Below are 51497 nucleotides of genomic sequence, written 5' to 3' on the forward strand. Positions count from 1 at the left end.
CATTTAATTCTTCTGTAAAGGATTTTTCGCAACTAATAAAAAAGATGAATATTAAAAGGTAAAATAGAGTAATCAAATTACTTTTCATTTTCATTTTTTGTACATTAAAGCATAATAAATCTAATAGTTCACTGTTTTTCACGGATATAAATTTTCATCTTCAGTGGGTACAAGCTCCAAAGATGATTAGTAATGATTTCTTGATTTTGTAGATACGGAATACTGCTGACACTTCTTTAGCAATTTTTGCTTTTCAGGGGTTTCATTATCATACCAGATCTGTTTTACCATTCTTTATAAAGCTTCTAGTATTCAGGGAAAGAATCAAAGAATGTTAAGATATTTGAAACGCCTTATAACCCACTTCACAAATATAAAGATCAGGGGGCTGGATCAATCCCATCCGCGTGGCACGCCCTCCGTGGATTTCACCGTAGATGGAATTTTTTTCTTTATCGATCCAACCCTGGTAGATCACATATATTTCTTTACAGCACTAGCCACATGTTCAATCTTGGTTTTATTTACTTTTTAAACACTTACAACAAGAAAATATTTCCAGAATACAGATTAAAAATCTATTCTCTGTTTTTTACCAGTATCCAACCTGAAAACTTAAAAGAAGTTTTATTTTTATTATTCTCATTCCAGAATAAAGAATACCAGTATGTTCCTGTGGGTACTTTTTTTCCGCCGAAAGTTCCATCCCATTTGTATCCCCTGCTTTTATCAAGATTGTATACATTGTTACCATACCTATCGTAAATATTCATAGTCAGATTATTTTTGATTCCCAATGCAGAGTAATCAATTACATCATTAATTCCATCTCCATTAGGCGTTATAACATTCATTAAGTTAAGAACTGTAATTTTAACCTCATTGGGCTCACATGCATAAAGATCTTGTACATATATTCTACCTTCTCCTCTTGTAACATTCAAAAAAACATTAGAATCCTGCCAGGTAATATTATCCATTGAATATCTATAAGGCTTTGTACCTCCTTCAGCATGTACGGTGACTGTATTATTTGAAATATCAATACTTTTAATAACAGGTTGTTCAGAAGCATATACTTTTACATGCTGTATAGCTATGCAATCACCCGTTTTCAGTTTAACCCAATAAGTTCCTACTCCTACATTGCTGATAGATTGTGTAGTTTCACCGGTGCTCCATTCATATCCATTGAATCCAGCGCCTGCATCTAGCGTTGTTTTATCTTCAATGCAGATAATTTTGTCCTTAAGAATGTTTGAATAAACAGGTGCAAGTACAGTCAGTGTTACCTTTGCGATAGAATAGCATCCATGGACATTGAATACTTTTACATAAACCACACCATTAGGAGCATTATAACTTAACGGGTTCATTATTTCATTGGTGCTGTTCATCGCATCAGTAGGTGATGGATAGTATTTTTTTGTTATCGCAGTTTCGGAGGTTACATTAGCATTGTTGAGATTAAATAACGCTGTAACCGGATTATCTTCAATAAAACAAGATACTATCGTAGTGTCATTGACTTTGGGAGGAATACCTATTACAACAGTTTCATTCCGGCTTATCGCATTACATTGAGAATTATGAGAAGAACCTTGTGGTCCTACTTTGAACCGCACCAAATAAGTACCAGGCGGTTTGCCTGTGGAATCGAAAGTATAGTTGGGATTTGTACTGGGAGTTCCATGATCTATCCATGTTGCGCCGGAGTCGTTGCTGTATTGCCACTGATACTCGGCAGGATTGTATGAGCCTCCAGTTAAGTTCGCCGTAAAAGTAACAGTTGAATTTTGATCAGGACATAATCTTGTACTTGCACTAGGTGCAGCCACAATACTTGATGGGATACAGGGTGAAACGGTTATGTCATCAATGGCTAGGTCATTTCCGCAGCCGTTACCTACAGAATTGTTTATAATCTGAAGCTTAACTGATGAGCTAGAAGTATTATTGAAAATGACGGAAAATTCTTTCCAGTTAGAGTTGACTGGAATATTTCCCGTTATTGATGTACCCAAAATATTGCCTGTTGTAGGATCAACCGCCCTAAGTGTTAAATTAGGAAATTGATAATTGGGGGAGCAGGTCCCGGGACTATTTACATTGAGAACCCAAATAGAAAGCTTTAGTGTAGTATTGGGGCAAAGATCATTCATAACATATTCAAAAAATACTGTTGCGGCAGTCGATGGAGCGTTGATCAATAACATCAGCCCATTGGTATTACCTGTATGATCAGCAGAGTTTATCCATCCAAAAGATCCTTGTTGCACGGCTGGATTTTTAACTAATCCCGAATAGCCATCGGTTAGATTACCAGCCGGCCCAGCAGCACCTACAAATGTAGTTGATGTACTGGCACCTGGAGCATAAGTAGATAAAGGGCCATACCATTCATTAGTTGCGTTACCTTGTCCAAACGTTTGATTAACAATTGGCGGTCCCCAATTTCCTATACAAGTGGGAGCCGTATTCTGAGCATGAAATAAGGAGGTAAGGAAAATTGATAATAAAAATGAAAACAAATAGTTTTCTTTCCTATTTTCTATCATGCACATATAATCACAGCTTATCTTATCAGTATTGTATCTGAATTTAAAATTCATTATTTGAGAGATCAATTTATTATTAATATTGTTCACTAAGGCTGTTTTAATGCCCGATGGATTCACTTGAAATTTCTCAAAGCTTCAACTTCACCACTAAAACCAAAATAATTCAGTATGGTTTCCATTTTACATAAGTAACTATCCAATTAACTCAATGCTGAAGCAATGTGCTCTGTCAAAAAGCAATGTATAAAGATTACTTTATACATTGCTGAAAACTAAAATGAAACCTTTCTAATTTACTTTTTAATCAATTTTGTTGTATAGCTTGTTGTTTCGTCTTTTAAGGCGATCACGTACATTCCTTTTAACAAGCCTGCCACATTAATTTTCTGTCCTTCCAGCTTTCCTTCCTGAACCAGTCTTCCGTCTGCACTGTAGATTTTGTAATCTGCTTTTCCTTTGATATTCTTCACTTCTACATAAGTATCAGCAGGGTTTGGATAAATAGAGAGTTCTGATTTTGTATTTTTAACCTCGTTTACAGCTAATGCGCTGGTGATTTTTACGGGAAGATCCATAATACCACCTCCTGCAATTGAACCGCAAATATCGGCCAATGCTCCTGTTGCATTTTTAACAACAATTCTCATTCGCAGCAGTTTATCTCCTGCATAGGCTGTAGCTGGTACCGTAAAGGGAATGTCTAACCCGGAGATAATGTCAGCATCATCTGGAAGTCCACCTGCTACCTGTCCTACTTTTTCTGAAGTTTCAAATACTCCGTTTCTGTTATAATCTATCCATACGGAAGCATTGACAGATCTTCCTCCATATGCCGTAGATGATGAAAGAATACTTGTTTCCACAGTATAAGCTGTCCCTTTAGTCAGATTGATCGTTTTGGTAAGATCTGTACTCAGATCTTTATAAGACCTGTACGTAGCATCCTGATAATCAACATTAGCAACTTTGATACTTCTTACCGCTGCATAATTTGATTTTCCTGAATTCAGTATGCAATAATCTACTCCAGTCAATAAGCCTTTAGTTTTGAAGGCATAATCTGTTGAGAAATCCCCGGTTACACTGTTTACCACTGCGGCTACCTTTACTTCGTAATTTCTTTCGTCTTCAAGATTAGTCAGTACAATAGAATTTGTCGGGCTTGAGGCATTTTGCCAGTTCGTTTCCCCTTGTTTTCTGTAATTTACTGAATACGTATTGGCTCCAGGTACACTATTCCATGATATTCTGGCAGTCGTTTTAAAAATTTCCTTCTCTATAGAGGAAACCCCTGTAGGTGCTCCTGCTGAAGTAGGAGCTGCTCCTACTGTTATGGCGGGTGACACTGAATAAAATACATTTCCAACTGCAGATATTCTCAGTTTAACAGCACCTGTAAGACTTGCAGGCATCTGAACTGCATAGCTCCCCGTATTAGGCACAGAAGCAGCAAGATCTGTCCATGTTGTTCCATTGTCAGCTGTATAATCAATTTTTACATTGGATACATTATATGGGGCTGCATTGGTATTGGCAGGATCCCAGCTGATGGTATTGGATGCATTATTATATAAAATGGTTGCAGCTGTAAGCCCATTAAATTTGAAAGGACCATCGTTTCCTATGGTAAGTGCAATTTCTGCTGAAGAGTGCATTGGACGTTGAGCATTCTCATCTCTTACCGTTACTGCATAATTGAGCGTTCTTGGAATGTAAGAAACAGTTTCCCAGTCTTGTTTATTAGTCAGAGAACCGTTCATTACCGTTTCCATTTTAGGAAAATATCTTCTGCCTGAAGCTGTTCCAGTATATGATCTGGCTAAAGCCCCCTGGGTATTGTAGCCCCAGCCACTGTCTCCGGAAATCGTTGCCTGGTTGTTTACAGAATTATTCTGCTCCCACGTATATTTTACAGCATCTCCTTCGGCATCTACTGCTGTTGCATCCAGGTAGTAGGCTGTTCCTTTTGGGATTGTATAAGCAGTAAGCGGAGAAATAACCGGTGCGGTATTGTTGGTAATATCTACGGCAACTCCGCACCCTGCTTTCCCTTCCATGTTGGTCATGATCTGGTCAATACTTTTATAATGGAAATATGGGTTGCTCACCATTTGAACATTATCGCTGGTAATTCCCGCATAGGCCATAATGGTGGTTCCTCCTCCCGGTTCAACATTGGCACCGCTGCCTTCAGAATTGTGTGAAAAGGTATGATTTCCTCCGAACTGATGTCCTATTTCATGAGCTACATAGTCAATATCAAATGAATCCCCTTGAGGAATCGCATTGGCTGGAGAAGTAAATCCTGAACCTTTATAATTTAATGGACGTCCATTACTGTTAACTGCTGTATCATTGCTGCATACACAGCCGATACAGCCTGCCGCACCGCCACCGCCGGAAGCTCCAAAAAGGTGACCAATGTCAAACAGCCCGCTTCCTACATTGCTACTAAGATTAGTCATCAATTCACCACTCCATAAACCATTATCAACGCCCGGCCCTGAATCAGAATAAGGATCAGTGGCAGCGTTAGTATAAATAATTCCCGGCAGATCCTGAACGGTAAGGTGAATTCCAAAATCTTTTTCAAAGATCCCGTTCACACGGCTCATTGTATTGTTCATAGCAGTCAAAGCTCCGGCCGGAGTTCCACCATGAAACTGGGTGTATTCTCCAGTCACGGAAAGTGCGAGTCTGTAGGTTCTGTATTTTGTACTGGAAGGTCTGCTGGTGATCCCTAAGTTAGAGAGATTTTTTTTTCCGTTGGCCTCCAGTGTTTTTATATCTTTTATATCCTTTTCATTCATTCCGCATTCAAAGCCATGCTCTCCTCCGGTCTTCTTTGTTTTATAGAAAACCCCATACGTTTTTTTATCTGAGGAAATAGGTTCTATAAACTGGAATACGCCATCTTTGATGATCATAGACTGCATATCTGTAGGAGATGTACTGAATCTTACGTATTTGGAAGAATCATCTATACCGGCTCCTACATAGGAACCCAGCTGATATTTTTCAACCAGAGATTGAGCCATCACCGGATTGCTGTATACCGCAAATTTTTCGATCTTACCTTCTGCTGTGGGCAGAGATATAATCACAGGCTTTGCATTCTTTCCTGTTTCTACAGCATCCTTAAGAAGGTTTCTAAGGGAGTTAAGATCTACGCGATAGGTCTGTCTGACTTCAACATCTTTTCTTATTTCGGATCCTTTTTGTCCCATAGGCTCCCATCTTTGCCCATAAACAGCTGTAAATGCCATAGTGAAAACACTCACTGTTAAAATTTTCTTTTTCATAAAATAATTAAATATTAAGTTCTAAATCTAAATTTCTCTATTAGTTCCATTCTAACATTTAACTAAATACATAGCACTTATGGTAGTACTATCTATAAATTTGACCAGAAGTACAAGATCACATCAAATGAATAAATTGAACTTTAAGAAAAATATTTACACATCATTAAAATACAGGAAAAGTACAACTGTGGAAATAAAATCATAAAAAAAAGAATACTACCAATACCCTTCATAATATTAATTCTCTATAAATCAATATATTAAAAAACAACTAGCATTTATTTTTTTATATCCGAAAGCATTAATAGATAATTGGCCTGCTAAAAAGAATTGATAATAACAAAGAAAAATTTAAAAAAGCATCCATGTAGTATAATGCTAGCTACCACTTTTGTGACTATTTATGTGATAAAGAATCAACCCTTATGCGTTCGTGTTTACCTCTATATTGTTTTAAATAATCTCGACCCAGGACGCTTTACTACTTTTAACCTATAATTTTGAATCAAATAATTTTCTACTGCAGATTCTTGATGAGAAGAATTGGTGGTTCTTTGTTACAATAATTCTCCAACTTCTTTCTCTCATCGGCTTTTCTACAAAAGCACGATTAGCTCTTATTCCTTTGATTGTAATATTCTTTTTACTCAATATTCCGATCTGGAAAAAGCGTATCATTTAACGGATGGACTTAAGAAGATCTATTATCAGAACATTATAAAATCTGTTGCAATGACAAGGCTTGCGCATTGGTTCAAGGATGTTGAGCAGGCAGGATTTAAATCATTTTCCACTTTAAGAAAAGCGATAACACACCATTATAGAGATATTCTAAATTACTTTCATAAAAGAAACATCAATGCTGCTGCAGAATCTTTTAATGCCAAAATCAAAAACTTCAGAATGCAACTCAGAGGAGTGAAGGATAAATCTTTTTTCTTATTAAGATTAACTAAATTTTTTGCTTAGTCCACAACTTTCGAACATGATTCGTTCAAGAGTGATTTTTGTCTTGACCTTTTGAAATTAAAAAGGGATTGGATATGCAAATAAAAATTCCAGTATAAGTTAAGCTACATTTTTATAAATTTTATTTAGATTATTAAATTCTTCTATTGTTTGATAATTCAGAGTGCTGTGACGTCTTTTTTTGTTGTACCAGATTTCTATGTATTCGAAAACTTGCAGCTCCATTTGCTCTTTTGTAATGAGCTTGTTGCCATAAATGAGTTCCGTTTTTAATGATTTGAAAAAACTTTCAGCCACTGCATTATCCCAACAATTTCCACTGCGGCTCATACTCCTTGTGACGTTATAAAAATCTAATGTATTCACAAATTTTTTGCTTGCATATTGAACACCTCTGTCGCTATGAAAAACTAATTCATCAACTATCTTCCTGTTTTTAACAGCCATTTTCCAAGCTGCAAGGCTCGTTTCTTCGGTGCTCATTCCCTTACTCAAGCTCCATCCGATTATTTTTCGGTCGTATAAATCAATAACAGTTGTCAAGTACAAAAATCCTTCTTTAGTCTGAATATAAGTGATGTCTGAAACCCAAACTTGTGCAGGTTTTCCTGCTGTGAAATTTCTATCCAACACATTTTATGCCACCAAATAATTATGTTTAGAGTTAGTGGTTACTTTAAATTTCTTGCTTAATTTACTTCTCAAACAAAGCTCCTTCATATATTTCGCCACAGTGATTCGCGATATTCTGTATCCTAATGAATTCAATTCAAACACAATTCTTGGGCTTCCGTAACATTGTTTTGATGAAAAATAAATCGAAGTTATCTGCTCTTTTATTTTTTCTTTCAAAAGCAATCTCTTGCTCCGGGATCTATTTTTCCATTTATAATAACCGCTGGAACTTAATTTTAAAACATTACACATCTTTTCAATCGGGAATATACATTCATTATTTTTTATGAATTTATACTTCATCGACCGCTCTTGGAGAAGATGCCGATTGCTTTTTTTAATATATCACGTTCTAGCTCTGCATCCTTGAGCTTTTTCTCTAGTTCGTGGATCTTTTCCTGCTCGGGTGTGAGTTTTAAATTCCCATTACCAGGGAAACTGCCTTCTCCAAATTCTTCATACTCTTTGCGCCATTTGTAAAGTAGTGTGACTGCAATCCCCAGTTATCGTGCCAGTTCTGAGATATTAGATCTTTCATTGCTTAATTGGACTGCTTTGGTTTTAAAAATAGGATCGTAGATTTTTCGCTCTCGTTTCATAAGTTAAAATTAAGATTTTATGCTTAACTTATACTGGAATTTTTATTTGCATATCCAAATCCCTTGTGCGAAGTAATAGTGAGCGAAGATGCAATAGAATTATAAATAGTACTTTGTACTGTCTAAGACAAGCAATACTTATTAGCCTTTTCCGTCAACCTAGAAAACAACTTGGAAAGTACCAGTGTTAAACCGACCTGTCTATATCTCATTGTGCCTAAAGAAAACTCTAAACAAGAGATTAAATATTTAGTATTCATGCTAAAATGCTAGATCACTGTAAAATTTATCTTCATTCATCTGCATAAAAACAGGTAGATATCATCATGATTTAGGAAAGTGTGCAATATTACGGACCCTTTGATTAGGAAACTAGGGTTTTCCGGGATCTCTACCAACCCCTAGATTGTTAAGATTAGCCGTTGTGCATAAGCCGCTGCTGATATCACGAACTGAATCTGCCGAAGAAAAATGGTAAAAAAATGCTGGCAAGATGAGTCTTGATATTGATTCCTATGCAATTTTTTTCAAACTTGTGTTTAGGTTTAGCAATCAAATTTTTTAAATAATTCGCGTATGATAAGAGATAAAATCAGACTAAAACGTTTAAATTTACCATGTCGTGTATTAAAAATTAGCGATTAAAATGTAGTAACTTTGCTGTATCAAAACACCGCAACATCTTTTAAGATTTGTCCCCTTCAATATTTTTTATGTTATATTTTTCCACCCATTTATATAATGTTGTTTTAGGGATGTTATAACGAAACATTACTTCGATTTTAGTCATTTCGCCATGATTTATTTTCCCTAAAATAAAATCTATAATTTCTTTTGTATATATATTCTTTCGAAATTGAGGAAGCTCCGCCACTTTACCTTTTGGGAACTTGCTCATGGATGAATACAGTATTAAATGTTGTGTATACAATCGAAAAAAATCATATTCCAGTAACTTACTCCAACGCAATAGCTTGTCTGTATCGAAACTTTTACTTCGATATACTTCTTCTATATCTTCTGGACGACAATTTATAAAATCACATATCCGAGACATTGAAAGTTGCCTTTCAATCACCAAATGTTTAATTAATAAACCAATATTAATTTCTTTGTAGTTCATATAATTATATTTCTTAAACATATCTAACTTTATATTATATTGATATACATATATTTAAGTAGGTATTCCCGACTTTTATACCCTTAAGATTAATTACCGGCAGACCTAAAAAAAGAATAAAAAATTAGGAAGTTACATTTCATTAAAATAATAATACAATTCTTTGTTCGAAGAGTATTTTGTGGTTGGGCTTACAACAAAAGAGCGAACATAGTTAAGCTACAATCTTTCGTTTCATTAATTTTTTCCAAATTTTCCGGAGACATGTATCCTAGTGCAGAATGTAAATTTTCTGGGTTACACCATGTCTCTATATATTCAAAAACGGTAAGTGCGGCGTACTGTTTATCAGTAAAATCTTTATTGGTATACATACTCGGTTTTCGAAGTTTAAAAAAGCTTTCTGCAACACCATTATCCCAGCAGTTTCCTTTTCTGCTCATTCTTCTAATTATCAATAGGTTTCTGCCCCACTTAGATCGCACCTTACTGTCCAGCTTATAATTTTGAGATCACCAAGATATTAAATACCTAACACATCTTCTTCTAACGCATGGCTAGACAGTTTTAGACTTTTCTTAATGATTTGACAACGGTCTCAAGCTGGAATATTCTAACTATATGGCTTTTATAGTAGTTGATCTTAAAAAGTTTAAATAATCTCTATAATAAACGGAATTCAAAAAAAATATAACTGAAATAATTTTTACAAAAGCCATGCAAAAAGCTATACATAGGGAAATATTAATTAGTATTAATTTCAAAGAATTGCTAATCATATTCCTTTTAGGACTTCAATTAGGATTGTATTTTCCGTTTAGCTACTTTGTTTAAATAAACATTTTTAAAACCAAAATTTTCATTAATTGAATTATTTAAAATCTGTATTTCATACGGTGAATATTATAAAATAAATATGATCTTTGTCTGTTATTACTCCGTTAGCTTTGAGCCAATCTGATGTAGAAATTGATCATAACTTCGTTGATCAATGATGCTATATTTTAATCATCAATGACTTTGATTACCTTAAGCATTAGATTTTCCATTTTCAGTACTTTCAAAAGTAGTAATCTCTGCTTATTTTTTTATTATTGTTTTCTTCTCTCGCTCATCCACACTTGAAAATATATAAATATATAAGCATCCAAAACCCCTTGTCTGAATGACTTATTAAATCTTGCAATCAAAGAATTGCGTAGGCCTTTCTTGGTTGGTGTAAGTTCCGTGCATAAAAATTTATAGTGAAGAATAACAACAGTAAATTTCGAACAGTATCCGAATTGTAAAGAAATGTTTCAACAATATCATTAAGCTTTTATTAGTATTATAGTTTAAAAAATGTTAAAATATATGTTTTTGCAACATTTCCATTATTTGTAATTGTATACGAATTAGTTGTATTAGCAACAATACTATAATCGAATTGAGTGCCATTGCCTCCATCGTCACAACCAGTAACATTGTTAAACTTAACACTCCATCTGGCTGAGGATCCATTTGAGGATAAAAAAATAGTAGCAGAACCCACTTTATCTCTTGCAACTGAATTTACGTACGCCAGCGTCATATTAGAAAAAATATATGATGATATCATGCTTCTCTTACAACTATTCTTTGATTTAACCATCAAGATTCCCGACTGTATATTATTCGAAGGTATGATTACAGAGGCACTTTCTCCAGGTTTTATGCTTTCTACAGTGGCAGAATAGCTATATTTTATTCTTGTAACATCTCCTTGTTCATTACCTTTTACAAGGATATCGTTGTTTGTCTGCGACTGCGAGCTCAGATTGGTAATACGCAAACTTGAACCATTAGCATCAATATCTAATTTTCTCTGTGGAGCAGAGTTACCAATCCCTACATTTCCAGATGAGGTTATAATAAAATCATTCTTTTGCTGTACAGAGGTAGGAACTTCTAAGGCTGGATTATCCTTTCCCCCATCTACGTGAAAACTCCCTTGCGGATTTGCTGTATTAATTCCAATTTGCCCATAACTCAATGAATAGACAGATAAACACAGTATAATAAATAGATTTTTCATAATTTGAATATTTTAGCAAAAGGTGATGTTTCTAATTTGTACATATTAAAAAAAATAAATATAATAGGTTACGAATATCACTTATAAACGAAATATTGTCAGTACATAACTCCTAGTCACATTTCCATTATTTATAATCAAAAAACTAGTATTTGTTGGTCTTGAAATAGTATAATCGAACTGTGTGCTATTTCCCGTACTGCAATCAAGAGTGTGAGGAAATTTGATAGACCATACCGCTGACCCTTGTCCAGTAGGACTCGCAGGAATGGGTGAAATTGTTGAAGTACTAACTTTGTCGCCCGCAATTCCAAAGGAATACCCAAATGCAGAATCTGAGTAAATGAAGTTTGTAATCATACTTATTCCGCAAGAATTATCTGATTTAACTACGAGTAATCCACTTGGGATATTAATATCACTTGGGATATTTATAGTACTCTGAGCCTGTCCGTCTAATGTCACATTAACCGTATACATATAGCTAGTTGCTGTAACATCTCCAGTAACTGGATTTATAGTCAAAAAAAAGTCGTTTTGATTACTTGATTGCGGCAGATTAGTAATCCTTAGACTGGCATTGTCTGCATCTATATCCAACTTTTTTTGAGGATTATATTTGCCTATCCCGACTTGTCCAGATGGCGTAATGATAAAATCATTTTTTTGTTGTATAGTTGTAGGAGCCCCTACAGCAGCATTATCTTTACCTCCATCTATATGAAAACTCCCCTGAGGATTAGTTGTATTGACTCCTACTTGGGAATACCCTACAAATGAGATGAAAATAGAAATAATCATATATTTATTTTTCATAAAATTCCTTATTTATTTAGTGAACTTTTTATTTGTGATAATGTTGAGTATACCTGTGCTAATGGTTACATTCTTTTTTTTTATTTTAAATCTGTATGATTAGATCTCCTGGATGACTTGGTGAAGCGCATAGAGTGCAATGTTACGTTGTAATAGAATACTATCCATTAAACCAAATGCTTCTAAAGTACTACACTACTAGAAAAATTGTACTACAAAAGTACTACACCATATACAGTAGATCGGATATACTAATTTTGATTCCAGTATAAGTTAGCATAGAAGCATGCACCCCAAAATTAAGGCAGGTGAATTGTGTATGTTTTATATGACTGACGTTATACTGGACGGTGAGGAACTGGACTGTGTCGGTATTTTTAAATCCGAGAATAAGGAAACCGTGCTTAAAGTAGAAAGTGGGCTAGACAATTATGAGCTAAAGGATATTGAGGGGATGAATATTCATAAGCTGGACAAAGGATGTTTAGTTTTTGATTCTGAAAAGCAAAATGGATATATAATCGCTGTGGTTGACAATACAAATAGAAATTCTGAAGCACAATATTGGAAGGACAATTTCTTAAGTAGGCTAGAGGTTTTAAAATTGTTTTGAAACTAAACAAAAATTTTGATATCTACATCCACGTAAATCGAGATTTAATTGAACAAGGGGTAGATGAATATGGCAGAAAATTTTATCAAATATATTACAATGAGGAAAAATAACCGCTCTGTGAGTATTACTATGTCTACTTGAATTGTAACTAGTTAATATACTTAAATGTACCGATTGTACATATAAATTAAATTTCAGATTCTATTACAGAAATATTATGCAGTATGATACAAAATTTCTTCTTAATTTAGCTCGTACATTTAAGTATATTATAGTCTTATTTCAATAAACTTTACCTGGATATTAAGGATCTTAACGAGCATTAATTTCAATAGGTATTTCAACCGGATTTTTAACAGTCGTGTAAAGTTCTATCTCCTGATCAGGTGTATCTAAGGAAATTATAAGAGTGTAGCGCGTTGGAGTTTCGACTTTACCTAAATGTTTTCTTTCTCGCCACCACCCAACAACAGGATATACTGCAATATAATGACACGTTGATAAATCTGCAGCAGTTCCTTTCCAGAAATCACTATGAACCGAGCCATTACTTCTATTATCTTTTCCAACCACCCATCTTCCTGCACCAGCATTAGTATTAATTTCTTCATCTTCTTCTCTCGCCGCTTTATTAAAACGTTTTTTAAATTCTTCTTCTTCTCCAATATTGTTAACGTCAAAACGAAGACCATAGGATCCATAACGATATTTATCTTTCCATCCAACCTCACCTGCGCCAGGTTCTATAAAGTAAGAGAGAGTCACGTTAAATGTAACAGGTATTTCACCCATCTCTAGCAATAGGTTATTTGGCCACGGCAAATTGAAAAAATGAATCTCGTGTGTTTCAGTATCACTTCTGCTTCCTTTTTTTAAACTAAAGGGTTGTTTATATGTTCCTGTGCAATAAAGGTAAATGCACTTTCCTGGCCATATAAAGTACGGTCTAAATTAGGTATTCCGTAGCCGAAAGTTCTCAATAAATTCCTAAAACTTTTTCTGTTTCCTTGCTGAGCCTGTATTTGATTAAACATCATTGGGTTCCAATCCGCTGAATGAATGATTAGCTCTCTTACGGTCTCTGGCCAAGCATCCGGATACTGGAAAGCTATCTTTGCAGCAAACCAAGATGCTTGTGCAGCAGCTGCACTAGTGGCATTGATGGTATCAAATAGTTTAAGACCAGATGTTTATGAACTGGACAATAGCTCCAAGTCCTCATGTGAACAATACTTCCATCTGGTGCTCTCAAAAAATTTTCACCTTCAAATACAACATCGGGTCTTGAAGGCCATTTCCTTTCCCATACTATAGATGTTGAGCTATAGGGAGAAAGTTCTCCTTGACTGGCAATAGGAGTATGGTTTTGGAAATCTGGATTTTTCACAATTTTTTTTTCGGCTTAAGCGCCTATTACTAAAGAATTCCAAGATTGAGCCGGATTCTGAATAGAAATTGCATAGTTGGACTCCTGATAATTTTGCCATAATTCCTCAACCTTTATATTTCCACCAGATATGATAATTAGTCTTTGATTTCCACCTTCGTCAAATGCTAAATTATCTATTGCTCCAAACCAAGATGAAGGTCTACCCATATTTATACATGTTCTCCAAAGGTATATTATTCATAATAAAACAATCTTCAAATTCATTGAAACTCTGCGCTATATTTAAAACGTATTTTATTGATCTTAAAAGATAATTTTTGCTTTCCTCGATTGTAAAAACTGCATTTTATTTTATTGCTCAAAAAATCTGGAAGCTGACGAAATAAATGATTTTCACTGCCAATTCCTATATATTCGGCGGTCAAGTCAAGACTTACGACTTCTAAATCTTTCATTCGGGGAGCAAGTCTCTGATAAGATAAGACTGTTTTACTTTAAATTTTTCGTAGAACTCCAAAAACCCTTCCGTAATTTACATATAAGTTATTTATTTTAAGTGTTTTAAATTAAAAAAGTTTACTGATTTTCACTCAAATGAACGAACGTATATCTTTTTATTCATAATACAAAACGGGTATATATTAAACAAAAACCATCTTTTAGAGAAAATAGAATTTGTTATAAGTACTTTTAATTAAACATAAAATAATGAAATAAAAACACTACAAACCAATTAAAAAATCTCATAAATTCATAAAACATTACGAATTATTTATCTTTTTTAATTATAAAGATGTTTTTTTGTATTTATCGAAAAAAAAAGTTACATTTGACTTACACCAAATAACAGCTTACCATGAAAACAAAATTTACACAGTTCAGTGCTATTCTTTTTACTGGATTCTCATTTGCCCAAGTAGGGTTCAATACAATTTCACCAAAAACAACAGTTGATGTATCTGCTAAAAGAGATACCTCAGGACTGATTACGGATAACACACAAACATATGGATTACAGGCTCCGAGGCTTACAAGAGCTGAACTTACAGCAAATACTGCTACCTATAGCAGCGATCAGAGTGGAGCATTAATTTATATTACGGATGTTACTGGTGGAGATGCTACGGGACAACGTATTAATGTTACTGCAATGGGCTATTATTATTTTGACGGAGCAGTATGGCAAAGACTTACACAGGCAACAAATGCCATCTCTCCAGCGATCTCCGCACTACAATGTACTACAGCTTACTTAAATCCTTCTACTTATACTCCCGGTATTCCTTTCAGTGGAAACCTGAGAGTTACTTATAGCCAAGGTAACGGAGGTTCGTATAATTCAGGAGCTCCTTTTACCGTAAACGGATTAACCTTCCAACTAAGACCCGGAACTCTAGAGTTTGGTGATGGCGAATTGGTATTCTCAGTGAGTGGGACTCCTACCACGGCTAATAATATGACTCTTCCTATGACCAGCACTGCTGTTCCTTTCTTAACAGCAGGACAAAACTGCAGCGCTACAGTGGGAAATACCAGTCGTGCAGACATTTCATCTCTCGCTGTGATGGGATATCCTACCCTAACAACTGATACCAACGGGAAACAAGCATATACTTTACCTCTTGCTACTTCAGATGGTAAATATTCAATCAGGGTAATATTTGATACCACAAGTGGTACAACCGCTGCAGTTCCTAATGTACAATTGTATAATAATACAGGTGCTACCGTTAATCTGTATTGGAATTATAATACCGAATACGGTGGTTATATTGGTTCAGCTGTAACCACAAACAATATTGCTTCAGGAGTATGGGGCGGTATGGCAGATTCATCAACTAGCTGGTTCCCCCAAGGTACAGGAGCAGTAGGAAGTGCTTACTGGGGGAACATAGGGATTATAGATGGATCCAGTGGACCTGAACACAGAAGATATACCTGGATAGATAGTAATCCTTCTTCAAAAACGGCTTATACCGCAACCATTATGGTAGGAGCCCCTACTACAGGTAGCGCTCAGCCTAACCTTTCTAAAATATTCATAAAGATAGAGCAGATAAAAGCACAATAATATAATGCCCCTAAAATAGAGTGCACCCAAAAATTTAGACAAAATTAAATAATCTTTTGATAATAAAGAGTTCGATATTCTATCGGACTCTTTCCTTTTAAATTAAGTCTTATCCTGTCTTTATTATAATAGTTAATATATTGATGGATTTCATCTTTTAATTCCTGTATTGATTTGATTTTTTTCAGATAAAACATTGCAGATTTTAATGTTCCAAATAAATTCTCTATTATAGCATTATCTAGACAATTTTCTTTTCTCTCTTTCTTTGAAGAATAAGGTGTGCGGCAACGCAATTACGCTAAATCATTTGATGGCTTCAACACCAAGATTTTAACAAAGATTACATCTATGACTGTCATACAGTACATCAACAAAAATATATTCAAAAGAAATATCAATAATTTAAAAATTAGCATTATTTTAAAATGCACAACGGGTTCATTTTCATGAACGGCTATAAATTCTGCAAATCTGCCAATGTAATAATGGGCCGGACGGCAGTAGACTTCATCGCCTGCTTTAAAACGTTTTACATCGGAACCCACTGCTGCTACGACTCATGCTAGATCATACCCTAAAACTAAAGGTAATTTGTACTTTACTGGGCAAGCGGCAGTTCCTCAGCTGACAATAATTTTGGGAAAATTTTTACACTGTCGAAATTATACATCAACGATAACCATGAAGATTCGACCATAGCAGAAGTTGAAACGCTGCTTCAATTCGAAAATGTTGAATCGTTATTCAACTTGCTCAACTACGTGAAGCAGGATGAGAACACATATTTTTTGAAAAACGATCAAAAGAGAAGATATAATACATAGGAGTCTTTGCTGCGCGGAGAAGAGGAGCGTTTACTTTTAGTAAAGATCAATGATACAATAGATTAAATAAAGAAGAAGACCAAAGCTTACACGGAAGAAATCAATCTATTGGAAAAAAATAACCTATCAACAGTTTCCAATGCAGTGTCGGATATTGTTTATAACAGGTTATTCAACAATAAAGACTTTTAGTGGGAACGGGAAGAAATAAAAAATACAGACCCAGATGTTCACCAGCAATATCTTTCGGAATTAAATAAACTGAAGTACCTAATTCTCAATCGAGAAGAAGTTAAGAAAGTGTTAGCGAACTACAGCATTATCTCTTTTATTAATACCTATTTCTTGTCTAAATAGATGTTATTGACTTTAATAGCTTAGTGCTAGATCCTGTACGTTGATTACTGTTTTTCTCACAGATAGGTTGATGGATTCCAAACGGCCAGTACTTATTATAAAGTATACCACGTTAACACTACATTTTAAAATAGCAGGAGTCTCTTTTACGGTGAAGTATACCGGACTGTTTATAGGTTGGTGCCGCTGCTATTCAACTTTACGTAAGGCATAATTGGCATAGTCTATTTTTGTATTTCTTTGTTCAAGTTTATAGGCTTTCCCATTGCAGGTATGACTACAGTATCTGGTAACGGTAGTTTTAGCAATAAATTTTGTACCACAATATGGGCAGACTTTCTCAATTCTGATATTTCAGCTCATGATCAGATTTTTTTAAGTCCGGAAAAATACTAATTCAGGCCATAGGCTTCAATAATGGCATTTTGAATGTCGTTATACTCCTTTATTCAGGATTAATACAATTAAATGGATGCAAAATTCATCCCAAAGAATAGGTAAATCTGAGAAAAAAGGTGAACATTTAAATCTTTTCTTTACTTCATTCATATATAAAGTTTTTTAAATTAGACTATAATTTTTAAAAATAAGCACGTTCATGTTTGTGAAAAATAATGATTTCTCCAAATTAAGGGTATATAGAATTCATTAGCCGTCTTCAAGAATCATATAATAATCATTAGATTATTTTAGACCAAAGAATTCTATAACCATTCTATTTTCTTTTGCTCAAATTTGTGTGATTTTATACCAAAGGGACAAGAAAAGGGACAAAAATTTGAGCATTAAAAACTATGAAATTACATACGTTGCACAAAATCAAGATGTTATTTAAATGTTGATAAAAACTGCAATTGGCTGTATATCAGTTTACTGTGAACTCATTTCCCTCTTTTGTTTATAGAAATCTTTATCGGCTATATAGATTTTTTTCTGTACTTCACAAAACACGATGGATTTGTCTTCGTTGGTCAATTGAGTGGTTTTAATGATTTCCAGTTCCTTCTTTTCTGATACCTGTTGTTTGATTTGCTCCAATTCTTCCTGTGTGTACACAAACTCTGCAAACAAATCCACGTTACCGGGTCTTTTGAAGGAAATAGTTGCGGATTTGTCCCAGACTACGTAATGGTGGTCTAATAGATTAATAAGCTGAACCATAGGTATAGGATCTACGGCAGAGAACATACTGCCACCAAAGATGGTACCCATATAGTTTTTGTTCTTGTAGCTGATAGGTAGTTTTACTTTAATTTTTGTCAGGTCTTCAGAAACGGATAAAATGTGAGCTGTGCTTCTTCTGTACATTGGAGACAGATTGAACCCCCATTTGAATAATTTAGGAAGTCCTATATATTTTGAACCTACCTTGGTTAATTTTTGGTAAAACGACATAGTTTATTTTATTTTAAATTGTTGAACGATATTTTGAATAACAGTACGTATTTTTTCAGGGTGATAACTCTCCTGAGTTTTTTAAAAGATTGCAGGATATGGGGGAAGATGGTAACATCAAAACCGGCAGTAGAGATGAAGTGATAACCGAAGGCGCCGTTGAATACGTAACTCAAAATTTATTAAAGCCGGTAACTCTCGCTATAAAAAGTACTGAACAAATGCATCCTACTCAAGAAACAGAGGAAATAATTGAATGTTCCCTTCAAATTCTAAAATACAGTAAATAAATATTGAAATTGAATATCTTAAGATTGATTGAAAAAATATGGTCGTAAAATATCTTCAAAATTATACAACCCATTTTTCTTTTTATCAAGGTTTTCAGCCACAAATAGTGCTCCGTTCCCAAATGCCTCGCGCGAAATAGATTCATGGACTAAACGTACAGTTTGATAAGGAAAGCCAAAAATAACTTCGTGTTTTCCAACAATACCACCAGCCCTCACTGAATTGATGTTGCTGGTATTGAGGTCAAGTGTCTCAGCAATTTTTACTGCAGTTCCAGATATTCCGGGTTTAGCTTTGAAATGTTCTTCAATAACTTCTATGTCTACATTTGGAGCAATGTTTTTAAGCAATGAAGCAGCAAATAATAGATAATTAACACCCAATGTAATGTTTGGTGACCAAAAAACAACAGTATCAGAAGAAAGTTCTTTTAAGAGTTTTTTTTCATTTTCTTCGTAATGTGAAATGGCAGATATTATTTTAATATTTCTCTTAGACACTATTCTTCCATAACTATAGATGCTTTCAGCTGTAGAAAAGTCTATAATGGCATCTACAGTGTTTTTACTTAGTAACTCTTCCAAATCTGTATTCTGTTCTGAATAGATCATTGCGGGATCCGCAACCGATATTCCTAGAACTTCTTTAGCTGTGGAATGTTCAAGCGTTCCACTTTTTCGTAAAACCCATTCTAAAGAAAAATCTTTGTGTTGCAGTATTACATTCGCTACGGCTTTACCAGCTTTTCCAAATCCTATTAATCCTATTTTCATACTTACATTTTATTACTTGATGGTTCAAATATTTTCAAATGTAAGATACAATAAAAATTATAAATCTGTTTTAAAGCTGCCTAGCCAAGCTCTGATCACCCATAATTACAATAAATAGAATAAGAAAAAGAGGATGTTTTACAAGGAGTAATGAAAGCAGGCTATTTTATTTATTTTTTGCAATGAATGTTTTTACTGCAAATATGCACTGGATTTCAATTCCGTAGACATGTCAGTGATTTACCTTTTCGATATGAATCTCTACTATGTCATAATTGTAGTAATCGCATTATGTTTAAAACTCGGTACTCGGTTTAAGATGGTAGAGGAGAAGGATGAGTATTCTGTTTACAACACTGTGAGTAAAAGCAGATGGACTATTTTACCAAGACCTTAAGGTTCTCGAAGAGTATTATTAATTTCAATAGGTATTTCAACCATATTTTTAACCGTTGTATAAAGCTCAATTTCTTGGTTAGGTGTTTCTAAGGAGATAATAAGAGAGTACCGTGTTGATGTTTCTACTTTACCTAAATGTTTTCTTTCTCGCCACCATCCTACAATAGGATATACTGCAATATAATGACATGTTGATAGATCTGCAGCCGTTCCTTTCCAGTAATCACTATGGACAGAGCCATTACTTCTATTATCTTTACCAACTACCCATCTGCTAGCACCAGCGTTAGTATAAATTTCTTCATCTTCTTCTCTCGCTGCTTTATTGACACGCTTTCTGAAATCATCTTCTTTCTCCCCAACGTTGTTAACATCAAAACGTAAACCATGTGATCCATACCGATATTTATCTTTCCATCCCATCTCGCCAGCGCCAGGTTCAATAAAATATGAGAGAGTTACCTTAAATGTAACAGGGGTTTCACCCATCTCCAGCAATAGTTCACTTGGCCATGGTAAATTGAAAAAATGAATTTCGTTAGTTTCGGTATCCGTTCTGCTATCCTTTTTGAAATTAAAAGGTTGTATGTGTTCTTGAGATATAAAGGTAAATGCACTTTCCTGGCTATATAAAGCACGTTCCAGGTTCGGTATCCCATAACCAAACGTTCTCAATAAATTCCTAAAGCTTTTTCTATTACCTTGCTGGGCTTGTATCTGATTTAACATCATTGGATTCCAATCAGCCGAATGAATGACTAATCCCCTTACGGTTTCTGGCCAAGCATTAGGGTACTGAAAAGCTATCTTCGCAGTAAACCAAGCTGCCTGGGCAACTGCCGCACTGGTAGCATTAATGGTATCAAACGGTTTAATGCCAAATGTTTTTGAAGTTGATAATAACTCTAAATCCTCATGAGAAAAAATACTTCCATCTGGGGCTTTCAAAAGATTTCCGCCTTCAAATACAACATCGGGTCTTGAAGGCCATTTTTTTTCCCACATTATGGATGTTGAGCTGTAAGGTGAAAGCTCTCCTTGATTGGCAATAGGTAAATGTTCTCTGAAATCTCGGTTTTGTACGATAGTTTTTTCTGTGTAAGCACCGATTATTAAAGCATTCCATGATTGAGCCGGATTCTGGATAGAAGTTACATAATTGGACTCTGGATAATTCTGCCATAATTCCTCATCTTTTATATTTCCTCCGGATATAATAATCAATCTTTGATTTTGTCCTTCGCCAAACGCTAAGTTATCTATTGCACCAGACCAGGATGAAGGCCTGCCCATATTTATACCTTCTTTAGCTGTTATTGACAGACAATAAATCAGAAATATATTTGGATTTTGAATTTCGGATCTAGCAATAGCCTGAGCAGTTACATTTCCCCATAATTCTGTTGGAGTTTCTTCTTGACCAGGACGGGGAAGTATTTTAACTGAACAGATTTTATGAGTAAGTATAATATTTCCACTGGAAGTAAGGAGTTGTTCCAAGTGCCCATATCCTGCAATTCCAGCCATTAAGGTTCCATGGCCTCCCCGTTCACGATAATGATCGTCTGTTCCCCAAGCTGCAGTAACAGTTAATGTATTATGATCATCTATAAGAGGTTTTAATAATTGATGTCCATTATTAACTCCTGAATCTAGCAAACATATTTTTACACTAGTATCAATAATCTCAACTCGCCTTAAGACATCTTCCACCCAACCTTGTTGTTCCACAGCACTTTCGTTGACCCAAAAACCGGCGGGTTCTTGGCAAGCTCTGAATTCAGCCAGCAAATCACTCTGTAATATAAGTTCAATTAACTGGTCGCGGTTGGCTTTAATTAGTAAAACCGCTCTCTCAGGAAATATGATAACTTCCAGACCATTGGCATGATATTTAGCTTCAATGTCAATATTTCCAATAAGAGTAAGAAATTGTTCAATTTGTTGTCTTTCAATATTTTGCTTAGTATTGATATTTAACCAGACCTCACACCATTTGGAATAGCCATCAGGAATCAGCTCAATATTATCCATCCAAAAACTTTCCAATAAAGCCTGACCTACGTCTTCAATACTATTGACCAAATCAGCATTATGTGGAGATATTATCACTTTGCCCTCGGGAAATAATCGCTGAGTTTCCGCAATAAAATAATCTTCCTGTCCAACTGGCAAGGAAATAGTGGCTTTTGTTTGTACGATTCCTTTTTTGTTTACATCTTTTATTGTTTTGAGATGGATGTTATTTCCTAATTTATTAATTTCTTCAGTAATAAGGTTATGGTCTTGTTGGTCTTGAAAAACAACCGAAGTATTATTGTTGTCTCTATACGCTTTGATTTTCCCCATAAAGGCCCCTTCTTTACCTTTAGGTATATAAACCGTTGCACGAACACTGGTATGATCATTTTCACCTACAATTTCCTTAATGTTTAACAAGCGAATTCCCTTTCGAAGGTCTTCAAGACTTTTAGTGATCAGATCATGGTCTACTGAACTTGTAAAGGATAGGTAAGTCCCTTCCTTTGTGGGGATTTGTTCAGCTTCACGCTGTATTTCAAGTTGCTTTTTGGTCTCCCAAATTATATTAAATTGCTGTAAGTGTTTTTCACTGTGTGTTATTCGATTACGTTTGGGAATCTGTGGCTTTGCACCCATCATTGGTGGTGCTTTAAACTTTTCACTATTTGCAATACTATTGAAAAAAAAGTGTTTATATGTAGCCATCGAGCAAATTATTTATGGTATGCAGCATTACGGTCTCTTACTGCTTTCAGGATCAACTCATTGTTCATTAACTGCTTCTCATTTAAAATAGTTTCCTTAATAGCATCAACACACGCAAGTGTTATTTCAGCATGACTCAATCCATTTATCTCGGGTAATAAATCCTTAAACTTAATTTTTCTAGAAAATTGAGAAAGGCGGTTTCTCAGTAAAGCTTCCTTCTCTTCGAGGTTTGGAAGATTATATAATATAACATCATCAAATCTTCGGAAAAGTGCCTGGTCCAATAATTCCTTATTGTTAGTAATGGCAATAATAAGACTGTCAGAAGTATCCCTCTCAATAAACTGAAGGAACGAATTAAGAACCCTACGCATTTCACCAACGTCATTATCACGGCTTCTTTCACCGCCAATAGCATCAAATTCATCAAATAGGTATACGCCTTGTTTTTGTTCAATCAAATCAAAAACCTGACGTAATTTAGCACTCGTCTCACCCATAAATTTGGTTACCATCTTATCCATCAAAATAGTATAAAGTGGTAAATTGAGCTCATTGGCAATAATTGAAGCGGTCATAGTTTTACCTGTCCCCGGATGTCCTGACAAAAGGATTTTTCTTCGATTTTCCAAATCATGCTTACGAAGTTTATCTCGCTGGACAAATTCTGAAATTATTCTGTTAACTCTTCCCTTAATATCGATGGGAGCAATCATATCTGAAAGTTTAACAGAAGGAATGTTCTCCTGAATCAGCCCTTGAAGATCTATCGGAAAAGTTTTAGATCTTTGTTTATTGTCTTTTGCTTTATCAATGATTGATTTAATCTCATTAGCTACAAGAGTGTGTCCAAGTTTTGCTTCATGCGCAGCAATTTGCAACGCAATAGTGGTGAACCTCTCGGGTTCATTGTTGTAATGTGATTTAATTAATGATATGATGTAATCCGCTTTTGCCATTTGATCACAAATTTACAAATTATTTAGGTCCTTAATCATTTTATTATAATTTTAAAATATTCAGATTTTAAGTCATAACCTAGAAAATCCTCTGAAAAAGGTACACCACAGTTTTATAACTTTGTACCATTTAAATCTAATTTGATTTTTTCTGAAGCTTTTTTGGTTAATTCATCCACAATCCTAACATAGACCTCTGTTGTCTTAACATCTTTATGACCTAATAATTTTGAGCCTGTATAAATATCCGTGCCTGATGTCAACTGTAAAGTAGCGAATGTATGACGAAAACCATGGAATGTAAAATGCTTTTTTATTCCTGCATTGTTAAGCCATCCAGGAAGAAATTTAACTATAAGATTGTATTTTAGCCCTTCAAAAATTTTTACATCATCATCTCGACGAAGTCCCAATAATTCGAGCGTATCATCGCACACAGGGTAATATTCCGCCTTTCCCGTCTTATTCTGCTTAAATAAAATATAGTAATTTCCGGATGTTCCCTGTATATCGCTCCATCTTAGACTTTCAACATCACAATAGCGAAGTCCTGTTAATGACGAAAACAGTCCTGCTTTCTTGACAATGGGGGAATTACAATCAGCATTAGCCATTCTTTGTAATTCATCTTTAAAAAGATAAGGCCTATGCGTATCATCTACTTTGATATTATGAATAAAATTTCCCAGATCTGCCGAAATGTATTTGTTTCTATAGGCTTTTTTAAGAACGGATTTAAATCTTGAAAAATAAGTGGCAGCAGTACTTTTTTGAATCTTTATTTTTGAACGTCCAACTGCAGGAGAGGATAATAGGTATTTTTTATAGCTCTCACAGAAGGCTTCATTAAGGTGTTTAAACAAAAAGACTTCACCTGCAAACTTTTTAAAATAGGCAACAGCCATACTCCAATGCATTGCCCCTGATTTACTATCGACTTCTGCCTGGAAAAAATCAATAAAGTTGGAGTTGAATTTTGTCTTATTCAAAAAACCAAAGTCAGTACTGTGAACATCAATTTGTCGGTCAAGACGTACACGCTCAGCAAATGAGCTAATTTCTTCATTATGGAGTTTTTCAGCTTCAGATCTTGGGCTGTTGTAGATGAACATTTTAAGATAAAGTTTTCTAAGCAGCTTTCCTGTGGTTTCACTCTGTATAGGAGGATAAATTTCTAAATATAGACTTTGTCGTCCTTTACTTATCGGTTTATACCGTAAAGTCACCTTGGTCATGATATAGATATTAAGGAATGAAATTGAATTGAATATTGTCAAATTGGCCCATAGCAACAGCTATTGAAGTCCTCTAAAATATTATGAAGTCAATCTTACCCGTGATATGGATGTCATTGGTTCTAATAAATTAGTGCTAGATCTACTACATTAATTCTTGTTTTTCTTACAGATAGGTTGATGGCTTTTAGGCGGCCGATACTGATTAAGAAATACACCATTTTAGTACTGCATTTTAATATTGCAGAAGTTTCTTTTACAGTGAGGTATACCGGATGGGTTACCGATGGATACTGTCGTTCTTCAATATTGCGTGCTTTATACTTGGCATAGCTTATTTTTGTATTTCGTTGTTCGAGTTTATAAGCTTTTTTATTGCAGATATTACTGCAATATCGGGTAACGGTTGTTTTGGCTATAAATTTTGTACCACAATATTGGCAGACTTTTTCAATTCTGATGTGTGAGCTCATGATCAGATTTTTTACGTCTTGAGAATAGTTATTTAGGCCGAAGGCTACAATAATGGCATTAAGTTGTCACTACACCCTTTATTTAGGGTCATTACATATATAAGGATGCAAAATTCATCCCAAAGTACAACCTAGTCTAATAAAAAATATTTGAACATTTTTTTCTTCGCTTCATTCAGATTGGTTTTTAAATTTGACATTAATTTTTAGAAATCAGCACACTTGGATTTGGAAAAATTAATAATTTCTCCAAATTAGGGGTAGATATAATCCAATAGTCTTTTTTATGAGTAAATTAATGACTATAAGAGGATATAAGACCCTGAAGTTCTATAGTAATTTTCTTTTTCTTTTGCTTAAATTTTGTGTTTTAGTGCCAAAAGGGGCAAGAAAAGGGGCAAAAAATGTAGCATTAGAACGTGTAAAATTGCATAAATTACATTAAATCAATAGGTTATAAAAATAGTCTCAAAAAACTTAAAAACCACAAATATCTATATATCAGTATTTTACAAATTTTATTTCCCTAACTGAATTTGATCAGTAACAATCAAGCTAATTAACCAAAAAATCACAGAACTTATAAAACTTTTTAAACAGAGCTAAAGTACTTTTTTTGTCATTCATCGCTGCAAAAACATAAATCAATTTATAAAATGCACCATATCCGGCATTTTCAATTAAGCATTTTTCCATCTGCTCTTTTGCATTTGGATTCTCAAGACAGCAAGCTACACCTAGGTAAAAATATTCAGAATTGTGTGTCTCCCAAAAACCTGTCTTTAGGAAACCTTGTTCCTTTGTTAATTGCACAAACATATCTATATTACCATCGACAAACAGTATTTTGTCTATCCATTTACGCCAAATCTCCTTGTCTTCAATATATATCTTATTATTGCGGTTGCTGAAAAGAGAATACACCTCCTGCAATTCTTTTTTGTCGGAAATTTTATCAATTATTTGAGAAAATTCCATTTGGGTTATTTTTCTATCCGCCAGATTATCGTCTGCATCAACAATGATTTCATTTTCTTTTTTGTTCATCTGACAATAAGAATCATATGCATCATAATAGTTTTCTATTACGCCTTGCTGATAATCAAATTTACCTTTAACTGACTCAACAATTCCACAGACCTTGGAAAAGCATTTCTTTTTAACATCATCATCATAAAAATCGCTCTTAAGTATTTCCATTTCTACTTTGAATAAAGATTGAGTATACTCTTTATTCTTGAAGCTCCACCTGTTCACCATTTCTTGCACTTTATCATAAGGAATCGCATTTGCCTTAATATCGTGGATTATTATTGCAATTAACGACAGATTCTCCACATGATTTTCCAGGTCCAGCTTTTGAAATCTTTTCCAGTACTTATAAGCAAGTTTTACATCATAACCTCCTAGGGCATCCAAAAAATTCAATATGCCATATCGGGTATGATCACCGTCCGTAACCTCAAACAATCTTAAGTTCAATAAAAATATAGATTCGGATAATTCCAAAACCTCTTCTCTTGTTAACCAGTTCTTTTCCAAAACCTTAGCAAATGATTCATTAAAGAAATCCGATATGAAGATATCTTTTCTCCATCCGTGTCTTAATTTGCTATTGATAAAAGCTTCCCTTATATAAAAAAGGCATTTTTCTGCATTAATCTGCGAAAACATCCCGCTCAGTAAAAAACAAGTGTCAATATATACAGAATAGTCAATTTTTACTTTTTTTAAAGTATTTTCATGTGGTTCCAGCTCCGCTTCAGTTACAATTTTTGTAAAATAAAGCCCATCAATCTTATTTAGATTTGTCAAAAATATAAAACTCTCGAAATCAATAGTTAGCATTTTGGTTAACTGTAAATAATCAGTTCTATTTGCCTTCGAATAGTAGAAGATATAAGCCCATAATCTTGATAGTACAGCCTTTATCCTTGGCTTGGCTGGATACCATTTTTTAAATCTATTTATGTAATAAATCAGATTTTTAGGTAAAGATCCTATTGCCTCAAATCCGTTTAAATATAAATCAAAAAGCGCGCAGTATTTAACTACATCATCAACAGCAGGAAAATCTCTTGCCGAGTTTCTCTCCCGCATAAAGTTGCTATCTCCAGCTATAATGTAGGACAGAGCGAAAGGATGTATATGTCTTTGAAAGCTATATTCACGGATATATCCCTGAAGAGGACGTACTGCAGTAAGTACATCTTCTATTTGCTTCTCGGTTACATTGATCTTTAAGAGCCTCCGGAAAAAGAAAACTGGCAAGTTGTTTAATTTCGGTCTTTTTCTAAACTTAATAATCCGATCAGATATAGCAGCTTGTAACGGAAGGTTACCAAAAAACAATGGCAAAAATTCCAATGTCGAAAGTAGATCCAGAAAGATGCATAATTCCAATTCATTTAATTCAGGAACTAATCCAAGCAATTCATTTCGGAAATGTTTGAAGCCCACAGAGAAATAGGATTTAATCACAAATTCCTTCGGAGACTGATTGTCAAGAAGCGAATTAGCATCAGTGTAATAATTCTTATAGGAACCACGATATTTACTTAAAAAAAAGGGAACATATGTATCTTTCCCATCCTCAAGCACCTTAAATTTATAAAATAATTGACCTTCCAGCTCCTTAAGATCTGTCACATTTTCGAAATTCCACATTTCATCCGTGCATGCAGTAATCACTTCTGCTGCTGCTGCATTTTTTCCTTTTTCATAAAAGGTCAATGCATTTCGATAGGTTGCAGTTATAAATTCCTTTGTATTTAATACATCGTCGTTCAGTAATACTTCTAATGTCTTATTCTTTTGACATGCTAAACTATCGATAAAAATGTATCAAAGGAGAAAACATCTGAAGAACCATACAGAGTTATTGAAGAAACTCAGCTAAACAAAGACATACTGGGCGTAATATCACCACACAGAAATCTCTTGATGGCTGCCCTGAACGAACTGATCAAAAAAGAATCTTTTAAGCTAGACATTCAAAATAATGAACGTACGTATGAACGCGGTCATTTATTTGTTGATATATTAGGCTATCCAAGTGTTGTTCTGTGGAGAGAAATAGGCTTTCATGAAGTAGAGATATCAGTTTGGTGGAAATACAATCATTCTTTGCACCCGCAAGCAAATCTGAAAGGTAACGCCAAAGAAAACTTCAGAACTTCAGAACCATTAGCTGATAAAAAGCACTACAAGAAATTTGTAGGAGCGGTTATTGTTGGATGGCTAGAAAGAAGAGAAGGAATATTTCTACAGGGGAAAGGTAATGAGGGGATTTTAAAAAAGTATGTAAGAAGAGGTGAAAAAACCGAATTAGAAGATGCACCTGTTGTAGATGCAATTGGTTTTGAGCCAACTGGTTTGTTTTATGTATAATCCAGTTAAATTTTATATTAGCTACAGCCTCTTAATTGACTGTAGCTAAAATATAAAAAAGATTGCGATTATAATCGTTCTCAAAATGTTTTGACGGATAACTTCAACATTTCTCTTCCAATTAATATTTCTTTAATCCAGTACTCTATAATCTACTTCCTATTTTTCTTTTCTGCATTAGACTCAATAAAATACTTACTTGTATCAATATACAAAAATGGATCTAACAGGACCTCTTCATTATTATCAAAATTTTTCACGCTATTCTCTTTAACCACTACGCCGTCTTTTGTAAGCCGTAAATACCAATCACCGTGACATGGCTGTAACACAGGTGGGGTATGTCTACTGATTATCCAACTCCATTTCGGCTTATTATTATTAATTTCACATGACTGCATTTCCCATAATTCCAACTTATTTTCATGTACTAATTCTACATTTTTATTAACATCAATAAGTGGCTTATAGTGGTAAAGATCAGATTCAGAATATCCTCTAGAAGGAAACTTTATAAAATTCATTTTTTTCCAAAAAGCCTCAGACTCTCTTGGTTCGCAATATAAGATTACTGCTTTAAAGCCCTTAGACTTGAAATATAGCTCCGCTAATTCGTATAATTTTTTCCCATACCACATTTTCCTAAAATTTGGATGTATTTCAAAAATGTCAATCTCGACATAACCGTTGTCGTTACTCGCTGCCCAAGAAATAAAGCCTACAATTCCATCATCAGTTGTACAGGTTATTAACTGCTGTCTTTGGTAAGATTTTTCAATCGTATTCCAATTACAATAAAACCCTTCTTTAGAAATATCAAATTCTCGCTTAAGCCATCCCTTTACTTCATTGAGCTGCTGAATATTTGGTTCAATATTTATTATCATGTTTATGGTAATGATTAATTAGACAAAAAAAGTAATTTCCTTATTAAAATTAGGCAGTGATAATTTTCGCAAATCTGCAATTAATTTTAAGTATAGCTCAGAGCTTCATCAAGGGGAAATGTTAGTTCTTGAAATTCAAAAGACTATAAGATATAGCGTCTACTCCCTTGCCCATTAGCAGATTACCACAAAGGTAGTAGATCGGAGCTTTACGTCCGTCAAACTACAACCATCCGTTACAGGGTCTAATAGCAATACTATAACAAATTCTCAACAGAATTTTAGTATAATCATACGTAATATTCATCTCTCAAATTAAAGATAAGACAACCGCCCCTCCTCTCTATTAATTATTAGTGGTATCAAATTACAATCTGTATCTTAAAGAGATTGCTCTCCATATATCGTTTGCAAAATCTTTGTCAACTTCAGAATGTTCAAAAAACCACTTGCTATCTCTCTTTACTAATTTCTGTACTACACCATCCAGTAGTAAATCTATTTCTACCATTTCCTTGGTTATTTCCTTTTGTAATAACTTTACTTGAAAATCTCTATTCTTATAGGTTATTCTAAATATCTGTCCTTTGGACCGATCATAAAAACGCGAATCAACTGTATCTTCCATAATTTGAATAGTAAATTTAGAAAATTAGCAACACAATAAAGAGGCTTATTATTATTTTTTGCCCTGCTTTTTTGAATAGCATAGGGTTACTGAACGGACATCTTAAGACAAAATAGGCACCACAAAGAACATCTTCCTTCTGTAGCGGTATTCGCATAGAATTTTGAGCCATACAAAATTTAAAATATGGAAATGGTATCAAAACAAGATCTTGAAATATTCAGAATAAGAATGATGTCAGATATACAACAATTATTGGATGCTAGTCAACGTCCAATGAAAGAAGAATTTGATTGGCTAAGAAGCAAGGCTATTCGTAAAATGATGGACATTTCTCCTGCGACCTTACAAAATTTAAGAATCACCGGAAAAATTCGCCACAAAAGAGTAATGGGTTCCTATTATTACAACAGGACAGATGTACAAAAACTGTTTGAAGATGAAAATTGATGTTTCAAAAAGAGGTTTGATATATCTTGATAACATTTGTAATGACCCTCGACTTACTGTCTGGCATATAAGTTTACTCCTAGCTATAATACGAATAGCCTATCGTCAAAATGAGAGCAAAATTATACGAGTAAGCCGAAGTAAGCTCATGACAATGTCGCATATCAATACAACCCCCACATATCACAAGTATTTTAAAGAACTACAGATGTTGGGTTACATTAAATATACTCCCTCCTATCATCCTGGCTATCGCAGTACGATAGAGTTATTAAAACAGTACTAAGTATTAAATAAAAACTTCAATATTCTCTACAGCTGAATATTGAAGTTTTTTTGTCGCCCTTTACCTTTTTCAGTTAATCCTAATTTAGCATCAAAATACCACCACACATATTAAGAATTTCAGTTTGTTTTAACAGTTTTGATTTTACTATATTTATGGATTAATAGCCAGAAAGTATTCATGAATAAAAAAAACTTATCTGAATCTGATATAAAAGCAAAATTTATCACACCTGCGATCTTAAAATCAGGTTGGGATGAGCTGACTCAAATTGGTCGTGAAATATTCTTTACCGATGGTCGAATATATGTTAAAGGTAAATTGACTGCAAGAGGTAAAAGGAAATTTGCGGATTACATTCTTTACTACAAGCCAAATGTACCAATCGCAATAATTGAGGCGAAAGATAATTCTCATACCTTGAAGAGTGGCATACAGCAAGCCTTAGGATATGCTAATACTTTAGATATACCATGCGTTTTTAGTAGTAACGGTGAAGGTTTCTACTTTCATAATAAAACTGCTACAAACGGAGAAATTGAAAAAGAATTGTCCTTAGACGAATTTCCAAGTCCAGAAGCTCTTTGGGAAATTTATAAGAAATATAAAGGTATCGAGAATCTAAAAGTTGAAGAAGTTGTCAAACAAGATTATTTCCAGAATGGTTCAGGACGAAGTCCAAGATATTATCAACAAATAGCCATTAACAGAACTATCGAAGCAGTTGCAAAAGGTTTGACTAGAATCCTTCTGGTAATGGCAACAGGTACTGGGAAAACCTATACAGCGTTTCAAATCATTTACAGGCTTTGGAAAAGTGGTTCAAAAAAAAGAATTCTATTTCTAGCAGATAGGACTGCACTGCTAGATCAAACTGCTCGTGGAGATTTCAGACATTTTAAAGATGCCTTAACCGTTATTAAACATAAGAAAATTGATAAAGCCTACAATGTTTATTTAGCATTATATCAAGGGTTATCAGACAACAAATCTGAAGATGCTTACAAACAATTTAGTAGAGATTTCTTTGATCTAATTATTATTGACGAGTGTCATAGAGGAAGCGCAAAAGAAGATAGTAAATGGAGAGAAATTCTTGAGTATTTTAATAAGGCAACGCACATTGGGTTAACTGCAACTCCAAAAGAAACAACCGAAGTTTCTAATATTGATTATTTCGGAGAGCCAATTTACAGCTATTCTTTAAAGCAAGGAATTGATGATGGTTTTCTTGCACCATATAAAGTGGTTAAGATTACGCTAGATATTGATGCCGAAGGCTGGAGGCCGCCAAAAGGATTTCTGGACAAAAATGGGAAAACTGTTGAAGATAGAATATATAGCAGAACTGATTTTGATAAAAATATTATTGTTGAAGAACGGAGAGCAATAGTAGCTGAAAAAATATCAGAGTTTTTGAAAGGCTATGATAGATTTGCCAAAACAATAGTGTTCTGCATTGATATTGAACATGCAGAAGGAATGCGAACTGCGTTAGCAAATGCAAATTCCGATTTATTTGCTCATAACAATAAGTATGTAATGCAAATTACAGGTGATAATGATGAAGGAAAAAGAGAATTAGATAACTTTATTAATCCTCAAGAATCTTATCCCGTTATTGCTACTACTTCAAAATTAATGACCACAGGTGTTGATGCTCAAACTTGTAAACTAATTGTTTTAGACAGCAATATTGGATCTATGACCGAATTTAAGCAGATTATAGGTCGGGGAACTCGTATCAATGAAGAATTCGGCAAGACTTATTTTACGATCATGGATTTTCGTAATGTTACCAATCTATTCGCTGATCCTGACTTTGATGGAGATCCTGTAATGATTAAACAAGTAAGTGAAGATGAGGATTTAAGTGATGTAGAGGAAGAAGTAATTGATGAAACTATTACTGATATTTTGGACGGAGAAGTAATTGATTTCCCTCAAGTTGAAGCTGGTGGTGAAATTGAAGAAAATATGAGACGTGAGAAAGTTAGAGTAGATGGTGTTCAAGTAAAGATTGTAAATGAGCGTGTACAATATTTGGGATCAGATGGGAAAATTATTACAGAAAGTTTGAGTGATTACACAAAAAGCAATATAACTAAGCAATATCAAACCTTAGAAAAATTTTTGTCATATTGGAATAGTGCAGAAAAGAAAGAAGCTATTATTCAAGAATTGGAAGAACAAGGAATTTTCTTTGAAGCATTGAAGGAAGAAGTAGGGAAAGATTTTGATCCCTTTGATCTAATTTGCCACTTAGCTTTCGAAGCAAAGCCATTAACGAGAAAAGAACGTGCAAATAACGTTAAAAAAAGAAACTATTTTACAAAATATGGTGACAAAGCACAGGCCGTTTTGAACAGTTTACTCGATAAATATGCGGAGGAAGGATTGTTAACTATCGAAAGTACAGAAGTTTTAAGACTTGATCCTTTAAATAAATTAGGAACGCCTATTGAACTCATTAAAGCCTTTGGAGGAAAATCACGATATTTGCAGGCTTTAAAAGAATTAGAAACAGAATTATACAGTGGTATAGCATAATGGCAAATATAGGGGCAGTAATATCAAGCATTAGGAATATAATGCGTCAGGATAGAGGAATATCAGGTGATGCTCAACGATTAGAACAGTTGGGATGGATGCTTTTTTTGAAAATAATTGATGACAAGGATCAAGAACTCGAAATATTAAAAGATGATTACATATCAGTAATACCCGAAAAATTTCAGTGGAGAAACTGGGCGTCAGATCAAGAAGGAATTACAGGAGATGAGTTGCTAGAATTTATAGATAGTACTGCACAAGATAATAAAGGACTTTTCTCTACTTTAAGTACGCTAACCAATCCTCAAAACCCAAAAAGAACAAGTATTGTTCAGCAGATTTTTGATGGTACCAACAACTTTATGAAATCGGGTTACGAAATGCGTAAAGTTATCAACGAACTTAATAAAATAGATTTCAATAGTTCAAAAGACAAACAAGTTTTCGGAACAATTTACGAAAGTATTTTAGTCGAATTACGTGATGCAGGGAACAAGGGCGAATATTATACTCCAAGGGCTGTTACCAAATTAATGACAATGATGACTGACCCAAAATTGGGTGAGCGAGTGTTGGACCCAGCAGCCGGAACAGCAGGATTTCTTACAGAAGCAATTGATTATGTAAGGGATAATTATGTAAATACCGTAGAAAATGAACGGTTTTTACAAACAAGCATTACAGGTTGGGAATTTAAACCTGTTCCATTTGTATTAGGGTTGACCAATCTTATTCTGCACGAAATAGAAGTTCCTGATTATCATTATATAGACAGCTTAAAGGTAGAATATAACAGCATAGGAAGAAAAGATCAGGTAGATGTTATATTGGCAAACCCTCCTTTTGGGGCAAGTATTGCTGATGGAGTCGAAACTAACTTTCCAACTAATTATCGTTGTAAGGAATCAGCAGACTTATTTGTAATATTGATACTACAACTTTTAAAATCAAATGGTAGAGCCGCTATCGTTTTACCTGATGGTTCAATCACCGGCGAAGGTGTTAAAGCCAGAATCCGAGAAAAATTATTAACAGACTGTAATCTTCATACCATAATACGTTTACCTCAAAGCACTTTCTTCCCGGCGACGGTAAGCACTAATTTGTTGTTTTTTGAAAAAGGAAGCAAAACAAAAGATATTTGGTATTATGAACATAAGTTACCAACAGGGCAAAAAAGCTACAGTAAAACCAAACCGATACAATTTGAAGAGTTTGGGCCATTGATACAATGGTGGAATAATCGCGAAAAAAACCAGCAAGCTTGGAAGGTAAATATTAAGGATTTAAAAGATTGGAATTTGGATATCAAGAATCCCAATTCATCAATTGAAGAAACAAGTCTATCTACTAGCGAAGTAATTAAGAAGTTATCTACTTCATTTGCAAAATCTCAATCAGTAATCCAAGAGTTAGAAAATCTATTGAAATAAATGAAAAAAAGATATTTAATAAAGGATTTTCTAAAGAGGTTTAAAAGACCTGTTCAACTTATTCCTGATAAAGATTATAAATTAGTAACAATTAGTTCAAAACACAGGGGAATTAAACTTCGAGAATTAAAAAAAGGCAGTTTGATTAAATCCAATATGTACGAAGTAAAAGCAGGTGATTTTGTACTTTCAGGAATAGATGCAAGAAACGGAGCGTTTGGAATAATCCCACAGGAACTAGATGGAGGAATTATTACCAATGATTTCTGGTGTTTGCAAATCAACGAAAATGTAATTTCTAAAGAACTATTTTTAGAGTTAACCGCTACAACTTGGTTTGATGACTTATGTAATAGAGGTAGTGATGGCACTACAAATAGAGTTCGTCTTCAAAAAGATAAATTTTTCAGTCAAGAAGTTCCCTTGCCTTTAAAAAACGAACAAAAGCATTTACTTCATAAAATTCTTTCAATAAAGCAGAAATCTGTAACGCTTACCCAAGAAATTGAAAACCAAAAAAAACTTCTTTCACAATTTAAACAAGCCACTTTGGAAGAAGCTTTACAAGGAAAATTGACAGAGAAATGGCGTGTAGAAAACCCTGATATTGAAGTAGCTTCGCAACTACTAAAACGCATCAAGGCCGAGAAATCGCAGCTTATCAATGAAAAAAAGTTAAAAAAAGAAAAAGATTTAGTAACTATTTCGAAAGAAGAAATTCCATTTGAAATTCCTGAAAATTGGGTGTGGTGTCGATTGGGTGATATAGGTCTCATAAATCCAAAGAACAATGAGAAACAAAATATAGAATCTTCATTTATTCCAATGGAATTTATCAGTGATCATTACGGAGTAATTCCAATTTATGAATCAAGGCAATGGAATGATATTAAAAAGGGTTATACTCATTTTGCTGAAAACGATATTGGTTTTGCAAAAATTACTCCTTGTTTTGAAAATTCTAAAGCAGCAGTATTTAAAAATTTAAAAAACAATATTGGAGCAGGAACAACCGAATTACATATTTTTAGATGTTTGCCAGAAAACAAAGTTATATGCAACTTCATTTATGCAATTTTTAAGTCTACTGATTTCTTAAAAAATGGAGCAGCGGTCATGACAGGCTCAGCAGGTCAAAAGAGAGTTCCAAAAGAATACCTCCTAAATAAGATTATACCACTTCCTCCATTTGACGAACAACAGGCCATTGTAGAAAAAATAGAAAATATAATGGCGCAATGTGCCATATTGGAAAAGAAAATCGCCCAGAGTGAGCAAAATGCCAAAATGCTGATGAAAGCTGTATTAAAAGAGGCTTTTGAAAATAAGGAGCGAAAAGATGTAGATGAAGTGCAAATGGATAGAAGTTTACAATTGGCTTTAATGCAGATAATGTTTAAGCAAAAATTAGGAATAAATTATGGTGAGGTAATCATGCAAAAAACGGCATATAATTTAGATCATCTTTACCGTAAACAATCATCTTTTTTTCCTTACTCATTTCAAAGTTGTAACCACGGCGCATTTTCTGTACAATTACGAGAAGAGATAGAAACAAATCCATATTTGACGACAAAATCTGCAGAAAAAGGAAATGTAATATGTGTAGACCCCGAACAAAATTCAACAGTACTAGCTGCTTTTTCGAATCCAGTTTACACTGATTATATACATTCTCTTACGCAGCTTTTGGAAATTTATTCCCTACCAATTATTGGAAAAAAATCAGAGCAAATCGAATTGTTTAATACTGTATTAAAAATAGTGAATGATCTGAACATTACAGATATAAATACTATATACTCGACAATGGAGAAGTGGGAGATTGAGCAAAAGGGCTTCAAAACTAAAGCAGAAAAATTTTCAAAATTACAGACGGAAAAAATATTGCTATTTATAAAAAACCTTCAATTAACATAACAACAGTATTACAAAGATTCCATTCATAAAAATAAAGACTATCTGATATTTATGAATTTATTCATCAAGACAAAAAACTTCAATATTCATTATAACTGAATCTTGAAGTTTTTATCAGCCTCCTGATCAACCATGATAATTATCTGTCAGTCACGAAAATAAAAATTTGTATCTTTACAAAAAACAAAATGTTGTTCTTTGGAGTCGTTAAAGAATAATTTTTTCATGGATTTTGTTATAAATATTTGTTGGCAGAATCATGGCAGGAGTTTAAAAATGCTTAGAAATGAGGTTTTAAAGTGTGTGGAAGAAGACGGTTCGAATCCCTCCTCTTCCGCTAAGACATAAAAACGCAATTTGGAGTGTGTAAATACAGTTGTGGCAGAATCGTGGCAAAACGATTATACAACGACTGGAAAACATCACTAACAGGGCTAAAAACGAAATAAGTTCGAATCCCTTCCTCTCTGCAAAAAAAAGTCTTAGGTTTTACACTTAAGACTTTTTTGTTTTCACACCCTTTTAAACATTTGACTGCCAATAATTTGTGGATTAATTTAACACAACGTTTTATGATAAAAATCTTTATACCTTAAGGAAGCTAAGAGATGTAGCTATGTCGCTGATGAAGCGATTTGGTTTATGCGTCAGCTTAGAAAGAATCAATTCCATTGATTCCAACTTTGCTCCCTAAAATCTACAGAATATAACAGTAAAACTTTGTGTTTAAAAAATATTATCATTCTGTATGAATGCTCAGGTCCTCTTACCCTTTTTTACTAGTTTTTTTTAAATCTTTTCAGAATATCAACTTTCCATTCATCTAAGTATTTCTACTCAAGTCTACAATTGGTTGTTTATACTCTACATTATCCGTTTTGTTCTTCGTTACTTTGGTCTATAAAATAACCACAAAAACCAATTTAAGATGACATCAACAAGCGTAAATGCCAATTCATCCGGCCAGTTACAACTGGGTGGCGGAGCACAATTCTGGGTATATCTTTCCCCTCAAAATGAAACCGCTAAAATGATTTCCAAATGGCGCGTAACATTCTCACAGGGAAACTGGAGCGATTCTATCTCCAGCGATAATCCCACAAAACAGATCCAGACCCCAAATCTATCAGGGATCTTTGAGATTAAAGTAGAATTATTAAGTGGTTCTACGGGTACATGGAGACAAATTCCCCCTCAGGCAGGAAGTCACAATGAAATAGGCTGTAACTCCAACTGTGCCTCTATGGTAGGTATTGTGGCAGACAGCACCAATCCTCCTATTGGAGCTATTAATGCCCATTTCTGGACTACCTGGGATGCTATGTGCAGAACAGGAGTATAACATAAATCAATCATTATAACCAAGTTTACTGCGGTATTTTTTTAAAATATCGCAGTTTTGGTTTTAAGCTACAACATAGGATTCATCCTTTTCCTTAAATTTGCAGGGTCACTATAATTCAATGTATATGTATAAAATAAAGACAGCGCTTTCTTTGCTGTTTTGTTTAAGCGCTTTTCTTTTCCCCCATCTCACAAAAGCAAGTGCTTACTGGATGGAAATTCATGGAACGGGAAAAATAAAATATCAGGTTAAAATTGAGGTATGCTATGGTTTTATTGATGATCTCAGTGAGCGGCACCGCTCTACCGGTCCAGAATTTCAGAGAATCAAAGATTTTAATTTTTTTCTTTACAATGCAAAGGGAGAAAAATTAAAAATTGAGTTGCAACTTATGGGAGATCACTGGGTAGGAACCTTTATTCCGAATCAGGAAGGAACCTACAGGATTTTAGAATGAATGACCAACAGCCTGTCTTGGTACGGTCTCAAAATCCACAGGAAAATGTGCGGCCTATTGATTTTATGTGTGGGGCTTATCAAGTGGGAATCCCATCCAGTAACAATCCTCCGCTTCCATTGATGGATATAAGACTTTTTGAAAAAAATGGAATTTACACTATTTTCCCATACCGTGATATGAAACCGGCAGAGAAAGGAACAGTGCTGAGGATTTTTAACCCTGAAAACTAGGAAAAGAACATTCTGGTAAACGAAAACAATAAAGCTTTCTTTAAACCCACTATGCCCGGACTTTATATAATCAGGCAGGATTGGCAGGACAATACTCCTGGAATATTCTTGGGAACTTCTTACGCAAAGATAAGATACCGTAATAATTATTGCCTTTGGATTAATTAGGAGGACGGAAGCGGGAAGATGGAGGATGGAAGTTATCTTAAACGGTAAATTGAATAAACATCCATCAATGAAATAAAAGCACAGAAAATCATTATAAATAAAAGTCCCGGATCTATGAACCCGGGACTTTTTGTTATCAATTATTAAAATCTTATTTTAGAATTTCAAAGAAACACTTCCTAAGAAACGGGCTGGTGCCTGTGGTGTTAAACGTACCGACCAGGCTTTTTCATTGGTTATATTATCAAATTTTAATCCTATCCTGTATTTCGGCTGGTCATAGAAAATCCCTAGGTCAAACATTGTATAGGATGGGATAATCACTTTAGCAGTCTGGGTATTGGTCTGATAGGAAGAAGATCCCATATTTCCACCTCCTCCTATTCCAAGGCCTTTTAATTTGCCTTGCGGGACCCTGTAGCTGATCCAGAAGTTGAACATATTCGCAGGACCGGATAATGCAGGTCTTAAACCATTAACGGAAGGATTGGCGTTCGTGAATTTACTGTCATTGTAAGCATAACCCGCCACAATATTAAGCCCATCAAAAGGATTGGCTGTTAATTCCGCTTCAAATCCTTTACTCAGCTGAGTTCCGTCCTGTATAGAATAATTGATATCATCCGGGTTGGTTCTTAATATATTATCAACACGAATGTTATAATAACTTAACGTTCCCACAAGCCTGTGGTTGAAAAGATCTCCTTTTACTCCCAATTCCAGCTGATTGGCATATTCCGGTCTGAATGAATTCCCATTGATATCTACTCCACTTACATTATTGAAGCCGTTCATATAGTTCCCAAACAGGGAAACTTTATTCTTCAGGATTTCATACACAAGCCCCAGTTTAGGAGAAAGTGCCGTCTGTGCATAAGGTCCTGTCTGGGTTCCGCTGTTACTCAACCCTCCTTTTATTTGTCCTGTAGCAATATCGTAGACCCCTTTAAACTGAAAACGGTCTACTCTCAGACTGGCCATTACCATTAACTGATCCGTTACATTGAAGACATTCGAAACATAGGCAGCATAAGTATTGTCACTATTATTCTCTCTTCTGGCTACAGAAGTAGCGGTAAGGGCATCAATGGTATTCTGATTAACTCTGAAATCTGCTGAAGGATGAACGAAATTAAACACTTTTGTATTGGTATGATAACGGTCAAAATGATTAGAATTGTTATAATAATCCAAGCCCACCACCATTCTGTTTCTGAAACGCCCGATATGAAAGTCTCCGATAAAGTTCTGCTGAATATTTGTTGCGATAAAGGAGGTAGTTCCTACCATTACCTGAGCACTTGCTGTAGAATCTGTTTTTCCGTTAATGGCAGAAATATAACCATTAATTGTAGATCTTGCACGGGATATAATCGTCTGGGAAGTCCAGTTTTCTGAAACTTTATAGTTCAGTTGGGCAAAGATATTCATCATCTGCGTTTCATAAGCAAGATCATCACCCAGGAAGTTTTTGTAATAAGAAAACTTCATATCTGCAATAGACTGTGTTTTGTTACTTCCTGTATAAGGATTAAAACGTACTACAGAGGTTCCTTTAGCCTGATTAAACTCTACATCCAAAAGAAGCGACATACGGTCATTGATCTGGTATGAGAAGCTTGGGGCAATAGCCAATGAATTGGTGAATCCTAAATCCTGAAAGCTTTTCTCAAAAGTTCCGGCAGCATTAAGACGGAAAAGAGCTGTCCTGTCCTTATTCACCGGAGTATTCACATCTACTGTCAGACGGTTGTAATCCCAGCTTCCGCCAACATAGCCTACTTCACCACCAAATTTATTGTAAGGTTTTTTCGTGACACGATTGTAGACCCCACCATAACTGCTTGCCACACTCTTCCCGAATAATGTTGCGGAAGGTCCTTTTATGGCTTCAATACGTTCTAAATTAACAGGATCAATTACTGAAAAGGCAGCTCCCGCCACCCCATTTCGAGCGTTAGGTTCTGTTTCAAATCCTCTGGAACGAAACGTTACTCTCCCCTGATTGGCAATCATAGGAACACCGGCACCCGGAACGTTTTTAGAAATACTTCCAAGATCTACTGCTACCTGCTCCTGAAAAAGTTCTTTGGTCACAGTATTGTAAACCTGAGGGTTTTCCAGATTTTTTAAAGGAAGCCTTGCAACGAATCCGCTTTCTTTTTTAGAAAATCTGTTCACATTTTTCATGATGACCACCTCTTGTATGGCCTGGATATTTTCTTTGGATAACTGATAATCCAGCGCAGTAGTTTCCCCTGTTTTTACCTCAACAGGAATACGTATTTCTTTAGATCCTAAGATCTGCAATTTTACAGTATATGAACCTGCATTCACATTTACAAAGCGATAGTTTCCATCATCATCGGTCAATATCTGTCTATCTGCCTCCAATAAAGAAACTGATATCGCTCTTAAAGGCTGCCCATCTACCATATTAACCTTACCGGTTATACCACCCTGTAGATCCTGTGCATCTATTAGGGTTAAGCATGTCAGGGAAAAGAAGAAAATCAGAAATGGTTTAGACCATTGTATTATTTTACCTGTTAAAATGTTCTCCTGCTTTACTTTCAAGACAGGAGGTATTGACTTCAACGGAAGCTCACATTCATTTGATTGTATCATTTTTCAGCCTTATTTAAAATAATTATAAATAAAAGTGCAAAAATAAAGGATAAACAAGTTTTCACACCATACTAATTTGAATTATTCTAAATAAAAGATAAAAATCATCATTTCCCTTTTGAATGATTCTTTTAAATTATTGAGGTAAGAATTTCTATCACTACCCTCTACAAACCAGTTCAAAGTCTTTTTAAAATTAAAATATGGACTTTTCCACATTTTACCAATAAATTATCCACAAGTTATCCACAATCGAACTTGCATCAATTTATTGAAGTGTAAATGCAATAGATTATTACGTGAATAACCCTTTTTACTAAATTAGCCGCCAGTTACAAACTCACAGTTATCAGATCATGAAAAACCAGGTTAAAATTTTGAGGGATAAAATGAATATGACTCAGCATGAACTTGCTGAGAAATCCGGACTTTCCCTTCGGACCGTTCAAAGGATTGAAGGTGGAAGCATTCTTAAAGGGTTTACTTTAAAAACACTGGCTCAGGCTTTGAACACCCACCCTGAGAATCTTATTGTTATTCCTGAAGAACAAATTGACATTCAACAGGCCAAAACCATTAATTTTTCTGCTCTTGCCGGTCTCATTATTCCATATGGAAGTATTATTCTTCCTGCTATTTTAACCTATCAGACCAAAGATTTCAAAAGCAGAGAGCTTGGGAAAAGTATTATCTGCATACAGATCATTATCTCAGCTATTTTTTCTTTATTAATGATTATCTGCCCGTTTATACAAAAGTTTCTTTCACTCAAATTTCCACTTTTTATCATTCCGTTAATTCTATTTTTAGTTTTAAAATTATTGATCATTATCAAGAATGGAATCAGTTTAAACCAAAACCAGGATTTAAGTATAAAACTGAAAACCAACTTTTTATAATCAAGGACATAAAAATGTCGTAAAACTGTCGTATTGTTTTTGTGCAAAAGCCACGTAAGATTTCCGAATCTTGCTTAAAAAATCAGCATGAAAACATTTAAGAAAATTGTGATATCTGTTTTAATGATCATTGCTATTGCAGGATTAAGCGGATATCTCTACTTTGATCAGAAATTCACTCCTGAAAAGAATTATTTAAGGGTTGAAGATGAAAGCGGAGCTGTACCCATCAAATGGATGGGAAATGATAAAAATGCCCTGATGGTCCCCATTCATTTTCCTAAAGACACCACAACTTATTATCTTCAGTTTGATACAGGAGCTGCAGACACGGAATTTTACAGTAAAGCAATACAAAAGCTGAAAGGAATCTCCTTCAGAAATGAAAGGGCGATATCCTCATTTTATATCGGTCAGTCGAAAATTACATCTGATAAGATCAAAATATCCAATACAGGAAAAGCTTTGGAAAAAAATGATCCTGTTAAAATTATAGGAACATTAGGTGCTGATATTCTTGAAAACAGGAAAACAATGATCAATTTCAGAGATCAACATATTGTTTTCAATATGTCCCAAGAGCCGGATGAGTTTCGGAATAATCTTATTGGTTTTAAATTCAAAAAGAGGAAAATCATTATTAACGGCAATTTAAAAGGAAAGGATGAAAAATTCCTGTATGACTCCGGAACCAGTGCTTATGAATTGCTTACAAGTAAGGAAAACTGGGAAATCTTAAGACTGCCGCAGTCAAAAGTTAAAACGGAAAAAGCTCAGTCGAGGCCCCATATTTTAATAACTCATACAACAGAAAGTCATGAGTTGATTGGTCTTGGAAACAGAGATATTCTACTCAGTGAAGTTACCTATGTAGAAGGATTTTCCCAGACTCAATATATGCTGATGAAATTTTCCGGGATGACAGGAATGCTCGGGAATAAAATCTTTTTAAATAACAGAATTTACATTGACTGTTCTCAGGAAAAAATGGGGATTGAATAATTGTATTCCTAAATCTTTCCAAAGTCGTCTATTTATTTTGTCATGTTTTTAAACAGTATTTAAGGATTTTGGATAAACATTATATTCATAAAGCCCTATAAATTTGTTATGACAAAATATTTTCTCTGCGCATCTTAGATATTTTCATCTAACCTTATGATTTCGCAGATGTTAACTTTAATAATAAAGCAGTTATCATGATGTTCGGTGTAAAAAAAGTCTTCATTTTATTAAGTATCACAGGTTTTTTAGCAAGCTTTGTAAAAGCACAGATCAGCCCACCAGGCCTTGGAGATGCCAACACTGCATTCTGGTCAGCGTTTGGAGTGAAACGTAATCTTGATTCTTTGGGAAAGAAGCAAACCATGAGCTATATTGCTATAGGACGTAAAAGCAGCCCTGACAATGATAATCTGTTTGCTAAACAGGCTATTTTTGTGTTAAACCACGAGTTTTATCATTCTTTTACTCCTCATCAGCAATACAGTTATGCTTTAAGCTACAGACGACAACCTGAATATGAAAAGGAATCTCCTTATGACAGGGAAAATATAGAACAAGAATTCAGAATTTATGGCCGGTATGCCTATACTTTTGATCTGAGTAAAAAATTTAAACTTAAAAATACAGTTCGTCAGGAATTCAGAAAGTTTTTTGATGCTGATTTTCATAAAGTGGATGAAGATTTCCAACTCAGAACGCGTGTCAAAAGCCAACTGACCTATAATTTATCTCCAAAGAATAATCAGAAGCTGGCAATAAGTACTGAAGCATTATTTTCTATCAGTCACTTCAACGAACATGACCAGCACTGGAATTCTTTCGGATACCGGGAACTGCGGCTGGCGGCTTATTATATGTTCAATATCCCCAATTCTCCTTTTACAGTAGATATTGGTTATATGGATGATCTGATCAGAGGAAGCAGAAGTATTCATCATGGTGGGGTACATTATTTTGCAGCAGATCTCATCTGGAATATTCCTTATAAAAAGAGAGAGACCAACGATCAGGATCATCTTGATTAAAATAAATCTAAAAATCCCAGTCATTGCTGACCGGGATTTTCGCTGGAAAATATAAATTATCCGTAATATAATTAAGTATGAATGTTGGTGTAAAATTTTAGTTGCAAAGAGTCAGAAACTGGCGGCTCATCTGTACCTTGAATTTAGCTTCTGCCCTTGACTGGGCATAAATGGTATGTTCATAAGCCTGAATGATCTTTAATTTCTGATCGATAAATTCTGCGATCTGTACAATGGAGAAAATAAAATCTCTGTACAGCGCTATATCTACGGTCTGTCCATAATACGGAAGATAAGCTTTAAGAAAAGGAATCGTCATCTGATGTCTGTTATAGCTCACACAATATCCGGCTCCTTCACGGGAAGTTACAATATCATAATCATTGATGTAATCCAGAATATTTTTATGACCACTCAGGGCTTCTTTATTTTTTGAGCAATGGCGGTTGATCTTATCCAGGATATGCTGGGCATATTCCATCATGGAAATAGTTTTCCATTCAAAAACATGATTCATTCCTTTTTGGGGTGATGCACCATGTTCACAGCCTGTACAGAATGAAATACCTATCTTTTCATGATAGGGAAAGAAACAATCTTTAATTTCAATGGTGGCATCTGCCTGCAGGCTGTCATCAGCAAAATTATAATAGAGATAAGCAGCATATAAGCCTGCAAGGGTCTTCAGATAATCTGCCTCACTGGTATTATGATATTCTTCAAACCATTTTTCAAGCTGATCATAATAATGGTTTTCAAAGTCGTTAAAGTTTAAGTAAAATGGCAATTCCATAGCTCTGTAATTTTGATAGGACAAAGCTATTACCGTAATGCGACAAAACTTGACGTATTATTTTTTTTCTGAAAAAAGAAAAAGAAATCTGAAATGAGAAACTTTGATCAGTAATTAACAATTCTAAGCAATTAAATATCAATTACAATTCCACTTCTTATAAAAATCAACAAGTAAAACAAACTGATTAACAACTAATTGATATATTTATCCGGCTAGAAACACATCTTACACACCTCGTCCTACTTATCATAATTCTTCATCATAAACTCAAAATAATGGATCATTTTCAGGTAGTTTTCTATGCTCAGATATTCATTGGTACTGTGGATACTTTGCTGTTCGGCACTATTGATCCTGATCGGCATGAATCTGTAGACGTTTTTGCTTACAATTTCGTATTTCCCGGCATCGGTTCCAGCCATTGTAAGATAGGGTGAAACAATAGCTCCGGGGTAAATTTCTTTAACTCCTGCTTCAATCAGTTTGAACGCTTTTGTATTGGATGGAGATACTGACGAAGCTTCTCTTGTATTGTCGATTTCTTCAATTTCAACATCAAAACCCTGGGTTGCTTTTGCGATATGGTCACGAACATCTTTCACTGTATTTCCGGGAAGCAGTCTGAAATTAACAACAAATTCAACTTCGGGAGAAAGCACATTGGTTCCGTCACTTCCTTTCATCATCGTTAACGCTGTTGTAGTTCGTACCAATGCATTGGTTGTATTACTTTTGGTTAGTTGTGAGATCAACAACGGTTTTAAAAGCCACTGATTAGCCAAAGCCAGCCTTGTTGTAAAGGGCATTGCTCCGCCTATATTATCAAAAAAATCTTTTACCAGTGGAGTGATAACAGGTTTCATCTGATCATCTTCCAGTTTTTGCATAATAACGGCTGCTTTTCCTATAGCACTTTCCATAGGTGGCATTGAGGAGTGCCCCCCCAGTCCTTTTACTTTTATTTTTGCAGATAGAAAGCCTTTTTCAGCACATCCTACAACTGCTACATCCGCATCTACTCCTGCTACATTTCCTTTTTTCATGATCAATCCGCCTTCATCATATACAGCATCGAACTTCAATCCTTTTTTCTTAAAATAATCTGCAATCTGAATGGCTCCATTCTTTCCACCTACCTCTTCATCGAAACCAAAAGCTAAATAGATATCTCTTTGAGGAATCTGCTTGCTTTTAATCAGATTATTCATAGACTCCATCAAAGAGAAAAGCATTCCTTTCATGTCTATTGCTCCCCTTCCATAGATTCTTCCATTGGCCACTGCTCCTGAAAAAGGGGCATATTCCCAATCTTCAGCAACTTTTGAAACTGACTCGGAAGGTTTATCATCCGGTCTGAAAACATTTTCATCTGTATTTTTTATATCAGCATCTCCCGGTGGAACTACATCCATGTGGGAAAGAAACAATATGGGTTCTAATGCTGAATTACTTCCTTTAAGCCTGAAAACCAGTCCGTATTTATTAACCTCTATGTTTTCGGTATTTTGATATACTAATGGATAGGTTGTTTTCAGATATTCTTTAAACTGATCAAAAGGGGCATAATTAAATTCGCCCAAACTACCTGTAGAAACGGTAGGAATCTTTATCCCTCCGGAAAATCTTGATACTGCGGAATCATTTTTTACAGGCTTCCATCCTTCTCCGGCTCTTGATAGATTTTTCTTAAAAGGATAGGTGTATGTTTTAATCAATACTATCGCTGCAAGAATAACGAGAATTCCAAGAATGGTTAAAAGAACTTTTTTCATAGTGAATAGTTTATGAATGGTTTGGTTCTTTAAATATAGCAAAGTATTTTCTCATTAACAATTTTAAAGCAAAGGGTTTCAGGAAAGGAAGTCGGAGGATGGAAGATATCAGTTCAGGATTTCATTCATTTGGGTCAGAATGATTGGTTTTCCATCAGTGATTAAAATAGTATGTTCATGTTGTGCCATATAGCCGCCTTTGTTCCCTACCATAGTCCAGCCATCTTTTAATTCTACAGCAAGATTTGAGGAAGTGGAAATAAATGTTTCAATAGCCACCACAGAATTTTTCTTAAAACGTCTGGTATCAAAACGGTTTTTATAATTTAGCAACTCATCAGGTTGCTCGTGTAAACTTCTTCCTACTCCATGTCCACCGAGGTTCTTAATAACTTTAAAACCTCTTTTCTTCGCTTCTGTCTCCATTAAAAATCCAATATCAGCAATTTTCACCCCTCCTTTAATGTTATCAATGGTTTTTTGAAGAATATCTTTGGAAGCTTCTACCAATTTCTGATGCTGATTGACATCTTTCCCTATCACAAAAGAACCGCCATTATCAGCCCAATATCCGTTGAGTTCAGCGGAAACATCAATATTGATAAGATCCCCTTCTTTCAAAACTCTCTGATCGGTAGGAATCCCGTGGCAAAATTCATTATCTACGCTTATACAGGTCCATCCCGGAAATCCATAAGTAAGATAAGGTGCAGATTTGGCACCGAAACCGGCGAGTATTTTGGCCCCATATTCATCAAGCTCTTTTGTAGTCATCCCTGGCTGGGCATATTGTGTCATTTCTTTTAAAGTATAGGCAACCGCCTCACTTACTTTTTGCATTCCGATTAACTGATCATCGCTGGTAATTGACATGATATTATTTTTTGATTGGATATAAATTTCAATACTAAAAGATATTCATAGGTACTGAAAAAGACAAAGTTAAAGAATAAAAATTTGTTTTATTAAGAAAGTAGAATTGAAAAGCATTGAGGAATTAAAAAAGGAAATAAAAGAATACATACATTATTACAATAATGAAAGAATTAGACTCAATTTAAAAGGAAAGAGTCCTGTACAATACAGAACTCTTTCTTATCAAAATATTATTTAAGTTTGTCTAAACTTTTGGGTGCAGTCTAATTGCGGTGGATTTATTTTTATCTGCCACACGATAAAATCGTGCGGGAGCGGGGTATAGCCCCGCTGTTTTCGTAAACTCTTTAGCTTTTCCATCATGATTTTTTATTCACTACAACAAATATAAAAAATTCAGCCCTTTTATTCTATACCTAAACATTATCCCAAAGATTTATTTCTATTGTTCTGTTTTCATTTACAAAACAGAACAAGAAAACCACCGCAATTGCGGTGGTTCTATTATTGTCATTATAGCGCAAACGTCACGCTTGCGACAGCAATGGGGATCAGTTTAGTCTTTTTTAAACTTTGCGATACACTGCTCAATAAATTGAGGTTGTGTAAATATCACTTTTTTGTCATTTACATACATAAATAACGAATCGTTTTTAACTGCATTGAGTTTTTTATCATGAACCTTTAAAAGAAAAATTACCTGATAATTACCCGTTCTATCTTTTTTTGGTTCCAGATGACTTACACTTTCTGCAATTTTTATTTCATTTTTCATACTATCGTCCACTTTTGCATATTGTGATTTGATTGCATCTAAATCATTTACTGCTTTAAAATTTTCAAGTTCTTTTATTAGCTGTTCCTTTCGTTTAATTAATATCTTCAATCTCTGACTAGAATATTGAAATAAGAGATCAGCTTCCTGCCATTCCATTAAAGTATCATATTTTGCAAGATGAATGGATTCTAAAGAAGAACCATCTTGTTTAAGCTCTTGTGTAATTTTTTTCTGAATCGATTGGGTTAATTCTTCTTTAAAGCTTTCAGCCTTATCTTTTCTACAAGAAAGAATAGTGAATAGAATCAATATATAAATTATTTTAGTCTTCATATTATCTTGGTGTTATTCTTTTTAATATAGAATCAGCTTGCTTATCAAGTCTAGCATTAATAGCATTAACACTACCTACCATTGAATCCTTTTGACTTCTTGACATATTAGTTTTATGTACATCCTGAGTTTTAACACCGACACCGGTTATTCTGTCTCCAGATCCTCTATAAATATTAAGACCAACTGCTTGGGAACCATAAAAACTAAGTGTGTCCGAATTTACTGGGTCACCTGTAGCTTTAGAAGGTTTATACAAATCTATCAACGACATAGCATCAACCATAAAATTCATCAAGCTTGGCGCTCCTTTATCCCCTCTGCTCAAACCATTGTGTATGCCTCCAAAGTAACCTTCTACATCAACTACTTTGTCTATATCTGATCTAAAGAAAGGATTTGTACCACCACCTATACCTGCACCTCCTGGATTTGAATAATAATCTCCACCCTCATTTCCTAAATGAGAAATATCTCTGTCCAGTTGAAGTCCACTAGAAACAGTTCCCCCAAGTGTCTCATTTGAAAAATTCACCATCGCTGTTGACAAATTATCTGGCATATATTCCGCTGTTCCGCCTGCATTGAGTCTCACATAACCAGCTTCTCCTTCAGCTCCAATCTTAGCATCTGAAATTACCGAGCCATTTTTAGCAAATGCATCTGCTCCCGCAGCTTTTGCCTGAGCGGCTGTCGTAATATTCGCATTATATGTCCATTGATTATCCTTCTTAATCCAATCTGATTCTGATCTTCCGTCCGGATCGATAAATCTTATAGGATTATTTATAGCATAATTATAAGGTGAAAACCTCCTGTTAATTTCCGCCAGCGGATCCACAACACCCCATCTACCAATATCCGGCATATAGAATCTTGCACCGTAATCATACATTCCACTCTCCTGAAGTTCCTTTCCGTTGTACTTGTAATTATAACTTGGATTACCTCCTAATATATTATACCCTTCATGTTTCAACCCAAAAGGATAATAATTATTTTCCTCAAGAACTTCTATTCCCGTACCATTTTTGAAATAACTCAATCGTACATTTCCTAAATGATCTGCATAATTGTAAATATACTTATTATTTTCAAAATTAAAATACCCTTCTGAAGTAGGAACAAATTTCAAGCTTGCTTCTGTATATTGGAAACCATCCAGATAATCTGTAGCTAAGCCAGCCGTTCCTGATTTTTTAACCTTTGTTCCATCCGCTCTGTAGATATAATAAGTTGTTTTTGAATCTTGGGTAACCTGTTGAGGCAAATTCAAGTAATTATATTTGATGGATGAGATTTTTTTATCCGGATGAGCGGTCATATTGCCATTGGCATCATAATCTATAGGATTACCACCGGTAGGATATCCCGAAAAATTCCCGGATGCGTCTGATACAGAAGCTAATCTATTGCCATTGTATGTATAATACAATTGATCTATCTGTATAGGATTATTACCATCTGATTGCCCATATCGGTCTAACCGGATAATATTACCATTAAGGTCATATTGCAGCCATTCGTTATAAGCACTTGTAATTTCTACTGTTGAACCCGGTTTACTATAAAAAGCATGAAACATTCTGTTTAAGCTGTCATAACTGTAATTGTACCTCCTATAAATACCATCTGTAGAGGTTTTCCAGTCGACCTCTGTAATATTACCATTAAACCTGCCTATTATTGATGCTGGATTGTTATACTTCATTTTATATCCGAATAAATCTCCATTAAGATTCGAAGGATCATTGATCTGGGTCATCCAGCCTCTGATATTATACTTGTAATCTACGGTTTGTAAAGGATTGACGATATCTGTTCCACCTACTTTTTTAGATTCCAGCTGGGAAAGTTCATTGTATGTATTCTGGGTGAGGATTTCCACAGGATTGGAATTCACCTGATGTTTGTGGACAAGCAGCCTGTTCTGGTGATCATACTCAAAGTTTTCTGTGATCACTGTTTCTGTATCGGTTGCTAATCTTTTATGTCTGGTAACAACATTTTGAGCTACT

The 51497-nt window shown here is 34.6% G+C and carries 38 protein-coding genes and 4 pseudogenes; 16 read left to right on the forward strand and 26 right to left on the reverse strand.

Annotated features, from left to right (window positions below):
- Positions 1-578: 578 nt before the first annotated feature.
- Positions 579-2612, reverse strand: coding sequence for a T9SS type B sorting domain-containing protein (locus DRF65_RS25665; RefSeq protein ID WP_115973555.1), 2034 nt, complete (start codon positions 2610-2612; stop codon positions 579-581).
- Between the two features lie 242 nt (positions 2613-2854).
- The gene (locus DRF65_RS25670; protein WP_115973556.1) at positions 2855-5863 is read right to left on the reverse strand and encodes a reprolysin-like metallopeptidase; all 3009 of its coding nucleotides are present in this window, start codon (positions 5861-5863) and stop codon (positions 2855-2857) included.
- Positions 5864-6412: 549 nt separating this feature from the next.
- On the opposite strand from DRF65_RS25670, the gene DRF65_RS25675 reads away from it, so the two are divergent.
- Positions 6413-6835 carry a transposase gene (locus DRF65_RS25675; protein ID WP_228438950.1) on the forward strand — a complete coding sequence of 141 codons (423 nt, stop codon included), beginning with the start codon at positions 6413-6415 and terminating at the stop codon, positions 6833-6835.
- Positions 6836-6934: 99 nt separating this feature from the next.
- Here DRF65_RS25675 and DRF65_RS25680 read toward each other — a convergent pair.
- From DRF65_RS25680 to DRF65_RS25700, 5 genes and pseudogenes are all read right to left on the reverse strand, one after another.
- Positions 6935-8109, reverse strand: a pseudogene (locus DRF65_RS25680) (IS3 family transposase).
- Between the two features lie 685 nt (positions 8110-8794).
- Positions 8795-9232, reverse strand: coding sequence for a transposase (locus DRF65_RS25685; protein ID WP_115973597.1), 438 nt, complete (start codon positions 9230-9232; stop codon positions 8795-8797).
- Between the two features lie 191 nt (positions 9233-9423).
- Positions 9424-9618 (reverse strand): annotated as a pseudogene (locus tag DRF65_RS25690) (IS3 family transposase); the annotation flags it as partial.
- 941 nt (positions 9619-10559) lie between these two features.
- Positions 10560-11285 (reverse strand): hypothetical protein, encoded by a 726-nt coding sequence (locus DRF65_RS25695; RefSeq protein WP_115973559.1) that lies wholly within the window; start codon positions 11283-11285, stop codon positions 10560-10562.
- Between the two features lie 81 nt (positions 11286-11366).
- Positions 11367-12101, reverse strand: coding sequence for a hypothetical protein (locus DRF65_RS25700; protein ID WP_123947435.1), 735 nt, complete (start codon positions 12099-12101; stop codon positions 11367-11369).
- A 286-nt stretch (positions 12102-12387) separates the two neighbouring features.
- Between DRF65_RS25700 and DRF65_RS25705 the strand changes: the two genes are divergently transcribed.
- Complete coding sequence (locus DRF65_RS25705; protein ID WP_115973561.1) at positions 12388-12714, forward strand: nucleoid-associated protein; 327 nt, start codon at positions 12388-12390, stop codon at positions 12712-12714.
- A gap of 315 nt (positions 12715-13029) precedes the next feature.
- On the opposite strand, the gene DRF65_RS25710 is transcribed toward DRF65_RS25705, so the two are convergent.
- The 3 genes from DRF65_RS25710 to DRF65_RS25725 form a co-directional block, all read right to left on the reverse strand.
- Positions 13030-13509, reverse strand: coding sequence for a hypothetical protein (locus DRF65_RS25710; protein WP_115973562.1), 480 nt, complete (start codon positions 13507-13509; stop codon positions 13030-13032).
- A gap of 80 nt (positions 13510-13589) precedes the next feature.
- Positions 13590-13880, reverse strand: coding sequence for a S8 family serine peptidase (locus DRF65_RS25715; RefSeq protein ID WP_115973563.1), 291 nt, complete (start codon positions 13878-13880; stop codon positions 13590-13592).
- A gap of 239 nt (positions 13881-14119) precedes the next feature.
- Complete coding sequence (locus DRF65_RS25725) at positions 14120-14314, reverse strand: S8 family serine peptidase (RefSeq protein ID WP_115973565.1); 195 nt, start codon at positions 14312-14314, stop codon at positions 14120-14122.
- Positions 14315-14963: 649 nt separating this feature from the next.
- Between DRF65_RS25725 and DRF65_RS25735 the strand changes: the two genes are divergently transcribed.
- On the forward strand, positions 14964-16178 hold the full coding sequence (locus DRF65_RS25735) for a hypothetical protein (RefSeq protein WP_115973567.1): 1215 nt from the start codon (positions 14964-14966) through the stop codon (positions 16176-16178).
- Between the two features lie 44 nt (positions 16179-16222).
- On the opposite strand, the pseudogene DRF65_RS25740 reads toward DRF65_RS25735, so the two are convergent.
- A pseudogene (locus tag DRF65_RS25740) lies at positions 16223-16438 on the reverse strand (IS3 family transposase); the annotation flags it as partial.
- A 1794-nt stretch (positions 16439-18232) separates the two neighbouring features.
- A complete protein-coding gene (locus tag DRF65_RS25750) occupies positions 18233-18757 on the reverse strand; it encodes a DUF4442 domain-containing protein (RefSeq protein ID WP_115973570.1) in 525 nt (174 codons plus the stop codon).
- Positions 18758-18855: 98 nt separating this feature from the next.
- On the opposite strand from DRF65_RS25750, the gene DRF65_RS29035 reads away from it, so the two are divergent.
- Positions 18856-19047, forward strand: coding sequence for a hypothetical protein (locus tag DRF65_RS29035; RefSeq protein WP_115973571.1), 192 nt, complete (start codon positions 18856-18858; stop codon positions 19045-19047).
- 18 nt (positions 19048-19065) lie between these two features.
- Here the strand turns inward: DRF65_RS29035 and DRF65_RS25760 are convergent, their stop codons facing one another.
- The 6 genes from DRF65_RS25760 to DRF65_RS25780 form a co-directional block, all read right to left on the reverse strand.
- Complete coding sequence (locus DRF65_RS25760; RefSeq protein ID WP_115973572.1) at positions 19066-19821, reverse strand: 4-hydroxy-tetrahydrodipicolinate reductase; 756 nt, start codon at positions 19819-19821, stop codon at positions 19066-19068.
- A gap of 393 nt (positions 19822-20214) precedes the next feature.
- Positions 20215-22947: a S8 family peptidase gene (locus tag DRF65_RS25765; protein ID WP_115973573.1), complete on the reverse strand. Its 2733-nt coding sequence runs from the start codon at positions 22945-22947 to the stop codon at positions 20215-20217.
- A gap of 8 nt (positions 22948-22955) precedes the next feature.
- Positions 22956-23909: an AAA family ATPase gene (locus DRF65_RS25770; protein WP_115973574.1), complete on the reverse strand. Its 954-nt coding sequence runs from the start codon at positions 23907-23909 to the stop codon at positions 22956-22958.
- Positions 23910-24022: 113 nt separating this feature from the next.
- Positions 24023-25144, reverse strand: a complete 1122-nt coding sequence (locus DRF65_RS25775) for a site-specific integrase (RefSeq protein ID WP_115973575.1) — start codon at positions 25142-25144, stop codon at positions 24023-24025.
- A 122-nt stretch (positions 25145-25266) separates the two neighbouring features.
- Positions 25267-25617 (reverse strand): helix-turn-helix domain-containing protein, encoded by a 351-nt coding sequence (locus tag DRF65_RS28315; RefSeq protein ID WP_123947436.1) that lies wholly within the window; start codon positions 25615-25617, stop codon positions 25267-25269.
- Positions 25618-26172: 555 nt separating this feature from the next.
- Complete coding sequence (locus tag DRF65_RS25780) at positions 26173-28050, reverse strand: hypothetical protein (protein WP_123947437.1); 1878 nt, start codon at positions 28048-28050, stop codon at positions 26173-26175.
- A 510-nt stretch (positions 28051-28560) separates the two neighbouring features.
- Between DRF65_RS25780 and DRF65_RS25785 the strand changes: the two genes are divergently transcribed.
- On the forward strand, positions 28561-29007 hold the full coding sequence (locus DRF65_RS25785; protein ID WP_115973577.1) for a hypothetical protein: 447 nt from the start codon (positions 28561-28563) through the stop codon (positions 29005-29007).
- A gap of 152 nt (positions 29008-29159) precedes the next feature.
- Here DRF65_RS25785 and DRF65_RS25790 read toward each other — a convergent pair whose 3' ends face one another.
- Both DRF65_RS25790 and DRF65_RS25795 read right to left on the reverse strand, forming a co-directional pair.
- Positions 29160-29894, reverse strand: a complete 735-nt coding sequence (locus tag DRF65_RS25790; protein ID WP_115973578.1) for a GNAT family N-acetyltransferase — start codon at positions 29892-29894, stop codon at positions 29160-29162.
- Between the two features lie 367 nt (positions 29895-30261).
- Positions 30262-30522 (reverse strand): hypothetical protein, encoded by a 261-nt coding sequence (locus DRF65_RS25795; protein ID WP_115973579.1) that lies wholly within the window; start codon positions 30520-30522, stop codon positions 30262-30264.
- 186 nt (positions 30523-30708) lie between these two features.
- Between DRF65_RS25795 and DRF65_RS25800 the strand changes: the two genes are divergently transcribed.
- The 7 genes from DRF65_RS25800 to DRF65_RS25835 all read left to right on the forward strand — a co-directional run bounded on the left by DRF65_RS25800 (position 30709) and on the right by DRF65_RS25835 (position 39199).
- The gene (locus DRF65_RS25800) at positions 30709-30972 is read left to right on the forward strand and encodes a helix-turn-helix domain-containing protein (RefSeq protein WP_115973580.1); all 264 of its coding nucleotides are present in this window, start codon (positions 30709-30711) and stop codon (positions 30970-30972) included.
- Between the two features lie 466 nt (positions 30973-31438).
- The gene (gene hsdR, locus DRF65_RS25810) at positions 31439-33808 is read left to right on the forward strand and encodes an EcoAI/FtnUII family type I restriction enzme subunit R (protein WP_115973582.1); all 2370 of its coding nucleotides are present in this window, start codon (positions 31439-31441) and stop codon (positions 33806-33808) included.
- Positions 33808-35244, forward strand: coding sequence for a class I SAM-dependent DNA methyltransferase (locus DRF65_RS25815; RefSeq protein WP_115973583.1), 1437 nt, complete (start codon positions 33808-33810; stop codon positions 35242-35244). Before hsdR ends, DRF65_RS25815 begins: the two co-directional genes overlap by 1 nt.
- Positions 35245-37164, forward strand: a complete 1920-nt coding sequence (locus DRF65_RS25820) for a restriction endonuclease subunit S (protein WP_115973584.1) — start codon at positions 35245-35247, stop codon at positions 37162-37164. It abuts the gene before it with no gap.
- Positions 37165-38092: 928 nt separating this feature from the next.
- Positions 38093-38506: a hypothetical protein gene (locus DRF65_RS25825; protein ID WP_115973585.1), complete on the forward strand. Its 414-nt coding sequence runs from the start codon at positions 38093-38095 to the stop codon at positions 38504-38506.
- A 127-nt stretch (positions 38507-38633) separates the two neighbouring features.
- Positions 38634-38966 carry a hypothetical protein gene (locus DRF65_RS25830; RefSeq protein WP_115973586.1) on the forward strand — a complete coding sequence of 111 codons (333 nt, stop codon included), beginning with the start codon at positions 38634-38636 and terminating at the stop codon, positions 38964-38966.
- On the forward strand, positions 38963-39199 hold the full coding sequence (locus tag DRF65_RS25835; protein WP_115973587.1) for a hypothetical protein: 237 nt from the start codon (positions 38963-38965) through the stop codon (positions 39197-39199). The genes DRF65_RS25830 and DRF65_RS25835 overlap by 4 nt, the downstream gene beginning before the upstream one ends.
- A 324-nt stretch (positions 39200-39523) precedes the next feature.
- Here the strand turns inward: DRF65_RS25835 and DRF65_RS25840 are convergent, their stop codons facing one another.
- Positions 39524-41995 carry a TonB-dependent receptor domain-containing protein gene (locus DRF65_RS25840; protein ID WP_115973588.1) on the reverse strand — a complete coding sequence of 824 codons (2472 nt, stop codon included), beginning with the start codon at positions 41993-41995 and terminating at the stop codon, positions 39524-39526.
- A gap of 356 nt (positions 41996-42351) precedes the next feature.
- On the opposite strand from DRF65_RS25840, the gene DRF65_RS25845 reads away from it, so the two are divergent.
- From DRF65_RS25845 to DRF65_RS25855, 3 genes are all read left to right on the forward strand, one after another.
- The gene (locus DRF65_RS25845) at positions 42352-42894 is read left to right on the forward strand and encodes a helix-turn-helix domain-containing protein (RefSeq protein WP_115973589.1); all 543 of its coding nucleotides are present in this window, start codon (positions 42352-42354) and stop codon (positions 42892-42894) included.
- 87 nt (positions 42895-42981) lie between these two features.
- Positions 42982-43896, forward strand: coding sequence for a hypothetical protein (locus DRF65_RS25850; protein WP_115973590.1), 915 nt, complete (start codon positions 42982-42984; stop codon positions 43894-43896).
- A 197-nt stretch (positions 43897-44093) separates the two neighbouring features.
- Entirely contained in the window at positions 44094-44924 is an 831-nt protein-coding gene (locus DRF65_RS25855) for a DUF2490 domain-containing protein (RefSeq protein ID WP_115973591.1), read from the forward strand.
- A gap of 97 nt (positions 44925-45021) precedes the next feature.
- Here DRF65_RS25855 and DRF65_RS25860 read toward each other — a convergent pair whose 3' ends face one another.
- From DRF65_RS25860 to map, 3 genes are all read right to left on the reverse strand, one after another.
- On the reverse strand, positions 45022-45717 hold the full coding sequence (locus DRF65_RS25860) for a hypothetical protein (protein ID WP_115973592.1): 696 nt from the start codon (positions 45715-45717) through the stop codon (positions 45022-45024).
- Between the two features lie 242 nt (positions 45718-45959).
- A complete protein-coding gene (locus DRF65_RS25865) occupies positions 45960-47492 on the reverse strand; it encodes a M20/M25/M40 family metallo-hydrolase (RefSeq protein WP_115973593.1) in 1533 nt (510 codons plus the stop codon).
- Between the two features lie 108 nt (positions 47493-47600).
- The gene (gene map / locus DRF65_RS25870) at positions 47601-48365 is read right to left on the reverse strand and encodes a type I methionyl aminopeptidase (protein ID WP_115973594.1); all 765 of its coding nucleotides are present in this window, start codon (positions 48363-48365) and stop codon (positions 47601-47603) included.
- A gap of 85 nt (positions 48366-48450) precedes the next feature.
- Between map and DRF65_RS25875 the strand changes: the two are divergent.
- Positions 48451-48606, forward strand: a pseudogene (locus DRF65_RS25875) (IS3 family transposase); the annotation flags it as partial.
- 318 nt (positions 48607-48924) lie between these two features.
- Here DRF65_RS25875 and DRF65_RS25880 read toward each other — a convergent pair.
- Together DRF65_RS25880 and DRF65_RS25885 are read right to left on the reverse strand one after the other, a co-directional pair.
- The gene (locus tag DRF65_RS25880) at positions 48925-49479 is read right to left on the reverse strand and encodes a hypothetical protein (protein ID WP_115973596.1); all 555 of its coding nucleotides are present in this window, start codon (positions 49477-49479) and stop codon (positions 48925-48927) included.
- Position 49480: 1 nt separating this feature from the next.
- A partial coding sequence (locus tag DRF65_RS25885; RefSeq protein WP_133297838.1) for an RHS repeat domain-containing protein occupies positions 49481-51497 on the reverse strand: 2017 nt, incomplete at its 5' end.

It is taken from the genome of Chryseobacterium pennae, assembly GCF_003385515.1.
In the GTDB taxonomy this organism is placed as follows: domain Bacteria; phylum Bacteroidota; class Bacteroidia; order Flavobacteriales; family Weeksellaceae; genus Chryseobacterium; species Chryseobacterium pennae.

What these genes read in the sequence shown, in the direction of transcription:
- DRF65_RS25790 (WP_115973578.1), bottom strand. Translation starts at nt 29,894, where the DNA reads ATGATAATAAATATTGAACCAAATATTCAGCAGCTCAATGAAGTAAAG.
- DRF65_RS25700 (WP_123947435.1), bottom strand. Translation starts at nt 12,101, where the DNA reads ATGAAAAATAAATATATGATTATTTCTATTTTCATCTCATTTGTAGGG.
- DRF65_RS25830 (WP_115973586.1), top strand. Translation starts at nt 38,634, where the DNA reads ATGTATAAAATAAAGACAGCGCTTTCTTTGCTGTTTTGTTTAAGCGCT.
- DRF65_RS25665 (WP_115973555.1), bottom strand. Translation starts at nt 2,612, where the DNA reads ATGAATTTTAAATTCAGATACAATACTGATAAGATAAGCTGTGATTAT.
- DRF65_RS25820 (WP_115973584.1), top strand. Translation starts at nt 35,245, where the DNA reads ATGAAAAAAAGATATTTAATAAAGGATTTTCTAAAGAGGTTTAAAAGA.
- DRF65_RS25775 (WP_115973575.1), bottom strand. Translation starts at nt 25,144, where the DNA reads ATGACCAAGGTGACTTTACGGTATAAACCGATAAGTAAAGGACGACAA.
- map (WP_115973594.1), bottom strand. Translation starts at nt 48,365, where the DNA reads ATGTCAATTACCAGCGATGATCAGTTAATCGGAATGCAAAAAGTAAGT.
- DRF65_RS25750 (WP_115973570.1), bottom strand. Translation starts at nt 18,757, where the DNA reads ATGTCGTTTTACCAAAAATTAACCAAGGTAGGTTCAAAATATATAGGA.
- DRF65_RS25765 (WP_115973573.1), bottom strand. Translation starts at nt 22,947, where the DNA reads ATGGCTACATATAAACACTTTTTTTTCAATAGTATTGCAAATAGTGAA.
- DRF65_RS25735 (WP_115973567.1), top strand. Translation starts at nt 14,964, where the DNA reads ATGAAAACAAAATTTACACAGTTCAGTGCTATTCTTTTTACTGGATTC.
- DRF65_RS25710 (WP_115973562.1), bottom strand. Translation starts at nt 13,509, where the DNA reads ATGGGTGAAATACCTGTTACATTTAACGTGACTCTCTCTTACTTTATA.
- DRF65_RS25855 (WP_115973591.1), top strand. Translation starts at nt 44,094, where the DNA reads ATGATGTTCGGTGTAAAAAAAGTCTTCATTTTATTAAGTATCACAGGT.
- DRF65_RS25760 (WP_115973572.1), bottom strand. Translation starts at nt 19,821, where the DNA reads ATGAAAATAGGATTAATAGGATTTGGAAAAGCTGGTAAAGCCGTAGCG.
- DRF65_RS25795 (WP_115973579.1), bottom strand. Translation starts at nt 30,522, where the DNA reads ATGGAAGATACAGTTGATTCGCGTTTTTATGATCGGTCCAAAGGACAG.
- DRF65_RS25880 (WP_115973596.1), bottom strand. Translation starts at nt 49,479, where the DNA reads ATGAAGACTAAAATAATTTATATATTGATTCTATTCACTATTCTTTCT.
- hsdR (WP_115973582.1), top strand. Translation starts at nt 31,439, where the DNA reads ATGAATAAAAAAAACTTATCTGAATCTGATATAAAAGCAAAATTTATC.
- DRF65_RS25860 (WP_115973592.1), bottom strand. Translation starts at nt 45,717, where the DNA reads ATGGAATTGCCATTTTACTTAAACTTTAACGACTTTGAAAACCATTAT.
- DRF65_RS25695 (WP_115973559.1), bottom strand. Translation starts at nt 11,285, where the DNA reads ATGAAAAATCTATTTATTATACTGTGTTTATCTGTCTATTCATTGAGT.
- DRF65_RS25685 (WP_115973597.1), bottom strand. Translation starts at nt 9,232, where the DNA reads ATGAACTACAAAGAAATTAATATTGGTTTATTAATTAAACATTTGGTG.
- DRF65_RS25845 (WP_115973589.1), top strand. Translation starts at nt 42,352, where the DNA reads ATGAAAAACCAGGTTAAAATTTTGAGGGATAAAATGAATATGACTCAG.
- DRF65_RS25725 (WP_115973565.1), bottom strand. Translation starts at nt 14,314, where the DNA reads ATGGGTAGACCTTCATCTTGGTTTGGAGCAATAGATAATTTAGCATTT.
- DRF65_RS25800 (WP_115973580.1), top strand. Translation starts at nt 30,709, where the DNA reads ATGGAAATGGTATCAAAACAAGATCTTGAAATATTCAGAATAAGAATG.
- DRF65_RS25815 (WP_115973583.1), top strand. Translation starts at nt 33,808, where the DNA reads ATGGCAAATATAGGGGCAGTAATATCAAGCATTAGGAATATAATGCGT.
- DRF65_RS25670 (WP_115973556.1), bottom strand. Translation starts at nt 5,863, where the DNA reads ATGAAAAAGAAAATTTTAACAGTGAGTGTTTTCACTATGGCATTTACA.
- DRF65_RS25850 (WP_115973590.1), top strand. Translation starts at nt 42,982, where the DNA reads ATGAAAACATTTAAGAAAATTGTGATATCTGTTTTAATGATCATTGCT.
- DRF65_RS25785 (WP_115973577.1), top strand. Translation starts at nt 28,561, where the DNA reads ATGGCTGCCCTGAACGAACTGATCAAAAAAGAATCTTTTAAGCTAGAC.
- DRF65_RS25770 (WP_115973574.1), bottom strand. Translation starts at nt 23,909, where the DNA reads ATGGCAAAAGCGGATTACATCATATCATTAATTAAATCACATTACAAC.
- DRF65_RS25705 (WP_115973561.1), top strand. Translation starts at nt 12,388, where the DNA reads ATGCACCCCAAAATTAAGGCAGGTGAATTGTGTATGTTTTATATGACT.
- DRF65_RS25825 (WP_115973585.1), top strand. Translation starts at nt 38,093, where the DNA reads ATGACATCAACAAGCGTAAATGCCAATTCATCCGGCCAGTTACAACTG.
- DRF65_RS29035 (WP_115973571.1), top strand. Translation starts at nt 18,856, where the DNA reads ATGGGGGAAGATGGTAACATCAAAACCGGCAGTAGAGATGAAGTGATA.
- DRF65_RS25840 (WP_115973588.1), bottom strand. Translation starts at nt 41,995, where the DNA reads ATGATACAATCAAATGAATGTGAGCTTCCGTTGAAGTCAATACCTCCT.
- DRF65_RS25835 (WP_115973587.1), top strand. Translation starts at nt 38,963, where the DNA reads ATGAATGACCAACAGCCTGTCTTGGTACGGTCTCAAAATCCACAGGAA.
- DRF65_RS28315 (WP_123947436.1), bottom strand. Translation starts at nt 25,617, where the DNA reads ATGAGCTCACACATCAGAATTGAAAAAGTCTGCCAATATTGTGGTACA.
- DRF65_RS25865 (WP_115973593.1), bottom strand. Translation starts at nt 47,492, where the DNA reads ATGAAAAAAGTTCTTTTAACCATTCTTGGAATTCTCGTTATTCTTGCA.